Here is a 56270-nt window from a genome sequence, read left to right on the forward strand (position 1 = left end):
AGACAAGGCCTCTGAGTTGCGCGAAAAGGCGCTCAATTCTCTCAAGAGCACGCGGCTCACGCTGCAGGATGCCCAGGAAGAAGTGCTGGCCCGCGGCCGCAAGGCGGTGCGCGCCACCGACGAATATGTGCACGACAAACCCTGGCAGGCCATCGGTGCTGCAGCCGTCGCAGGCTTCCTGCTCGGACTGCTGACGCGCCGCTGACATGAGCCTGCGCCGTCAACTGGGCATGATCGCGGCCAGTCTGGCTGCCATGCTCCGCACGCGGCTCGAACTCTTCGGGCTGGAGCTGGCCGAAGTGCGCGGGCGGCTTTTCCAGGCCATAGGCCTGGCGTTCGCCGCAGCCATTTTCCTGACGCTGGCCTTGCTGGTGTTCTCGTTGCTGGTGGCCGTCTGGTTCTGGGCGACAGAGTATCGCTATCTTGCCCTGGGCCTGTTGGCACTGTTCTATGCCGTGCTGGGGGCCTGGTTGCTGCTGTCTGCAAGACGCCAGCTCGACGCCATTTCCCAGCCGTTTGCCGCTACCATCCAGGAACTGGGCCGCGATGCCGATGCCCTGGGGGCAGCGGTCAGCGTGCACGTACCGCCAGCAGGGGGATATCGGGATGAGTAAAGGGCGCTTCGAGCAACTGGCCACGCGCAAGGCCTGGCTGCAGACCCAAGCCGCGATCGAGCGGGCTGAACTGCTGCAGCATGCCGCCGGCGCGCGGCGTGCCCTGCAGCCGGCCTCATGGTTGAGGCAGATCGTGCCGTCCCTGGCACTCAATGGCAATTCGCTGCTGGTCGTATGGCGCCTGCTGCGTCGCTACCCGATGCTGGCTTCGGCAGGCCCTGCCTGGCTGCTGTCGGGCGGCAGCCGTTTCGGCAAGCTGCTCAAGCTGGGCGCAGGTGCCTTGGTGGGATGGCGTTTGCTGCGCCGCAATCGCAACGATTGAAGGCAAAATGCATCCGCTCGACTGAGTGGATGCATTTTTTTCGCTGACTACAGTCCCAGGCGGGACCAGATCGCATCGACACGCTGCTTGACGGCAGGGTCCATCACGATGGGCTGGCCCCATTCGCGCTGGGTTTCACCGGGCCACTTGTTGGTGGCATCCATACCCATCTTGCCGCCCAGGCCCGATACGGGCGAGGCAAAATCCAGGTAATCGATGGGTGTGTTCTCGACCAGCACCGTATCGCGTACCGGATCCATGCGGGTGGTCATGGCCCAGATCACATCCTTCCAGTTGCGAGGATCGATGTCTTCGTCCACCACCACGATGAACTTGGTATACATGAACTGGCGCAGGATGCTCCAGATGCCGAACATGACGCGCTTGGCGTGGCCGGCGTACTGTTTCTTGATCGATACCACGGCCAGGCGATAGCTGCAGCCCTCGGGCGGCAGGTAGAAATCGACGATTTCCGGCAACTGGCGACGCAGCAGCGGCACGAACACTTCATTGAAGGCCAGACCGAGAATGGCAGGCTCGTCGAGCGGCTTGCCCGTGTAGGTGGAATGGTAGAGCGGCTGGCGGCGCATGGTGATGCGTTCGACCGTGAAGACCGGAAACCAGTCCTGTTCGTTGTAGTAGCCGGTGTGATCTCCGTAAGGACCTTCGAGGGCCATTTCGTAGCCATTGTCAGGCGGCGGATTGACGCCTTCCGGTACCTCGGGCGTGATGGCGCGCGGGTCGGTGCTTGGCAGGATATGGCCTTCCAGAATGATCTCGGCGGTGGCCGGCACCGACAGGTCGCTGCCCAGCGCTTCTGCGACCATGGTGCGGGCACCGCGCAGCAGGCCTGCGAACTGGTATTCGGACAGGCTGTCGGGCACCGGCGTGACGGCCCCCAGCGTGGTGGCGGGGTCGGCCCCCAGCGCCACGGCCACCGGAAAGGGCTGGCCGGGGTTGGCACGGGCATGGTCCCTGAAATCGAGCGCGCCGCCACGATGCGATAGCCAACGCATGATCAGCTTGTTGCGGCCGATGGGCTGCTGGCGGTAGATGCCCAGGTTCTGGCGGCGGGCATTGGGGCCGCGCGTGATGACCAGTCCCCAGGTCAGCAGCGGTGCAACGTCCCCAGGCCAGCAGGTCTGGATCGGTAGCTGGTTGAGGTCCACGTCCTGAGCCTCGATCACGATATCCTGGCAATCCGGGTTGCGCACCGTTTTGGGACTCATGTCCCAGAGTGCCGACTTGAGCATCGACAGTTTGCCGAGCGCGTCGCGCAGACCCTTGGGTGGTTCGGGCTCCTTGAGCGATGCCAGCAGTTCGCCGATGTCGCGCAGGGCGGCGACATCTTCTGCACCCATGCCGCGGGCGACGCGCTTGGCCGTGCCGAAAAGGTTGGTCAGTACCGGCATGTGTGCCGGACGGCCCTGGTGCAGGACCTGTTCGAACAGCAGTGCCGGGCCGCCGGCTTGCAGTACACGGTCACTGATCTCGGTGATTTCGAGATGGGACGAGACGGGCTCGGCAATCCGCTTCAGTTCTCCATCCTGTTCGAGTTGGAGGATGAAGTCTCGTAGATCGCGGTAATTCACGGGGGATTCCTGCAAAGGTGTTACAGTATGGCGCGCTATTGCGCGGGAGGGGCCTGTTCAATCGCCAAGGTTAACACCGACCTTGGCCTTATGGAATGGAAACATATGGCCAGCTTGTTCAAGTCTACCGATTCATGGCGCATGTGGCGCAACGCCCAGCATCTGGCTGCGGAGTTCCTGCGTTCTGCCGCCATCTACTCGGGTATTCTGGTGCTGGTCGCGGGGATGATGGTCATGGTTATGCCCGACATGCGGGCGCGACTCTACGAGGCTCACGAGGCAGCGCTCAGTGTGTTCGAGAGCATGGCAGGCCGGGACACCTACGGTGTGGCCGGACGGGGCAGCAACGAGGACAGCCTGTCCGGCGATGCGGTCGGCGATCTCGATATGATGCGTGCCCTGCAGGATGACGGTCGCATCGGCAATGCGGCGGGCACCGAGGTGTCTGCCGAGCAACTGGATGCGTTGCGCAGCTATATCGCCCGCAAGTACAAGGTGGCCTACGATGCCACCGGCATGATGGTGGCTGGTGCCTTCGAAGCGGCACGCCGCTTCGACATCGATCCGGTCCTGGTGCTGGCCGTCATGGCGATCGAGTCGCGCTATAACCCCTTTGCAGAAAGTCATGTGGGTGCCCAGGGCCTGATGCAGGTCATGACACGCGTGCATCACGACAAGTTCGATGCGCTCGGCGAGGGTGGGCATGCGCTCAACCCCCTGGCCAATATTCATGTCGGCACCCGTATCCTGCGCGATTGCATCCAGCGGCGTGGATCCGTGGATGGCGGGCTGGCCTGCTATGTCGGCGCGACCGGCCCGGGCGATGGCGGCTATGGTGCCAAGGTCAGGGCCGAGCGGCGCAGGCTTTCTCTGGCAGCAGGCCTGCCGCTGCGGCGTGATTGATGCCGCTGTCCGTATTGTCCTGACCGGCAGCAGGGTCAGCCGATCCGGGCGGCCCGGCTTCCTTTATACTTGTACGATAGCGTAGTCTCACATCACAGGCAGCACTGATCATGTCCCAAATTTCTGGCTCCCCTATCAAGGTAGGCATCGTGGGCGGCACCGGCTATACCGGCGTCGAGCTGCTGCGCCTGCTGTCGGTACACCCCAATGTTGCCCTGCAGGCGATTACCTCGCGCCAGGAAGATGGTGTGCCGGTGGCCCGCATGTTTCCCAATCTGCGTGGTCATGTCGATCTGGCGTTCAGCGCACCCGACAAGGCCCGGCTTGACCAGTGTGACGTGGTTTTCTTCGCGACACCGCATGGTGTCGCCATGCAGCAGGCACGCGAGCTGCTCGACAAGGGCGTGCGGATCATCGATCTGGCAGCCGATTTCCGTCTCAAGGATGTGCAGGTGTTCGAGCAGTGGTACAAGGTGCCGCATGCCTGTCCGGATATCCTGGCGGCTTCTGCCTATGGCCTGCCCGAGCTCAACCGGGCGGCCATCGGACAGGCACGGGTGGTCGGCAATCCTGGCTGCTATCCCACAACGGTCCTGCTGGGGCTGGCACCGTTGCTCGAAGGGGGCGCTGCGCTGGTCGATACCGCTACATTGATCGCCGATTGCAAGTCCGGCGTGACCGGGGCCGGTCGCAAGGCCGAGGTGCACACCCTGTTTTCCGAGGCCAGTGACTCGTTCAAGGCCTATGGCGTTTCCGGCCACCGGCACCATCCAGAAATCGTTGCGCAGCTTGGCCGTCTGTCGAGTGCGCCGATCGGCCTGACCTTCGTGCCGCACCTGGTGCCCATGGTGCGGGGCATGCATTCGACGCTCTATGCACGTATCCGGCCCGAAGCCCTCGATACTGATTTTCAGGCCCTGTTCGAGGCACGCTACGCGGACGAGCCGTTCGTGGATGTGCTGCCGGCAGGCAGTACGCCTGAAACGCGTTCCGTGCGCGCATCGAATATGGTCCGTATTGCCGTGCATCGTCCGGGCGATGGTGACCAACTGGTTATCCTGGTTGTGCAGGACAATCTGGTCAAGGGGGCATCCGGCCAGGCCGTGCAGAACATGAATCTGCTGTGCGGCCTGCCCGAAACGACAGGACTGGAACAGGTCGCCATCCTGCCGTAATGGAAGAAAGTCGTATGCCTGTTGCAGATCAGGCCAGTCTTGAGGCTGCGCCGGCGGCGGGCCGTGCGCGCCGTCGGCGACGCCATCATGATTATGCCGTTTTTGCCCTGGGGGCTGTGGCGGGGGCTTTGTTGTGTGCCCTGGCGCTCTGGCTGCTCTTTTTGCGGCCCGAACCTGCGGCGACGCCGGTGACAGGTGTTGCAGCGACGCCTGAAGAGCGTGCCTTGCAAGCCAACTTGCAGCAAAAGGAAGCTGAGTTGCGGTTCCTGCGTGCGCAACTGGATACGGCCGATGGCCAGATCGCCATCGAGCAGGGAGCCCGACAGAGCATGGAACAGTCCATGCGTGCCCTGCAGGACGAAATCGGCGGCCTGCGCGAACGGTTGGCGTTTTTCGAGCAACTGTTGCCGCCAGGTCCGGCCGGCTCGGTCGGCGTGCGGGGTATGGATGTCAAGTTGCAGGGAGATGCGCTGAGCTTTACGACCCTGGTCACGCGCCAGGGACAGGGCTTGCCGGAGTTCAGCGGCATGTTGCGGTTTTCTGCTACTGGCTTGCAGAATGGCAACCCGGTGACGCTTGCCTTGCATCCGGTCACGGCAGCGGGCAGTGCTGTGGGAGCAGATGCCGGTGCGGTTTCAGGCAGCAATGCCCCGGCCGAGGTGCAGGCAGGCGAGGCACATGACGCTGCGTTGGTGTTGCGTTTTGATCAGTACCAGCGCAACCAGGGTGTGCTGGCCATCCCGCCTGGTTTCGTGCCCGAAAGCGTGACGGTGCAGGTGCTGGAAGGGGATAGCGTACGTGCGACACACACGCAGCAATTGCCGCTTTGAGATCCGGGCGGCTTCACGCTGATCCGGGTTTGTTGCATAATAGTTTTCATCAATCTCGCCAGACTACAGGGCGGGATGTCATTTCAAGCGGTCCGGAGCGGATCGCAGGAGTACATCATGAGCACAGTGACAGAAACCGTCGATCTGCAAGCGCCGCCGGTGCCCATTCTCTTTACGGATGCCGCAGCAGCCAAGGTCAAGGACCTGTTGGCCGAAGAAGGCAACCCCGATCTCAAGCTGCGGGTGTTTGTTCAGGGGGGGGGCTGCTCGGGCTTCCAGTATGGCTTCACCTTCGATGAGGTCATGAATGAAGATGATACCGCCCTTGATAAGGGGGGGGTCCAGTTGCTGGTCGATCCCATGAGCTTCCAGTACCTGCTGGGTGCCGAGATCGACTACAAGGAAGATCTGGATGGCTCCCAGTTCGTGATCCGCAACCCTAATGCCACCACGACCTGCGGTTGCGGGTCTTCGTTCTCGGTTTGATTCCTGCTTTGCCGGGCTGGCTTGTTGCAAGCCCGGCAGGGCCCGGCACTCAGGCCGGGTAGCGTGCACCCAGGATGGTCATGTGGCGTGCACCGGTTACCTCGGGCAGGCCTGCAGGTATTGCTTGTTCAAAGGCATGGGCCAGCCAGGCAAAGGCAGCCGCCTCGACTTGCTGAGCAGGAATGCCTTGTGTGTCCGTCGGCATGACCTGGCAGGGCAATGCGTCTGCCAGCGCCTGCATCAGGCGTCCATTGGCGGCACCTCCACCGCAGACCAGCATTCTGCCGACATCGGCAGCGTGGCGCGCCATGTCACGGCATATGGTGTGTACGGTCAACGCGAGCAGGGTGGCCTGCACATCTTCAGGGCGCAGGGTATGCGCACCGTGGCTGGCAATCCGTTGTTCCAGCCAGGCCAGGCTGAACAGGTCGCGTCCGGTCGATTTGGGCGGTGGCAGGTCTAGCCAGGGTTCGCTTGAGAGCAGCGTAGCGAGCAGATCGGGATTGCAGTGACCACTGCCAGCCCAGTTCCCGTCGCGATCATACGGCTGGCTTGTGTGACGCAGGCACCAGGCATCCATCAGCATGTTGGCAGGACCTGTGTCAAAGCCCTGCGGGGCAACTCCCGGTCGCAGGATCGTCAGATTGGCAATACCGCCCAGATTCAGGATGGCCTGTGGTGCGGCCTGCTGGAATGCGGCTGCGTGAAAGGCGGGGACCAGTGGCGCACCCTGGCCGCCGGCAGCGACATCGCGACTGCGAAAATCGGCGATCACGGCAATACCGGACAGCTCGGCCAGCAAGGCGGGGGCATTGAGTTGCAGGGTAAAACCCAGGTCCGGGCGGTGTCGGATGGTCTGCCCATGCGCGCCAATGGCCCGAATCGCGGCGGTGGTGAGTCCGGCATGTCGCAGCACGTCGGCGCAGGCCTGGGCATAAAGACGTGCCAGCCTGTTGGCTGCCACTGCGGCGCGGGTCAGTTCGTCATGGGAGGGGGTGTGCAGTGCCAGCAACTCGGCGCGAAGATCATCCGGCAGCGGCAGGCAGGCATGGGCTTCGATGTTGAAACGGACAGCCTGATCCGACGCATCGGTATCGATTTGCAGAATGACCGCGTCAATACCATCCAGACTGGTGCCTGACATCAGGCCGATATAGCGTTCCATGGCTGTATGGGAAACGGCCTGACGGGGACGTGCAGACCGTATTTCCTGTGGATGCTTGCGAAGAACCGTGTTCAGCGGCTGGCCAGTGCCGTGCCGAGATCGGGCATGGCATCCTGGAACTCGGCCAGCAGTTCGAGCTGTTCGCGCATGGGCTGGGTATTGCGCCGGAATTCGTTGAGCTGCCGGTTGTCCAGCGCCTCGGCGACCGGCAGATCGATGGACAGTGGATCGACCGGCTTGTTGGCGATGCGGAACTCATAGTGCAGGTGAGGACCGGTGGCCCATCCCGTCGAGCCGACGTAGCCGATGACCTGTCCCTGGCTGATCGATGCGCCCTTGGTGATGCCGGGAGCAATCCGGCTCTGGTGCGCGTAGAGGGTGGTGTATTGGCCGTGGTGCTGCAGGATCACGACATTGCCGTAGCCGTTTTGCCAGCCCGCGAAGGCGACCTTGGCATTGGCGGTGGCGTGGATCGGAGTGCCGGTCGGTGCTGCGTAGTCAACGCCACTGTGCATGCGCCACGATTTGTGGATGGGATGCATGCGACGACCGAAATTGGAGCTGATCCGGGTGAATTGCAGGGGCGTGCGGGTGAAGGTGCCTTTCAGGCTGCTGCCCTCCAGGTCGTAGTAGCTGCCACTGCCGTTGTCGGCCTGGTACCAGACGGCATTATGCTCCTGCCCCTTGTTGGTGAATTCAAGGGCCAGTACGCGTCCCGTGCCAGCCTGGCGGCCTTCGTGCATGCGGGTCTCGTAGACGACGCGAAACTGGTCGCCCTTGCGCAGGTCGCGAATGAAATCGATCTTGCTGCTCAGGATATCAGCCATCTGCATGGTGATGGCATCCGGCACGCCGGCTGCATCGGTGGCTCCGAACAGCGAGTTGTTGATGGTGCCCATGGCGACCCGCACCTGTCCGGTGGTGTCGTGCTTGAGTTCTTCTGCGCGAAAGCCGTCTTCACTGGCCTGAACCTGCAGCATGGCCGTAATCACCTTGCCGTCTTCGGTGGTGCCGGGCGTATGGATGTAGCGCAGCCAGCGCATCTTGCCATTGGCGTCATGCGCGGCCTGGACCGTCCGCCCGGGGTAGAGGCGGTAGATGCTGCGGGCCTCGGGGGTCACGGTCAGGAATTGCTGCAGGCCGGGTTCGTTGATCTCGAGGCGTGCCAGCAGGGCAGCCAAGGTATCTCCCGAACGGATGCGGGTCTCGGAGATGTAGATGTCTTCTTCGATGTCTGGCGCGGTGGCGGGGGCTGTCTCGACATCGGTGGCCGGCAATTCGAACGTCAGTGGAACGATGCTGGAGACGGTGCGGCGTGCAGGCAGGTCGCTGGCGTCATCGGGCGGTACCATGCCGATGGCGGCGGCGGTGCCGAAGAGCGCCACGGCGGCAGCCAGGATGGTGCGCTGCAGTTTGCCGAGACGGAGGAAGGAGCCTGTGCGATGGCTGTGTTCGGTGCGGGGGGCGGAATCGGAATCCCTGGGCTGGCGGTTCTGTCCGTTCGGCATTACGCAATATGTCCTGTTATACTGTACGAAAATACAGTAAATTTGGGAAAAATCGGCAAAAGATTATCTAACCCGTTATCCTATCGTATCGATACCCAAATATCGAGCGTTTTTACGCACGCTATCATTTCCCGATTCGTTCCAATCTTTTACTGCTGGTTTTTACTGAAATGTCTCAAGCCCCGTTCCCCATCACGCCCGAAGTCGAAGCCGATATGGCGATCGCCCGACGCGGTTGCGACGAGCTTCTCGTCGAGTCCGAGCTGGCTGCCAAGTTCGCCCGCAGCCGGGCCACCGGCAAGCCGTTGCGCATCAAGCTGGGGCTGGATCCTACGGCACCTGACATTCATCTTGGGCATACGGTCGTGCTCAACAAGATGCGCCAGTTGCAGGACCTGGGCCACACGGTCATTTTCCTGATCGGCGATTTCACGTCCACCATCGGCGATCCCAGCGGCCGCAACACGACACGCCCGCCGCTGACCCGCGAGCAGATCGAGCAGAATGCGCGCACCTACTACGAGCAGGCCAGCCTGGTGCTGGATCCCGCCCGTACCGAAATTCGCTACAACTCGGAATGGTGCGACAAGCTCGGTGCCCGTGGTCTTATCCAGCTGGCCTCGCGCCATACCGTGGCCCGCATGATGGAGCGCGATGATTTCACCAAGCGTTACAAGGGTGGTGTGCCCATCTCCATCCACGAATTCCTCTACCCGCTGCTGCAGGGCTACGATTCGGTCGAGCTGCAGGCGGATGTCGAGCTGGGCGGTACCGACCAGAAGTTCAACCTCCTGGTCGGTCGTGAGCTGCAGAAGGAATACGGTCACGAGCCGCAATGCATCCTGACGATGCCGCTGCTGGTCGGAACCGATGGCGTCGAGAAGATGTCCAAGTCCAAGGGCAACTACATCGGCGTGACCGAGGCACCCGAGTCCATGTTCGGCAAGCTGATGTCGATTTCCGACGACCTGATGTGGCGCTACTACGAGCTGCTTTCGTTCCGCTCGCTGCAAGAGATCGCGGTGCTGCGTGCAGAGATTGAGGCAGGGCGCAATCCGCGCGATGCCAAGGTCATGCTGGCGCAGGAAATCGTGGCGCGCTTCCATGATGCAGCCGCTGCCGAGCAGGCCCTGGCGGCATTCGAGGCGCGCTTTCGCGATGGTGCGATCCCGGACGACATGCCGGAAATCACGCTGGAAGGGGCCCCGCTGGGTATCCTCAGGATTTTGCGCGAGGCCGGGCTGGCAGCATCGGCATCCGAGGCGCAGCGCAATGTAGAGCAGGGTGGCGTGCGCATCGATGGGCATAAAGTTGAGGACAAGGCGCATGTCCTGGCTGCCGGTATCTATGTGCTGCAGGTGGGCAAGCGCAAGTTTGCGCGCGTCACGCTCAAGTAGGGTGCGCGCTGCCGGACGGCTTTGGTAAAGTGATGCGTGTCCGCCCGATGCGGACACGACGACATTGACAAGGAGCAGGCCATGAAATTCTGGAGTCAGTCTTTTGCCGATGGCGAACATATCCCCGAGCGCCATGCGTTCGCTCGCATCGATGCGCAGTCGCATGTTGCGCTGGCAGACAATCTCAATCCCCATTTCGCCTGGGACGAGGTGCCCGAGGGGACGTGTTCGTTCGTCCTGATCTGCACCGATCCCGATGCGCCGAGCCGGCCTGACGATGTCAACCAGGAAGGGCGCGAGGTGCCTGCCGACCTGCCGCGCACCGATTTCACGCATTGGGTGCTGATCGAGCTGGGCGCTGAAATGCGCGAGATTCCCGAAGGTGCCTTTTCCGGTGGCGTCACGCCGCGTGGCAAGGGCGGACCTCTGGCCCCGATGGGCGCGCGCCAGGGTATCAATGACTATACCGGCTGGTTTGCCGCCGACCGCGACATGAATGGCGAGTACTTCGGCTACGACGGCCCTTGCCCGCCCTGGAATGACGCACTGCCGCACCGCTATGTCTTCACGCTGTATGCGCTGGACATCGATACGCTGGCACTCGAGGGGGCATTCACGGCCAGAGCAGTGCAGGAGGCGATCGAGGGGCATGTGCTTGCGCAGGCTTCCATGCAGGGTATCTATACCCTCAATCCGGCGCTGGCTGCTGGGCAGATCGGCTAGAATAGACGGTTTCCCTCTCCCGCAATTCCGTATCAGGAACTCTCATGTTTGATCGCACCCGCACTCTTGCCCAGGCCGACCCCGACATCTGGAGCGCCATCCAGAAGGAAGACGTCCGCCAGGAACAGCACATCGAGCTGATCGCGTCCGAAAACTACGCCAGCCCGGCCGTGATGGAAGCCCAGGGCACGCAACTGACCAACAAGTACGCCGAAGGCTACCCTGGCAAGCGTTATTACGGCGGGTGCGAGTTTGTTGACGTGGTCGAGCAATTGGCCATTGACCGACTCAAGGCACTGTTCGGCGCCGAGGCGGCCAACGTGCAACCCAATTCGGGCTCGCAGGCCAACCAGGGTGTGTACATGGCCGTCCTGAAGCCGGGTGATACCGTACTGGGCATGAGTCTGGCCGAAGGCGGCCACCTGACGCACGGCGCGTCGGTCAACGCCTCCGGCAAGCTGTACGATTTCAAGGCCTATGGTCTGGATGCCGATGAGGCGCTCGACTATGGTCGCGTCGAGGCGCTGGCTGCCGAGCACAAGCCCAAGCTGATCGTCGCCGGGGCCTCGGCCTATGCGCTGCGCATCGATTTCGAGCGCATGGCCCGCATTGCACGCGATAACAACGCCCTCTTCATGGTGGACATTGCCCACTATGCGGGCCTGGTGGCCGGGGGTGCCTATCCCAACCCGGTGCCTCACGCCGATTTCGTTACGTCTACCACGCACAAATCGCTGCGCGGCCCGCGTGGTGGCGTCATCATGATGAAGGCCGAGTACGAAAAGGTCATCAATTCCGCGATCTTCCCTGGTATCCAGGGTGGTCCGCTGATGCATGTCATCGCTGCCAAGGCTGTGGCCTTCAAGGAGGCGCAGCAGCCGGAATTCAAGACCTACGCCGAGCAGGTGGTCAAGAATGCCCAGGTCATGGCGGAAACGCTGGTCAAGCGCGGCCTGCGCATTGTGTCCGGCCGTACCGAAAGCCACGTCATGCTGATCGACCTGCGCGCCAAGCAGATCACCGGCAAGGAAGCCGAGGCGGTGCTGGGCGATGCCCACATCACGGTCAACAAGAACGCGATCCCCAACGATCCCGAAAAGCCCTTCGTGACCAGTGGCATCCGTGTCGGTACGCCCGCGATCACCACCCGCGGCTTCAAGGAAGCCGAGAGCGAGCTGACGGCCAACCTGATCGCCGATGTGCTCGACAATCCGCGTGATGCAGACAACATTGCCGCAGTGCGCGCCAAGGTGCATGCCTTGACGACGCGTCTGCCGGTTTATCGCTGACCTGCATGAAGTGCCCGTTCTGCCAGCATGCCGATACCCAGGTGCTCGACTCCCGGGTATCGGAAGAAAAAGACACGATCCGTCGCCGGCGTCGCTGCCTGGCATGCGAACGTCGCTTCACGACGTACGAGCGGGCAGAACTGGTCATGCCTGCGGTTGTCAAGCGTAATGGCAACCGCGTCGAATACAATCCGGCCAAACTGCGTGGCAGCCTGTCCCTGGCATTGCGCAAGCGGCCGGTTGCCGTTTCCGAGATCGATGCTGCCGTCACGCGCATCGAGGAGCGACTGCTGTCCGATGGTCGTCGCGAAGTTCCTTCGCAATTCATTGGCGAACTGGTCATGGCCGAGTTGTTCAGGCTCGACAAGGTTGCCTATATCCGCTTTGCCTCTGTCTACCAGAGCTTCGAGGATATCGGTCAGTTCGTCGAGGTCATCAATCAACTGGCTGGCCCGCCTGCGCCTGGCGACAGGCATTGAGCCGGATCGGCTGGAGCACGGGCATGACGCCGCAGACGATTGCCGCAGGGACTGACCATGCCTGGATGCAGCAGGCACTGTCACTGGCCGAAGCCGTTCTCTACAGCACCACACCCAATCCTCGGGTAGGTTGCCTGATCGTGCGCGATGGGCGGATCCTGGGGCAGGGGGCGACTCAGCCACCGGGCGGGCCGCATGCTGAAGTCTGTGCCTTGCGTGATGCGACGGCACGCGGCCATGATGTGACAGGTGCCACGGTTTACGTCACGCTGGAGCCCTGCAGTCATTTTGGCCGTACGCCTCCCTGTGCCGATACGCTGGTAAAAGCCGGGGTTGGCCGCGTAGTGGCTGCCATGCTTGATCCCAATCCACAGGTGGCCGGACGCGGTATCCAGCGTTTGCGCGATGCAGGCATTCACGTTGATATTGGGGTTTGCCTCGAGCAAGCGCTGGCACTCAATCCTGGCTTCGTGTCCCGCATGCGTGACGGCAGACCCTGGGTCTGGATGAAGGTTGCCGCATCTCTCGATGGCCGCAGTGCGCTCGAGAATGGTGTGTCGCAGTGGATCACCGGCGAAGCTGCACGGGCAGATGGACATCATTGGCGTGCCCGCAGTTGTGCCATCCTGACAGGAATCGGTACGGTCGAGGCGGACAACCCCGCCATGACCGTGCGCCATGTGCCCACTGTCCGGCAACCACGACGGGTCGTTGTTGATGCGCAACTGCGCTTGCATCCAGATGCCAGGATCCTGGATGGCGACGAGGTGTGGGTCATCACGGCTTCCGGGGCGTCCACCCGTCGGGCAGCCCTGGAAGCTCGCGGTGCCCGCATCGTTGCCTTGCCCGACGGGCAGGGCCGGGTCGATCTGCCTGCCTTGATGCGCTGGCTGGCACAGCAGGATATCAATGAAGTACACGTCGAGGCCGGGGCTGGTCTCAATGGTGCGCTGCTGGGCAGTGGCTGCATTGATGAATTACTATGGTACGTGGCACCGATGCTGGTGGGGCCTGGACTGCCTGTGGCACGTCTGGCTGTGCTTGACCGGCTATCGTTGGCTGATCGTTTCGAATGGATGGAGCACGCCCGGGTCGGAGATGACCTGAGGCTGCGCTTGCGTCATGCCGTACGCTGGCAATCCCTGGTACAGGGGCTGGCGTCGATACCGGCGCAGGATTGTGCAGTGGAAGGAGACTGAACATGTTTACAGGTATTGTGGCGGCCGTGGGCCAGATCGTCGATGTCCAGCGCATCGAGGCCGAGGAAAAAGAGGCGGCCCAGCGCGCAATGGGCGTGCATCTGACCGTGAACGCGGGCTCGCTGGATCTTGCCGATGTTGCGATTGGTGATTCGATTGCCATACAGGGGGCATGTATGACCGTGGTAGCGCTCCAGGCACCCTGTTTCGAGGTCGATGTGTCCTGCGAGAGCCTGGCGCTGACGGTGGGACTGGAGCAGCCTGGGGCCGTCAACCTGGAGAAGGCGTTGCGCGTAGGTGATCCCTTGGGAGGGCACCTGGTGTCAGGGCATGTCGATGGTCTCGGTGTCGTGACGCGTTTCGATCAGGCGGGCGAGTCCAAGGAACTGCGTATCATGGTGCCGTCGCACCTGGGCCGTTACCTGGCGATCAAGGGATCGGTCGTGGTCGATGGTGTCAGCCTGACGGTCAATCGTGTGTCCGATCAGGATCGTGGCTGCGAAATTTCCATCAACCTGATTCCCCATACCCAGGCAGTCACGACGCTGGGGCGTTTACAGCCGGGCAGCAAGGTCAATATCGAGATTGATACGATTGCCCGCTATGTCGAGCGCATGGTGGGAGCCGAGCCCGCTGCGGTGGAAGCACCTGTGGCGAAGGCATCCGGGGAAGATGCTTCCGCCTCGCAACCGGCGGCACGCAAGGTGTTTTTCATGTCGACCTGAGGGCTTGGCCGATACGGGAGTCTGAGACGGCGGTGCGCTTTGCGCGACCGCCGTTATGCTTTCAGGTACTGCCGAGCAGGCGTCGCCATTCTATTTTCAGGCATCGGTCCATGACAATTCGTCGACCGGCAGTTGTGACCGCTGCTGCAACTGCCTCATTGCGGATACCTAACTGCAGCCAGATCAGTCCGGCCTGGGTTTGCAAGGCCTGTTCCACGATGGGGGGCACATCCTCGCTGCGTCTGAAGATATCCACGACATCCAGAGCCAGGCCCTCGGCAGCCAGCACAGCCTCGGCCGATGATAGGTCAGGCTGTACGGTTTCGCCCAGAATGGTGGTGCCTGCAGGCAGGGTTGGATTGACAGGCATGATGCGCAGGCCCGCTGCCTGGAGATAGCGTGCCACGTCGTGGCTGGGACGATCGTCGCGGGGAGACAGGCCAACGATGGCAACGGTTTTGATGGGCTTCAACAATGCAATCAGTTCATCGTCCTGCATGATCGGTCTCCTTGTTTATCGGCCAGCCGTACTGGCCGGCCTGTCTTTACGCGATGGCTGACTGTGTTCAGGCAGGCTGCTCGCCACCCAGGCCATAAATCAGATCTGCCAGCAGTTTGCTCAGTTCGCCGGTCATCAGCATCATGTCGGCATCGAAAATCTCGTCGTCGTTCATGCCACTGATTTCGGCGTTTTCCTTGAGTACATCCAGGGGGGAGATCCGTTTGATGCTCAGGCTCTCGGTCAGCACGAAGGAAATGCGGTCGGCCCAGGTCAGCGCCAGTCGGGTGCATTGCTTGCCGGAGGCGATGTGACGGCGGATATCCTCGGGGTCGAGGGTGTGCTTGACGTAGCGGATCGTGGCCTTGCTTTCGCCGGCCGCCTGTAATTCCGTATCCTGGTCGATGCTGAAGTTGCTGGGTGCCTCGTCGCTGGCCAGCCAGGCGGTCATGGCGGCGGCAGGCGACTGGATGACATGCAGTGGTCGCAGCGGCAGCGGGCTGACCGACTTGTGCAGCAGGCCGAGGACTTCGTCCGCCTTGGCGGTGGCAGCAGCATCCACGCCCAGCCAGCCGGATTCGGGATCGATCCAGACCAGGGTGTCGCGGTGGATGCTGAAGGCTTTGGGCAGCAGTTCGTCCGTGACCTGTTCCTTGAGATCTTTCATCTGCTTGCGGCCGGGCTTGAAGCCCTGCTGCTCCTCAAGCTCGGTGGCACGAGCCTTGGCCACCTGGTTGACGACAGAGGCGGGCAGCAGCTTTTTCTCGGCACGCAGCGCGATCAGCAACTGACGGCCGACTTCGTGCACCAGGCCGCCACCTTCGCGTGGTGCAATCCAGCCCAGGCGCTGTGCTTCGAGTCCGCTGCCAGGCTGGTAGGCATGCGCTGCGAGCTGGGCTTCAAGCGCCTCTGCAGTGATGTTCCAGGGGCTGGGGAGACGGTAGACCTGTAGATTCTTGAACCACATAATTTTTTCGCAAAAGGGTTCATTCTAAACGCTTTGACCCGGATGGGCAGTGCCTTTATCCCGGCTGATCATGTGGTTTTCCCGCATGTTTTGCCAAGACCGATTGACAAGAATGTAAACCGCCTTCATAGTGCTTCTGCACGATTTTCAAGAGTTGCGGTTCAATGCAGTGTCAGGTTGCCTTTTTGGTACTGAAGTTGTTCTACTGTCCCTTCCTTGATCTTCATGCATGTCGGGCGCAAGCCCAAATTTTTTACAGGAATTACTCAGTATGGCAACCGGTATCGTTAAGTGGTTCAACGCAGACAAGGGTTATGGTTTCATCATGCCCGATGACGGCGGCAAGGACCTGTTTGCTCACTTCTCGGAAATCCGCTCGGGTGACGGCTACAAGTCCCTGCAAGAAAACCAGAAAGTCAGCTTTGACGTCGCCCAAGGCGCCAAGGGCCCGCAGGCAACCAACATCAACGCGCTGTAATTCATAGCCGTTGCATGGCCATGCCGCGGGCATGGCAGCAAAGCCCCGCCTCATGCGGGGCTTTTTATTTGGTATAACTATCTTGCAAAATAACAGGGAGGCGACTGTATGTTTTCGGGAATCAATCTGTTCTGGATTATCCTTGTCGGAAGTGCATTTCTGATGCTTGTAGGCTTTGGTCTGCGTGAACGCAACCTGGGGGTCTCGCTGATGGGGCTGGGCCTGCTGGGGGCCATGGGCAGCGTGATCTACAAGATCTACATCACGTTCGGCGGTTGAGCAAACGGTAGTGACATGAACAGCCTGACTGCATCAGGCACTGAAAAAAAGCGCCAGTTCCAATCATGGAAACTGGCGCTTTTCTGTTGTCAGCGCTCATCTTGAGCGATGTGATGGCTCACAGATAAGGTCTTTCCCGTACAGCCCTCAGACTGGTGCGGTTACGGTTGTTATGGAGGGTATCAGTCCATCAGGGCTGCTTCAGCCTCGCGCACCGGGTGGTGGGCCCGAGCCGGTTTCATGCTCTGGGTCTTGAGGTAGCGGGTGTGCCAGGAAAAGGCCTCGTCCAGCAGGTGGGGCGTCTGGCCCCCGGCGTATTGGCAGGCCCGGTTGAAGTAATCGCGCAGCTCTTCGCGATAGTCCGGGTGGGCACAGTTGTCGATGATGCGGATGGCACGTTCGCGAGGTGCCAGGCCACGCAGGTCAGCCAGCCCGATTTCCGTGACCAGGATGTCCACATCATGCTCAGTGTGATCCACATGTGGCACCATGGGTACCACGCTGGAAATGTCGCCATGCTTGGCAATCGACTTGCTGACGAAGATCGACAGATGGGCATTGCGGGCAAAGTCGCCCGAGCCCCCGATGCCGTTCATCATGTGCGTGCCGTTGACGTGCGTCGAGTTGACGTTGCCGTAGATGTCGAATTCAAGCGCTGTATTCAGGGCAATGATGCCCAGGCGGCGCACGATTTCCGGCAGATTGCTGATTTCCTGCGGACGCAGGGCAATCTTCGACTTGTAGAAGTCCATGTTGTCGATGACGCGCTGGTAGACGTCTCCAGACAGCGTCATGGAGGCGGCCGAGGCGAAGGCCAGCTTGCCGCTGTCGAGCAGTGCGATGGCGCTGTCCTGCAGCACTTCCGAGTACATGGTCAGACCGTGGAAGTCGGAGTCTTCGAAACCATGCAGGACGGCGTTGGCGATGGTGCCGATGCCGGCCTGCAACGGATAGAGCGTGTCCGGCATGCGGCCGGCCTTGACTTCCTGGGCCAGGAAACGATTGATGTGGGCGGCGATGGCACGGGTGTCTGCATCGGGCGGCAGTACGTTGGAGGGGCTGTCGGGCTCACGTGTGAACACGACGGCTGCCACCCGTTCGAGATCGAGTTGGATATAGGGCTGGCCAATGCGCTGGTCTGCCGCCGTAAGTGGTACCGGCTGGCGGTGCGGACGCGCTTCGAGGTTGTAGATGTCGTGCATGCCTTCGAAACTGGTCGGCACGCTTTCGTTGATTTCGACGATGATGTGGCGAGCCTGCTGGATGAACTGTGCCGAATTGCCTACCGAGGTGGTCGGGATCAGGCCGCCGTCTTCCGTGATACAGGTCGCTTCGATGATGGCAACATCGACAGGGGCCAGATGGTGGCCGCGCAGTTGTTCGGCAGTTTCCGACAGGTGCTGGTCGATGAACATGACCTCGCCGGCATTGATCTTGCGGCGCAGCGTGCGATCGACCTGGAAGGGCAGGCGGCGGGCCAGCACGTCGGCATCGGCCAGGATCTTGTCGGTATCATGTCCCAGCGAGGCACCGGTGATGAGGGTGATCCGCAGCGGCTCGCTCTCGGCACGCTGTGCCAGGGCAGCAGGGACGGCCTTGCAGTCGCCGGCGCGGGTGAAGCCGCTCATGCCGACGGTCATGCCGTTCTGGATGAAACGGGCGGCTTCTGTCGCGGTCATGACTTTGCCATGCAGCGCCGGATGGCGGATACGATCGAGGGTCATTGCTTGTCTCCGTGAAATGCAATGTATGTTTTCTATGCCCATGCCGGGCTGATGAACCGAGTATATGAAGTCCCTAGGTCATTTTTTATGACTTAAAATCATCCTTCTGATTCGTTTTTCTCATGGTGGTGTCATGGACCTGAGAGCGCTGCGGTATTTCGTCGAAACAGTTCGCCAGGCCAGCTTTACGAGGGCTGCCGATGTGCTGTGTGTGACCCAATCCACTATCAGCAAGATGATCCGGCAACTGGAAGAAGAAGTCGGCGCACCTTTGCTGATCCGTGAAGGCCGCATGATTGCGCCCACGGATACGGGACGGATCGTGTTCGAGCGTGGGCAGCAGGCGCTGGCGCTGGTACGACAACTGTCGGCCGAAGTCCAGGATGTGGCTGCACTCGATCGGGGGGAACTGCATCTGGGCATTCCACCTACGGTCAATCTGCTTTTTACCGGTGCCATCAAGGCCTACCGGCAGGCTTATCCAGGTATACGGCTGGTATTGCGGGAGGAGGCTGCCCCCGAGATCGAACAGCGCCTGGCTGCCGGCGAACTGGAAGTGGGGGCCACTGTGTTGCCGGTCAATGGCAACCTGGACCTGACGGTCAGGACATTCGGTCGCTATCCGATCTGCGCAGTCAGTACGCGGGATTGGGCCTGGAACGGACGCAAGACGCTGGAGCTGGAAATGCTGCGCGAGGTCCCCCTGCTGATGCTGACGGATGAGTTCTCGCTGACCCGCAGTCTGCGGCAGGCGTTTGCCCTGGCTGGCATCGAGCCGGTCATCGCCACCCAGAGCACGCATTGGGAGTTTCTTGCGGGGATCGCCTCGGCCGGCCTGGGGGTGGCACTGTTGCCGGAGCCGCTGTTGCGGCGCATGCAGACCGACGATCTGTCGATTGCGCGGCTGGTCAAGCCATCACTGTATTGGCAGACTGCACATGTCTGGCCACGTGACCGCTACCTGTCTCATGCTGCGCGCGCCTGGCTGCAGGTCTGCCAGCAGGTGATGGGCGGATTCGAGCCGCCTTCGGTATGATGTCGGTTTGCCGTAGACAGATGATGTATCAGGAGGAAAGCCATGCCATCGTTTGATGTGGTGTCGGAAGTCGACAAGCACGAACTGAGCAATGCCGTGGATCAGGCCAATCGCGAGTTGGCGACACGATTCGACTTCAAGGGCAGCAATGCCAGTTTCGAGCTGGATGAGTTCGTGGTGACGCAGATCGCGCCCAGCGAATTCCAGCTCAACCAGATGCAGGACATCCTGCGTGGGCGCCTGAGTGCGCGCAAGATCGATCCGCGCTGTATCGATCCCGAAACGCCCCAGGTCAACCTGGGTGGTGCACGCCAGAAAATCAAGCTCAAGCAGGGGATCGAGCAGGCCGTGTCCAAAAAGCTGATTGCTGCGATCAAGGCCGAAAAACTCAAGGTCGAGACTCAGATCAACGGCGACAAGCTGCGTGTGACCGGCAAGAAGCGCGATGATCTGCAGGCTGTCATGGCGCTGTTTCGCAAGATTGATGTCGATCTGCCACTACAGTTTGACAATTTCCGCGATTGAATACACAGACAACACATTGCGCGTTACAATGAACACGCAAGGGGCCGATCCGGATTCGACGGGGGTCGCGAAGCAGAGCAGGGCATGTCGAGCACCAGTTCGCTCGTAAATCCACTGGAAAAAATACAAACGCCAACGACGAGCGTTTCGCACTCGCTGCTTAAGCAGTGCCGCTGCACTAGTCTGTCCTTGGGTTAGGTGGAGAGGGGCAACCCTCTAGAAGCTTGCTTCGAACCACTGCAGCGTCATTCACAAGGAATCGGTATTGTCTGGGGTCACACGGGCCGTATCTAAATTACGTGAATCGCCTTGCACCGGCGCGTCGATCCGCTAAGTGCAGGGTTAAATCCAAATAGATCGACTACACATGTAGAACTGCCTGTAGAGGACTTTCGGACGCGGGTTCAATTCCCGCCGGCTCCACCAACATGAAACCCCAGCCGGAAACGGTTGGGTTTTTTTTGCTCATTCCCCCAGTGTTGGCGCGATTTCGGGCTTTGGCCTCGTGAGCGTTCCCGGCCAAACACCCAGCATTGGCGCGGGTGTGCGCATGGCTGGTTGCTATTGGCAATAATTGCTGCGTCGGTCGAGCACCGAGATCGGATAAGGCACGAGAACTTGGCTGCAAACGATCCTCGGCGCAGGTTGAGCTGGTCACGCAGGCTCAGGGGGTGAAGATGAGGTGACCTTACGCAAATCGCGCTGGAAATTGTACAAACTGCGAAAGTCGCTGGGTGACTTGGCCACAGTCAACTTGGGACGTCCGTCAGGGTGGGTAAGCTGCCCATGCTTGCTGCCACGCTGGAAACTCCAGCCTTGACGAACCAACTGTCGGATCAGTTGGTCGATGTCTTTATTTGCGCAGTATTTCATACGCCTACCTCCGTGTTGATCGGGATATAGCGCGCGCTGAAGCGCTCATGGTCAAAGGCCATTTCAGCAAACGCATCTTTTGCTCCAACATCGAGAATTGGGCGACTGTAGGCATAGCCCTGGCCTGTAACCAATGGGCTGTTTTGAAAGAAGCGCCCATGGGGATCAATCATCAAGTATGACTCGCGCATGTCCTTGTTGTCCTCGGCGCAGAGGATGCGATCAAAAGCTTGGTGACGGGCGACGAAGGCCGCGTACTGTTCGTCGCTGACGGCCAGATGTTGATTCACCACAGGAAGCATGCACAGGACCTTCCACTTTTCAGGGGCGAGGCGCTGGATTAAGGAACTGAGGTCTTCGCCGTGGTTGAGCCGATTGACTACGGTGTTGATCTTGATACGAAGACCTGGATTGGACTGGCGAGCCACAGTCAGACTGGCCGCGAGGCCTTCCAAATTGAGCAGTTCGTCACGACGGTCGACGCGGCCAATGGAACGATTGATCGCCGGACTACCTGAGTCGATGCTAATGCCTAACCAAGTTAACTGCGGCGCAATTTGGCTCAGCAGCGCATCAGTCAAATGACTGCCGTTGCTGATCAAAGAAACCTCGAAGCCAAGGTCACGAGCTTGACGAATGACAGAAGGTAGCTTGTTTGCGTACAGCAATGGCTCGCCACCGGCCAGATTGAGTCGCACGGAACTCCAGTTCAGTCGATTGGCCAACGGATTAATGCGGTTGCTTGGCCGAAAGAACTGGTAAAGCTCATTTATCAGTGTTGTAGTTCTCTCAGGATCGCGGATTAGCTCACGCCGGCAACTGGATTCGCTCCAGGCGGCGTAGCAGTATTTACAGCGATAGTTACAGGCTTCGGTAAGGTGCCAGTTGATAACAAGGGAGGCTGGGTTGTGCATGATGCGGACTCCATAAGTTGGGGTCCGCAAAGGATGTCAGTGAGATGGTTTGCACGATATGAAGCATCGCATACCCCCCCTCTTGCTGCTTTGCGGGGGGGGGGGGGGCTACAGGATTTTTCAGAGATTAGGTGATCGGTTTTGTTAAGAATGACCACAATTTCAACAACACGAAGGGCCAACTTCTATGAGCACTCTGCCATTGCCCGAAGCCATCTTGCTAGAAATTCATCAGAGTCTTGGGGGCCAGCGTTATCCGACAACCAAAAAGAGTAAGTTCGCGACTGGGCAGACCAGCCTTGAGACCCACAAGGCCATGGGCGAGGAAATCCTACAGGCCATTTTCGATGCTCTGGATATGGATCCACAAGCGCGTGTGGATGCTCTCCGCAACTTTATGGAATTTGCGAATACCTACAAGGTTCTTGAGCTCAATACCTGGACTTTTGGTGCCGATCAACGCCAAGTTCTCTGGGCGCTACTTGGCCATTTCTATGTGCCCGGATTAGCACGTCTCGTGGGCTTCTGGAGCCTTGCGCAACCCTTGGACAAGGGCATGCAAGGTGGGCGCTTCTGGTATCTACCTGAGCTTTGCAAGGTAGCTGGCAAACCCAGTCTATATTTGCCGGTAGCTCAGGTGGTGGACTGGCTGTTGGATCTGCTGGGGATGCCTCTGGAAGAGTTTGCAGATGAACGCAGTGAATCCACAGATGGCGGCCATGATGGCCTGCGGCGATCTTTGTACAACTGGCGTAACGCAACTCCGATCCGCCCCGATACCATCGAGAAGTATTTTTCGGATGGCTCGGTGCTGGTCTGCGAGGGGGCTTTCTCACTGGACAGCAGTTGCACGCCTGCGCAGCAGTTTGCCGATGCCCTGGAATTCGTGAAACGCAAAGAACACACCGCCGAGAAGCTGCGCCTAGAAATCCCTATAACTCAACCGGGGTGCCTGGAAGCGATTCTGGATGGCCGCGTTGATGAGGACGTGCAAGCTGAATTCGTCAGGTGCCTGGAGGAGCGATACGCAACCCCTTCTTTGCGCACTATTCGGCAGCGTTTGCTGATCGCGCGAGCGGTGCAAGATGGCTATATCCGCCTACTCAAAATCCTCTGTCCGGGAGTTGACCGACAGTGCGCCGACCCTCATCAAAACAAGTTGCTGCAACTTTTTGCCCTCTACAAGCTTGTCTACAACCTGACCATTGATGCTTGGCGTCATTGCGGGGATCAAGGTGAGGCCGAAGAAAATATTTGGTTCGAGCAACATCTGCCAGAGTGGGACAAACACGGCCTGGTTCTTTCCATCCTGCCTTCGCGTCGGGAAACAGCCCACCAGGCTCTCGCACATATGCTGAGCCGCCGCTTTTACGAGATGCAGGGGGGGGCAGAACTTGAAGATTGCATCGCGCTCGATGCGCAATCAGCTCTACCTATTATTCAGCGCAATGTTGAACGCGTTGCTGAATTTGCCGACGAGATAAGCAGTGAATTGCGTCTGGTCGAACGAATGAAAACTTCATCTCCTTGGCGGGCCCTGCAAGGCGAGCATCGCTATTGGGTGATCACTCAGGTAGTGCAGAACTCCGACCTTGGCCCGCTCGCGAAACAAGCGGCTACACAACGGTTGCGTGATCTTGCAGACACACCCGCTCAAATTGTTCAAGCGATTCTTCAGGAACTCGATAGCTACCTGAACGGTGAGCGCCAACATCGTCCAAAAGACACGCAAGCCAAGGTTCAAGCCTTGCTCGACGAAGCTGAGTCCAGCGAAGGATATGAGCTATGGAAGGCCGCCATCATGCAATACAAGGCCAAACACCTGCTGGCCTGCAATGACTTCGATGGAGCAGGCAAGCTGTTCAGGGAGGCGCTGGAGGCCGGGCTTGAGCGCAACTACGGGCCGCTGCGCGGCGAGGTGGCGCGGGACTGTTTCGCGGTGGAAGTGGCCAACCAGAAGCTGATCGCCAACAACCACGAAAAATACTACCGAGAGATGCTGGCCGGTGGAATGATGGCTGAATGCGAAAAAATTCCTCCTATCGAGGAAACTGCACGCTGGGCCTCGGCCTACTTCTGGGACATCCTGTACAAGCCCTACCCTAGTGTTCCGGTAGAGAAGCGCCGCGCCAGCGTTGCGAGTCAAAAAATGTTCGAGGAGCTGATGCCGTTGTTCATCTCCGGCGATCATGGCGGCCAGAAAGATTGGATCACAGCCAATCGGTCGTTGCTCAGATCAAACCTGCCAGATGTCGACGGCAACTCGGTACTGATGGGCCTGATCAAAATGCACTCCCTCTTCTTGCAGAGGCTTCCGCTGATGCGACATATGATTCCAACTGGGCTGCAGGGCGAGGTGCGTCGATTCGAATCTATGCTGGGGCATTGGCGGCAATTTTTCGGGCAACTGGCTAAGGAAAGCCCCAAACAGCTGAACATTCCTGATCTCAAGGGGCAAACCCCGCTGATGCTGATGGCCGAGGCCGGGGACACCGAGCTGGTATGGATCATGCTGCAGGCTGGAGCCGACCCGGAAATGCAGGACTGGCAAGGTATGACGGCTTTGCATTCAGCATGCAAATCCCGTGTGAACAGTTGCGTGGATGCGTTGCTGGAGCATCCGTGCAAGTTGGACAGGTTGACGAACGATGGGCGCTCACCGCTGCATACAGCGAGCTGGGCGGGGAATGTGCATGCGGTTAACCGCATGATGGAGTTGGCACCAGGACTGGTTTGGCAGCGCGACTCGTTTGGAAAGACGCCGTTGGAACTGGCAGAATTTTTTATCGAGCATCCAGATGCATTGGAAGCACTTGCCGAACAGTGTGCTCGGGATGGCAAGCGCTGTGCGTCTAAGCAAGAACTGGAGGTCATCGTGCAACTGCTTGAATCAGTGGCACCCGTGCACTAACAGATATAGGACGTAGCGGCGGACTCTCAGGAGGAGCCGCCGTACTGCACCCGCTGTGCATCCCATGTAGCGGGAATCGGACTTCGGGCCAGTCGCTGCAGCGTTATGCCGCTGGCTTGCCCTGTTGCGCAGGTATCCACGATGTCGGGAGCGACACGGGCTAACGGGGTAGACCCCCAGTTTGTTGACAAGCCTAATAACTACAGGTTCGTAAGACCATTCCTGTGGCAATATCGTCATGGTCCGATGACCGTCATCGATATACTGTGTCCCCTTTCATGCTCCCAAGCCTCACAGGGACTTCGCGTCATGCATACTACGGATCTTCCCACCCCCGATATCCTGCGTTCGGCATCTCACTGGGGGGCGTTCCGTGTCCAGGTGCAGAACCAGCGTCTGGTCGGCGTGCAACCCTTCGAGCACGACCCCCATCCGGGGCAGATGATCCACGTCTGGCCGGAGATGCAACATTCGCCGTTGCGCATTCCCAGGCCTCTGGTGCGGCGCGGCTGGCTGGCGGGTGATGGCGGTGCAGCCAGGGGGCGTGACGACTTCATTCCCGTCGAATGGGATGTCGCGCTGGATCATGTGGCGAGCGAACTGGACCGGGTTCGTACCTTCCATGGCAACAGCGCCATTTTCGGTGGCTCGTATGGCTGGTCCAGTGCCGGCCGACTGCATCATGCGCGTACCCTGCTGCATCGTTTTCTCAATACCCTGGGCGGTTTCACAGGACAGGTAACCAACTACAGCTATGGTGCGGTCATGGCGTTCCTGCCGCGCATCCTGGGCTCCGTAGAAGCAGTCGCCGGGCCGGTCACGACCTGGCACTCGATCGGTGAGCATTGCGACCTGTTGCTGGCTTTTGGCGGTCTTGCCACCAAGAACTGGGAAATCCATTCGGGCGGCGGCGGCCAGCATCGGCTGCAGGACTGGCTGGCGCTGTTACGCAAGCGCCCCGTCAGCGTATGGAATATTTCTCCGCAGCGAGATGATGTGGCTGCGTCGGTGGGGGCCCGGTGGCTGCCGTTGCGGCCCAATACCGATACGGCCCTGATCCTGGCGCTGTCCTACTGCCTGGTACGTGATGGCCTGGAGGACAAGGTGTTCCTGGCCCGGCACTGCACTGATTTTGGCCCGTTGCGCCGCTATCTGCTGGGCGAGGCCGACGGCCAGGCCAAGAGCCCGGCATGGGCGGCAGAGATCACAGGGATCGATGCCAACGAAATAGAAGCGCTGGCCCGGCAACTGGTGGGCAAGCGCGTGCTGTTGACGGCTGCCTGGAGTCTGCAGCGGGCGCGTCATGGCGAGCAGTCTTACTGGGCGCTGGTGGCGCTGGCCAGTATCCTGGGTCAGGTGGGCTTGCCGGGTGGTGGTTTTGCGTTCGGCTATGGCTCCATGGGGGCGATGGGAAATCCGCTTTACGACTCGCCGATCATCGGTTTGCCGGTCGGGACCAATCCGGTCGGCATTTCGATTCCGGTGGCCCGTGTGGCCGATCTGCTGCTGCAGCCGGGTCAGGAGGCGGATTTCAACGGTCAGCGTCTGGTGTATCCGGATACCCGCCTCGTGTACTGGGCGGGTGGCAATCCCTTTCATCACCACCAGGATCTCAATCGCCTGCGGCAAGCGTTCCGTCGTCCCGAGACCGTCGTGGTGCATGACAATTTCTGGACGGCCACGGCCCGTCATGCGGATATCGTGCTGCCGGTGACCACGACGCTGGAGCGCAACGATATCGGCGGCTCTTCGCGAGATCCGTTTCTGCTGGCCATGCACCAGGCGCTGCCGCCGGAAGGGCAGGCCCGCGACGACTACGATATCTTTGCCAGCCTGGCCGAACGGCTGGGCAGGCGCGAGGCATTTACGGAAGGCCGTGCTGCCAACGCCTGGTTGCCAGAGCTGTGGGCGGGCATGCGGCAGGCGCTTGCGGAGCGTGGGCTGGATGCACCCGATTTCGAGACCTTCTGGCGCAAGGGCTACTACGAGTTGCCGGAGGCGGGCCGGGATTTCTTTCTGTTCGAACGGTTCCGGGCCGATCCGGACAGGCATCCCCTGAAGACGCCATCGGGGCGCATAGAACTGTTCTGCGAAGAAGTGGCCCGCTTTGGCTATGAGGGCCAGACAGGGCATCCGCTCTGGCTGGATCCCGAGGAATGGCTGGGGGCACCGCTGGCCCGGACGTATCCGCTGCATTTGCTGACGCCCCAGCCTGAAACGCGGCTGCATGGGCAGATGGATGGCAGCGGACTCAGTCGCGATGGCAAGCGCGATGGTCGTGAGGTACTGCGACTGCATCCTGCCGATGCTGCGTCGCGAGGACTGGCCGAGGGGGATATCGTGCGAGTCTTCAACCCGCGCGGTGCCTGCCTGGCCAGTCTGGCGCTCTCCGAAGGCGTGGCCCGAGGTGTTGCCGTGCTGCCTACTGGCGCGACATTTGACCCGGATGATACCCGGCAGGCCGACGGCATGCTGGAAAAGCATGGCAATCCCAATGTGCTGACGCGCGATGTCGGTACCTCGGAGCTGGGGCAGGGATGTGCCGCCCATAGCTGCCTGGTGGAGGTCGAGCGTTTCAGCGGGCCGGTGCCTGCCGTGACCGCGTTCGATCCTCCCTGGCTGGAGTCGAAAACCGCCTAGGAATCTTGCAGGCCAGCCATTCCCCCAATCGCATGGCACGCATCATGCAGCACAGTCCAGCCTGGTTTTGTGTCGTTGTTTTTTTATCGTCATTCTCCAGTGTGGGTGGAAAAATGGCCGATTGATCCATTGAACAGCAGCGCCTGCTGAGTTACAGTCAGTTTCTGAAAGCAGTATCCATGCAGAATCTTTCATAGGCGAAATCAATCCATGAAACTGAAGGTAATACTGCTCCCTGGTGTCCTGTGTCTGGCGGCCCTGGCGGCCTGTACCACACAGGATCAGCAGATCGTGACGGATCTCGAAAACATGCCCGGTGTGACGTGCGACATCGGTGCCGACAACCAGACACATTGCCATCCGGACACAGTGCCGGCTGCACGGACTCCGTAAGTCTTTTTATCGATTGCAGCGATCATGGATCGCTGTAGTTCTATTGCACTTTGGCAAGGGGAAGGCGCATGGTTGATGACCTGGTGGTCGATCTGTCGCGGTTGCAGTTCGCGGCGACGGCTCTTTATCACTTTCTGTTCGTACCGCTGACGCTGGGCCTGTCTTTCATCATCGCCGTGATGGAGACGATCTATGTCACGACGGGTCGCGAAGTCTATCGGCACATGGCCCAGTTCTGGGGCAAATTACTGCTGATCAATTTTGCCCTGGGTGTGGCGACCGGGCTTACGATGGAGTTCCAGTTCGGCATGAACTGGTCCTACTACTCGAGTTTCGTCGGTGATACCTTCGGTACGCTGCTGGCGGTCGAAGGGCTGATGGCCTTCTTCATGGAGTCCACGTTCATCGGCCTGATGGTGTTCGGCTGGAATCGTCTGAGCAAAGCCCAGCATCTGGTGGTGACCTACCTGGTGGCACTGGGGTCGAACCTGTCGGCACTGTGGATTCTGGTGGCCAACTCGTTCATGCAGCACCCGCAGGGGGCCGTGTTCAATCCGGTCACCATGCGGATGGAACTGAGCAGCTTCTCGGCCCTCTTTTTCAATCCCGACGCCCAGGCCAAATTCGTGCATACGGTGTTGGCCGGCTATGTCACGGCTGCGATTTTCGTCTGTGGTGTCAGTGCCTTCTACATGCTGCGCAAGCGTCATATGGAAGTGGCGCGCCGCTCTTTCCGCGTGGCGTCGTTGTTCGGCGTGCTGGGCACGGCCGGTGTGCTGACCCTGGGCGATGCCCTCGGTTACGTGGGTGCGCATACGCAGCCGAGCAAGCTGGTGGCGATGGAAGCGCTGTGGACTGCCGAAGAGGCTCCGATGGCATTCAACGCGATCGCCTTCCCGTCACAGAGCGAGGAAAGAAACCTGTGGGAGCTGCAAGTGCCGGCCCTGCTGTCGATCCTGGTCACACACTCGCTGGACGGCACCTTGCCGGCGGCCGATGAGCTGCAGGAAAAGGCCAAGGTACGAATACGCAATGGTGTTCCCGCCGTGCAGGCGATGCAGCGCCTGAGCTCGGATCCGCACGATCCCGAGGCGCTGGCGCAGTTCGAGGCGCACAAGGCCGACGTCGGCTACGGACTGCTGGTGCAGCGCTATGCGCCGGAAGGTGACCTGACACGGATCACGGATGCGGATGTGACCCGTGCGGCCAAGGATACGATCCCGGAGGTCTGGGTCATTTTCTGGTCGTTCCGTGTCATGGTGGCGGCAGGCTTGCTGATGCTGGGCTTTTTCGTGATGGCCGTCTTCCTGACATTGACGCGACAGGTCGAGCAGTATCCGCGTTTCCTGCGGTTTACGGTATGGATGATTCCGGTGCCTTTCATCGCCTGTGAGGCGGGCTGGATCGTGGCCGAGATGGGACGGCAGCCGTGGTCGGTCTACGAGGTCCTGCCGACCTGGCTGGCGGCATCCACGCACAGCGTGGCCTACATGGTGTTCTCGGTGGCGGGCTTCATCCTGCTGTACACGATCTTCATCGTGATCGAGATGTTCCTGATGCTGCGCGCCATTCGCAAGGGACCGGAAGGTGCCGAGGGCGGCCCGGGCAACGATCCGACTCTCCGGGTGGCTGTGAACCCTGCGGCTGCGGTTTCCCACGTTCAATCCAGGAGCTGAATCATGGATCTCTCATTTGTATTGACCGTAACCTGGTGGCTCTTGCTGGGTGTCCTGCTGATGGGGCTGGGCATCATGGTCGGCATGGACATGGGGGTGGGCACGCTGCTGCGTTTCGTGGGGCGTAACGATGATGAGAGGCGCATCGCGCTCAATATCATTGGTCCGCACTGGGATGGCAATCAGGTCTGGTTCGTCCTCGGCGGCGGTGCCATCTTTGCGGCCTGGCCACTGGTCTATGCCACGGCATTCTCGGGCTTCTACATCGTCATGCTGGTACTGCTCTGGAGCATGATCGTGCGGCCGCTGGGGTTCGAATACCGCAGCAAGATGCCATCGGCACGCTGGCGCAACAACTGGGACTGGGCGCTCTTCGTGTCCGGATTCGTCCCCATGCTGATCTACGGTGCCGCCATTGGCAATGTGCTGCAGGGGGTGCCGTTCAATTTCGACTGGCGGCTCACGTCGTACTACACTGGCAGCTTCTGGGGCCTGCTGAATCCATTTGCCGTCCTGTGCGGGCTGGTATCCGTGGCGCTGTCCATCTACATGGGGGGCAATGCCCTGATGCGCAGCGGTGAGGAACAACTGGCCGAGCGTGCGCGCAAGGCTTCGGCGCTGGGCGGGTTGGCATTCCTGGTGCTGTTCTCGGTGGCCGGTGTCTGGGTTTCCTTTCTGGATGGCTACCAGATCGTGCAGGGGCCGGCAGCCGGCGTTGCACAGACGCCGCTGCACCAGATCGTGGAAAGGGTCAGCGGTGGCCTGCTGGCAAACTATGCGGCACATCCCATCCTGTGGGTGCTGCCGGGACTGGCCTATGCAGCCATGTTGCTGGGTCTGCTGGCGTTGCGCATGCATCGCAGGCTGGTGGCCTGGTGGCTGGGTGCCGTGACCTGGATTGCGGTGATCGGTACGGTAGGGGCGGCCATGTTCCCCTTCATCATGCCATCCGTGACTGAGCCGTCGCATAGCCTGACGCTCTGGAACTCCGGGGCGAGCACGCTGACGCAGGGCTGGATGCTCGGCTTTACCATCGTGTTCATGCCGCTGATTCTGACTTACACAAGCTGGGCGTTCTGGGTCATGCGCGGCAAGGTCGATGCCGAGCACGTCAAGTCCGACGATCATGCGTATTGAGGGGAAACGGTCATGAAGATATTCATCCGCTATCTGGTGTTCCTGGGGTTGGCATTCCTTGCCATCATCCTCGGCGTGGTACTGGGCGACTATGGTCCCTGGTACCTGTCCTGGCTGTTGGGGACGGGCCTGATGGTGCTGGTGGCTGCACTCGGCGGGGTACTGTACGAGGCCCAGGAAGAGGCACAACCCCACGCCGAGCTGCACTCCGGTCAGGGCAAATCGCCGACCGCCTGAGGATCTGAAGGGTTTTTCAGAGGGAGGGGTCTATGCATGCATGGAAAAGTACGCAACAGCCGTCAACGCCATTTGGTCGCCTGCTGGTGATCGGTCTGGTATCCGGCTTCATCTCTGCCATGGTGAAGTCCGGCGTGGAAACGATCCTGCCGCCCAGGCCTCCCTCGGCGGTACCACCGCCCATTGGCCTGCTTGAGCTGATGGGATTCGATGCCGGTTCGATGAACTATATGTTCAACCAGACTGTCGTCAACTGGGGTGGCAACGGTGTTCACATTCTGTTCTCGATGGTGATGGCCTTCGTTTTTTGCTGGCTGGTCGAGCGCTGCCCGAAGATCGGTGCCTGGTGGGGTATTCCGTTTGCCTGGGTAACGGCAACCATCGGGGCGCACTGCATCGTGCTGCCGCTGCTGGGAGTGGGGCCGGTGCCGTGGCATATCGGACTGGACGGGTTCATTTCCGAGTTCGTCGGCACGGCCATCTGGATCTGGACCATAGAGTGCGTGCGCCGGGTCATGGTGCATACACCGCGCTGAAAAAAACACCGCAGGCCAGTGGGTACTGGACTGCGGTGTGATGACTTGCGAGAAACAGGCTGTGGCACAGAGTGCCCGGCCTGTTTTTTCTGGGCCGTTCAGTCGGGGCGCAGCAGGAAAGCTGCGCCACCGGGCTGCCAACTGGCTGATCAGTTGCGACGGACCGAGATCGTGTAATCCTGCGAACGGTTGCTGCTGCCCAGCGAGGAGGCTTCGATCGTGTACTGACCGGCTTCGAGGTTGGTCTCGATGCGGGCGTCGAGATCACCGCCACTATCGTCATCTTCGGCCACGGTACGGCCATTGCGACGCAGCGTCAGGTAGCTGTCGATCGAGGGCGCACTCATGTCGATCACGTAGCGACCCGGACGTACGATGTCGATGGTGTAGACATCCTTGTCGAGGCCTTCGAGCAGCACAGCATGGCGTTCTTCATCCACGGCCAGCGAACCGCCGCCGGCGTTGTCAGGCACTGGCTGCGAGGAGGCCGACAGCGTGAACAGGCCGCTTTGCTTGCTGCCGTCGATGGTCACGCTGTAAGCGCCGGGCTGCAGGATGCTGCGGATGCGCTGGCGGTTGTCGTAGCCAGGTGACGAGGCCTGGGTCTGGCCATCCTTGCTGAGGCCCAGTTCGGCATAGAAGCCCTGCGTGTTCAGATCGATGCTGACCAGCGCGGGATCGTCGATTTGCAGCGTGTAGCTCTGGCGCTCACCGGTGAAGAGACCATTGGATGCCGCCGGCGCATTGAGCGTCAGGGCTTCGCCCGGTTGCAGGCGATTTTCCTCGGGGATCGGCAGCGCGCGGATCTGCAGCGTGAAGCCACCCTGGAAGTTCTGGAGACCGTCACCGGAACCGGCCTTGATCTTGTATTCGCCAGCCTTGAGCAGGGTCTGGACACGCGCGTTGAGGCTGCCGCCGCTGTCGTCGTCGCTGATGATCTCTACGCCGTTGGCGTCGAGCAGCGTGAGGTACGGGTCCAGGCGCTCGTTGGGGTTGGCACGCATGTCGATGGTGTAGATACCGTCGCTCTCGATGGCCAGGTTGTATTCCAGTTCCTTGCCGGTGGCCCAGTCAGTGACGCTCTGGTCGGCCTTGAGCGCTTCGCCGGAGTAGGGCTTGATGGCGCTGGCAGTCAGGCGGAACGGACCGTAGGCACGGGCGTCGATGCCACTGACGGCGATGTCGTAGGTGCCGGCTTCTTCGGCACGGAAGCTCAACGTGGTTTCGGTGGCGTTTTCACGGTCATAGCCACCGCAACTGCCGCAGCCGCCACGGCCGTCGTTGCTCTGGATGACCATCTGGCCGTTGTGGTGGACGCTGATCTGCGCGCGCAGGGCACCGGTCACGGCCAGGTTGACGATCTGGTTCTTTTCGGCTTGCACGCTGAACAGGGCACTGCGCACGCCGTTGCTGTAGTTGGGGTAGCTCTTGCTGGTCAGTTCGCCTGCGACACCCTGGTCGAATTGCAGGACGACGGCCTCGTTGCTGCCGGCTGCGGCAGAGCCGCTCTGGGAATAATAGTAGGAGGTCGCGGCACCTGCCACGATTGCACCGGCAATGGCTGCAGCCAGAGTGGAGAGTTTCATAAATCCTCGTCGTAGATGATGGGCTGGGCATTTTTTTTATCGTGCTTCCAGCGTGCGCAGATTATACAGAATGAGTTTATGTTTAATTAAGGATATGTAAATCTTGTATTTTGTTTTCAATTCCAAGGCTCGCAGAATTCCCAGTTACAGGTTTTGTAGCAATTTTTCAGATTGGGAGTATGTGACGTCATGGATAAATCGTCGATTCATCATGCAGGTTTCGTGTCGCGCCGTCGGCTATTGCAAGTGGCTGCGGCAGCCGGGTTGAGTGCGCCGTTGGGTTTCATGGGCGCGCGAGCCTGGGCGCAGGGGGCTGCCCCGCGCAAGTTCAAGATTGCCTGGAGCCCCACGGCAGTCTGCCAGTCGCCTGTTTCGGTGGCACTGGAGCAGGGTTTTTTCGACCGCTATGGTCTGGAAGTCGAACGCATCAATTTCAGCGGTTCCACGGATCAGTTGCTGGAGGCGATTGCCACGGGCCATGCCGATGGCGGCATCGGCATGGCATTGCGCTGGTTCAAGCCGCTGGAGCAGGGATTCGATGTCAAACTGGCCGTAGGCACGCATGGCGGTTGCATGCGTCTGCTGACGGCGCGTGATTCGGATATTCGCCAGGTACAGGATTTGCGTGGCAAGCGCGTGGCAGTCACGGACCAGGCCAGTCCGGTCAAGAATTTCTTTGCCATCCGGGTGGCACAACTGGGGATCGATCCGGAAGAAGTCGACTGGCGTCAGTTTCCGCAGGATTTGTTTGGCGAGGCGCTGCGCAAGGGCGAAGTCGATGCCATCGCAGGTGATGATCCGCTTCTCTATACACTGCGCGAGGACAACGATCTGCAGGAGATCGCCACCAATCTCGAACATGAATATGCCAACCGTACCTGCTGCGTGCTGGGGCTGGGGGGCAAACTGGTGCGCGAGGATCCAGATGCCGCTGCCGCGATCACCCGTGCCGTGATCGATGCACAGCGCTGGACGGCTGCGAATCCTGATGAGTCGGCCAGGATTTTCGCTCCGCACATTCCCTCCAAGGTGCCTGCCGAGCGCGTGGCAGCCATATTGCGCAGCCATACGCATGGGCATGCCAGCACGGGTGCAAAGCTGAGGGAAGAAGTGGCCGGCTATGCCACCGATCTCAAGACCATCAAGGTGCTGAATCCGAACCTGGATGTCCAGAAATATGCTGCTGCGGTGGTGCCCGATGTCCTCGTCTGATCAAGCAACGGCAGGTCGCCTGGGGCATGATGCTGCCACGAAGGCCGGGTGGCTGGCAGGGCAGGGTTTCTGGCGTATCGGTGCCCTGGCTGCCGCACTGTGGTTGGCTGTTGGCTGGATAACGCTGCTCTGGCCCAACGTTCAGGTCGGTTTTACGGAGTGGGGCTATACACGGGAACTGGGTATCGGGCTGGTATTGCTGGGTATCGGGCTGGCGATTGCCGCATTGCCTGTGCAGCCCGTGGTGCGCGCCACCCGGCGGCTGCGCGTGGCAGGGCCGTGGCTGCTGGTGCTGGCACTCTTTACGCTGGTATGGGAGTTGCTGACGGCCAAGCTGGCCTGGTTGCCCGCACCGTTCTTTGCACCGCCTCAATCGCTGATCGACGTCTATGCCTCGGATTGGCGGCGGTTGGGTGACAGCCTGCTCAATTCGCTCTGGCTTTTGTTCAACGGCTTTGTCCTGGGCGCGTTGTCAGGATTCCTGACAGGGGTGGCGATCGGCTGGTCGCGGGCGCTTGGCTACTGGGTTCATCCGGTGCTGCGCTTTCTTGGGCCGGTTCCTTCCACGGCGCTGTTGCCGATGGCCTTTTTCTTCTTTCCCAGCGGCTGGGCGGCAGCGGTATTCCTGATTGCACTGGCAACCTGGTTTCCGGTCACGGTGCTGACCTGGTCGGGCGTGGTCAGTGTCAACAAGGCTTTCTACGATGTGGCGCGGACCCTGGGCGCGAAGCCCTGGTTCCTGATCGTCCGGGTCGCCGTGCCGGCCGCCATGCCGCATGTGTTCGTGGGGCTTTTCATGGGCTTGGGGGCGTCCTTTTCAGTATTGGTGGCGGCCGAGATGATGGGCGTGAAGTCCGGGCTGGGCTGGTATCTGTCGTGGGCCCAGGGCTGGGCTTCGTATGCCAACATGTATGGTGCCCTGATCGTGATGGCGCTGGTGTTTTCCGGCCTGATCACGCTGTTGTTCCATGTGCGGGACCGTAGTCTGGCATGGCAGAAGGGGGTGGTGAAATGGTAGCGGCAACAACTGTCGAGGGCGCGCATCTCGATATCCATGATGTCAGTCACCGGTTCGACCTGGAAGGGGCGACACTGCCCGTGCTGGATCACATCAGTCTGGATATCCAGCCGGGTGAGTTCGTGGCCTTGCTGGGCCCCAGTGGCTGCGGAAAATCGACGTTGCTCAGGCTGATCGCCGGGCTTGAAAGTCCGGTGGCAGGTTCCATCAAGGCCGATGGCGAGGAAATCACGCAGCCCGATCCCTCCCGCGTGGTGGTGTTCCAGGACCCGACGCTGTTTCCATGGCGTACTGTGCGCCAGAATGTGGCTCTGGGTCCGGAGGCGCGTAATCTGCTGCGACAGGAAAATGACCGGATCAGCGAGGCGCTTGCTCTGGTGGGCCTGCAACAGTTCGGCAGCGCCTATCCGCATCAGTTGTCGGGCGGGATGGCGCAGCGTGTGGCGCTGGCCCGCGCCCTGGTCAATGATCCGGCCGTGCTGATCATGGACGAACCGCTGGGCAAGCTGGATTCGCTGACGCGGCTCACCATGCAGTCCGAGATCGTTTCGCTCTGGCAGCAAGCCCGGTTTACCGCACTGCTGGTGACGCATGATGTCGAAGAAGCCGTCTTCATGGCGACCCGGATCATTGTCCTGTCGGATCGGCCTGCCAGGATACTGGGTGAAATCGGCAATTCCCTGCCGTATCCGCGCAAGCGTGGCGAACCGGCACTGGCAGAACTCCGGCACCGGGCCCTGACCTTGCTGGGGCTGGACGACTCCTGGTAATGCCCGCCATGGATGTCTGGATGATAGAGCTGGCGTTGGGCCTGCGGTGGCTGCATTGGGGCGGTATCGGCCTGTTGCTGGCTGGTTTGCTGGCATTCCGGTGGTCGGGGCGCACCCGCTGGCGGTTCGGCGTGGCCGGCCTTGGGCTGGCAGCCGGCAGTGCCGTAGCATGGCCGGCTGCCTATGCGGCAGCCATGACGCCGGGCAATGTGCCCTGGCAGATTCTGCTGGTATTGGGGGCCGGTGCCGAGGGCTGGTTGCCGGGTATGGCATCGCTGCTGGATCTGCATCCTGCCTGGGTGTCGACATGGCGTCCCGAACCAGCCGTGCCGGTGGCCGGCTCGGCGCTGCGCCAGGCGTCATGGCTGCTGGTGACGCTGCTGCTGGCATCGGGCTGTGTATGGCTGGCATGGCGGACGTCCAGCGGGCCCCTGGGGTGGATGCTGCTGGCACTGGCAACCGTGCTGTGGGGGTATCGGCCGATACCTTCTCCCGCCTTGTTGCTGGCACCTGCCTCGGTGTATTCCTTTCGTCAGCCGGACGTGGCTTTCGACGTTGCCGGTCTGTCGCTGGGGCAGGTGAATTACCAACGGCATTGCATAGCCTGCCATGGTGTACCGGATGAGGGGCCTGTCCGGAAAGCGGCAGGCATGGCACGCTGGCCGACCATGCTGGGGGCAGCCCTGTTCGAGACCCGCCCGGCCGGAGAACTGTACGGCCATGTGCAGTATGCCGCAGGGCATGCCTTCTCCCAACGTCTGAATGAAACCGAGGTCTGGCAGATACTGGATTACCTGCGCGCTGCCGCTGCGGGCACCACCTTGCAGCGAGAGCAGGCCTGGTTGCAGCCTTTGCCGGCACCTGGCATGTCTCTGCGCTGCACTGGAGCATGGGCCCATGCCCGCTTCCTGAGTGACTTGCGCGGCCAGACGGTCCGGATCGCGGTGCAGGATGGGGGCGCATCAGCCGTTGCCACGAGAGCGCTGCCCGATCCGCGTCTGGTCGATGTATGGCTGTTGCCGCCCGGTGCCGGCATGCCGGCCGAGGCTGAGTGTGTCTCGACGGAGCCCGGGGGCCGGCAGGTCTATGGCTGGCTGGCCGGCGTGGTGCCGGGCCAGTTGTCCGGGGCTGCATTCCTGGTGGACAGGCAGGGCTGGCTGCGGGCCTTTGCCTCGGCACGTGATGCGCAGGGATGGAGTCGTCCCGACAGCATGTGCGGACCCGGCGATACCGCTGTGGCGGCCTTGTCGAGTGGCAGTCTTTCCGATGTGCTGGACACCATGGCCCGACGTCCCGTCGAGCCACTTCCTGGAGCACGCCTGTAGGGTGCCCAGACCGATTATCCCTGTCATGGAAGCAAGCAAATGAGCAATCTGAGAGAGTATCTGCAGCAGAAGCGGGAAGCCTGGCTGGTTCGCCTGGGCCGTGATCCACAAACTGTCACGCCGCTGGTGCTGAGGGCACAGGCAACGGCGGAGGGCCGCAGCGGTGTGCGTCGCATCCGTATCCGCGACCATCAGGTCATCAGCGACAGCCCCGACGATTTTGCCGGCTACGACCTGGGGCCTTCGTCGCCGGAATTGCTGCTGGGCGCGTTGTCCAGTTGTCTGACCCATATCTTCCTGATCCAGGCGGCCGAGTTGCAGATTCCTCTGGATCGGCTGGAAGTCGAGATCGAAGCGGACCAGGATCCGCGCGGTGGCCGGCCCGGCTATGAGGCGGTGCCGTTCTATCCGCACAATATCCGCTATACGGTATATGTGTCGTCGCCCGCCGATCCCGATGAAATCAAGGCATTGCACGACGCTGTCGAGCACTGGTGCCCGATCCTGAATCTGCTGCGCATGCCGCAGGACTTGACGGGTCGTATCGTGCATACGCCGACGCGGAGCGAATCATGAGCGGTACGACACAATCGCGGCAACTCAGTCTTAATCTGTTCATCTATCCGGGCGGACACCATGAGGCGGCCTGGCGGCATCCTGACTCCGTGCCGGAGCGTGCCCTCGACATACGCTATTACCAGGCCCTGGCGCAGCAGGCCGAGGCGGCCCGGCTGGACGCTATTTTCTTTGCCGACTCGCCTTCGCTGGCAGACCATATCCGCTATGGCTCGCGCTATCGTTTCGAACCGGTTACCTGGCTTTCGGCCATCGCCGCCGTGACCGACCGGATAGGCCTGATCGGCACGGCCAGCACCTCGTATTACGAGCCCTATAACCTGGCCCGTCTGTTTGCGACGCTGGATCATCTGAGCGGTGGGCGTGCAGGCTGGAATATCGTAACGACATCGGCGGAAGGTGCGGCGGCCAATTTCAACCTGTCCCAGCATCCCGACGCGCATGCGCGCTACCAGCGGGCCGATGAGTTCGTCCGCGTGGTGTCGGCGCTGTGGGACAGTTGGGAAGATGATGCCCTGATCGTGGACAAGCATAGCGGCATTTTCGCGGAAGATGCCAAGGTCCATGCCATCGGGCATGAGGGCGCGCATTTTCGGGTGCGGGGTGCCTTCAATCTGCCTCGTTCGCCTCAGGGACGCCCGGTCTATGTGCAGGCAGGCTCGTCAGAGGAGGGGCGTGATTTTGCAGCTCGTCATGCCGAGGCCATTTTCACGGCGCACCAGACACTCGAAAGTGCCCATGCGTTCAGCCAGGATCTGCGCAAACGGGCGACAGCAGCCGGGCGGGATGCTGCGCAGATCAGGATATTGCCGGGTATCTGCCCCTATATCGGCAGTACTGCGGCCGAGGCCAGGCAGCATGCCGAGGCCCTGAACGAACTGATCCAGCCCGAGTATTCGCTGGCGCAACTGCGTAATCTGCTGGGCGTGGATCTGGGCGGTCATCGGCTGGATGCGCCTTTTCCGCTTGATGCGCTCGATTTTGATGCGCCCCAGAGCACATCGAGCCGCTTCCGTGTCATCGTCGATATCGTGGAGCGTGAACAGCCTACGCTGCGCCAGTTGATTCAGCGGCTGGCAGGTGCGCGAGGGCACTGGACGCCGTCAGGTACGCCGGATCAGATCGCCGATTTCATCCAGCAGTGGTTCGAGGCGGGAGCGGCAGATGGGTTCAATGTCATGCCGCCCTGGTTTCCGACCGGCTTCGACCTGTTCGTCGACGAAGTGGTGCCCCTGCTGCAGGCGCGTGGCCTGTTCCGGCGCGAATACTCAGGGCGGACATTGCGTGAGCATTACGGCCTGGAGCGACCCGTTTCGCAGTTTGCCGAAACGGTGGCCGAGGTGTTTTGAGGCTGCCTTCAGAACGCGCGCTGCGCTTCCGTGGACAGCCCCTGGAAATAGGGGATGTCCAGCAAGGTCCACTGCCGTTGCCTGCCTTCAAGGTAGCCTTGTTCCTGCCACTTGGTCAGCAGGCGGCTGAGTGTTTCGGCACGTATGCCCAGGCGCGAGGCCAGTTGTCGCTGACTGAGCGGGAGTTGGATGGTCGGGCCTTGCCGGGCATGCTCGTCGAGCAGGTAGGCTGCCAGACGCTGGGGGGCCGAACTGTGGGCAATCCAGTCGACTTCGTTGATGCGCTTGTAGACGCGCATGCTCATGTTTTCGAGATAGCGCATGGCCAGTGCCGGTGATTGCTGGCAAGCCTGGCGCAGGCCGTCGCGAGTGAGCCAGCAATAACGCGTATCGGTGCGGGCCCGTGCGTTCATGGGATAGCGGCCGTGCGGCATGAACATGGCGGTTTCCGCCACCAGTTGGCCATCGGAAAACAGCCCGAATACCCGTTCTTCGCCCGAATCGCTGAAACGGACGATCTCGATCTGTCCGGCCAGCACCAGCAGGTAGTGCTGGGCGGGTGCGCCCTCATGGAACAGCGTCTGCCCGGCCTTGGCGTGTCGGATCTGTGCCTGGTTCAGCAGTGCACCGATGAGAGGGGCATCCAGGCCTGCCAGCGTGGGGTGCTCCGACAGCAACTGGTGGGCATGGAAAAGCTCGAAATCCTGCTTGACTATTGTCATTTGTAAAAGATACTCATTCTGCAATCATCCACTTTCGAGAATGTTTCTTGTTCCTGCTTTTGAAGGCAAAGTGTCGAAGTGAACCTGACTGGGTACTCAGTGTACTGTGTCCCAGGTCATGACAGACCCGGTTTTCTCTTCCCAAGCATGCGCAGGCGCAAACAGACTTTACATCGGCTGTGGCAATGGGTCATGTCGGTCATTATCTTCGGGAGCAGGAAAAGCATGGCAGGTTCGGGCGTCGGACATGCGAGTCGCATGAGCAAGAAAAACAGGACTGGGCGTTGGGCGCTGGCGATGGCTTCGCTGATGGCGGCAGGGGCAGGGCAGGCACAGACGACGGTGCTGCAGCCGGTTCGTGTCGAGGGAGAGCAGGATGCAGCATTGCGTGCGTCGGTTCAGCAAGAGCGTGCCCGGCTGGCGCGCGTACCTGGCGGCACGAATCTGGTGGAACCGCAGCGCGAAGGCCGACTGGCCACGCTGCGCGATGCGCTGGATTATCAGCCAGGCATCGTGATCCAGGATTTTTTTGGTGGCACTGACCAGCCTCGCCTGAACATTCGTGGTTCCGGCATCCAGAGCAATCCGGTCAACCGGGGCGTGTTGCTGCTGCAGGATGGCCTGCCGCTGAACGAGGCGGATGGATCATTCGTGATCGGTCTGCTGGAACCGCGCAATGCCGCATTGATCAGTGCCCGGCGTGGTGCCAACGCCATCGCACCGGGGGCGACAACCCTGGGCGGAGAGATCGATTTTCAGTCGCTGACGGGGGCCGACGAACGCGCATCCGCGCGGGTGGAGGCGGGCAGCTTCGGCAAATATGCCGTCCAGGCTGCAGGAGGATGGCAAGGTGAGAAAGCCGATGGCCGGATCAGCGCCAGTCAGGATTGGTACAAGGGCTACCGGCACCATTCGCGGTCGCGTCGCGGCAGTGTGCAGGCCAACCTGGGCTTCGTACTCGATAACGGTTTCGAGAATCGCACCTATCTCAACTGGACGGATCTACGTTTCCAGATCCCGAATGTGGTGCCCAAGAGCTGGATCTGGAGTGATCCGCGCGGCGTCATGGGCGATGGCAACAGCCCGCAGGACCGGATGATGAATATCTATCAGCGCGATCCGCGCCGGCATACGCAGCAGTTGCGGCTGGCCAATCTGTCGCGCTGGGGCGATGAGAGTCTGAGCCAGACTGTCGGGGTGTACTGGCAGAATACCGATGACAGCTTCAAGAACCCGACGTTCTATACGGATACCGACAGCGATACGGCCGGAGCGCAATGGTCGCTGGATGGCAAGGCAGGCGAGCAGGTAGATTACCGGCTGGCTGCGTCATTTGCCAACAGCAGCATGGATCGGAAACTGTATGCGGTCAGCCCTGTCAATGGTTCACGGCTGCAGCGCTTTGGTAACTACGATCTGACGGCGCGCAATCTTGACCTGTCTTCGGGGGCCAGTTGGCGCTTTGCCCCTGACTGGACCCTGTCAGGCGACCTGAAGTGGAGCCAGGTGGAGCGCAATGCACGCAATCGCGATACGGGCAACAAGACTGATCAGGACTGGCGCTATCTGACGCCGCGTATCGGGATGAACTGGACGCCCGTACAGGACCTGCGCCTGTTCGCCAATTACAGTCGCAGTCATGAGGCACCGACATTCTGGGAGATCGTGAATGGTGATGTCGCAGCCAATAATCCGGCTGCGGCCACGTCGAAAATAGCCCGCCTTGACGTGCAGAAAGCACGTACCGTGGAGTTGGGGGCTGTTGGGCAATACGGCCAGCCTCGATGGGAAGGGGAATGGTCGATTACCGCCTATCGCAGCGAAGTGGAAGATGAATTGCTTTCGATGTTCGATGCAAGCGGCAACAATCAGGCAACGCTCAACTATGGTGACAAAACACGGCATCAAGGTGTGGAGGTAGGCGTCAGTGGTGTGGCCCCGTTGTTCGATACGATGGGACTGCAGTATCGTCTGGCCTGGACGTACAGTGATTTCCGTTTCAGGGGCGGAGAGTACGCTGGCAACAGGATCGCGGGTGTGCCCAGGAACCTGCTGAGTGCCGAGGTATTGCTGCGCAGTGGAGCCTGGCGCTTTGGGCCGAATGTGCGCTGGCTGGTTTCCGACACGCCGACGGATCACGCCAATACGGCGGCGATCTATCAGGATTCCTACGCCTTGCTGGGTTTCAGCGTGCATTATCAGCCCAGTTCCCAATGGCGGCTTTGGGTGCAGGCGGATAATTTGACCGATCGTCGTTATGCCAGCAGTTATGTCATACGGGGAAAGATCGGCGCGCAACCGCCTGCGGCCCAGCAACCTACGTTCTTGCAGGGTAATGGCCGCAGCATCACGGCCGGGCTGAGCTATCGCTATTGATAGGACGGTTCCGAGCCTGCCTGTGTCGGCCTGATACTGGCGTACAAATCCAGCAGCAGGTCGGACTGAGTCAACATCCCGACCAGTTGCCCTTGTTCGTTGACGATGGGCATATGGCGGTGCCTGCCCTCGCCGAACAGCGGAATCAATGCGGCCATCGGCTGGTCGGCATGGGCGGTCACGGCCGGGGTGGTCATGATCTGGCCGACCCGCTCAGGCTTGCTGGCTGCCGCCTTGCCGGGCAGGCGGATAAAGGCCTTGATGCGGGCACCGAGTGTGTCCGGTTCGTCCAGGTTGGCCTGTTGCATGAAATCGGACACGGTGATGATGCCGACGACGTGGTGCTCGGCATCAATGACTGGCAAAGCCTTGATGCGGTGCTGACGCATCAGCGTCCAGGCGGCCTGCAGCGAGGCTTCCGGGCCGATGCTGATGGGATCATGGCTCATGATGGCCGAGCAGGCACGGGTTCCGAGTGTGCGCTGGAATGATGCTGTTTCGGCATAGTCCAGCAAATGCTCGAGGTCTTCCCGACTGATGTTGAGCGCCTGGTTGTATCGCGCGAGAGCGGTATCCAGGTCTTCGGCGCTGAAGCGCCCCGGATGGTCCAGGACCGGGGATTGCGCCGCCGCCGGCAGCTTCAGGGGGGGATAGCGCTTGCCTGTCAGCGTGTTGTAGATCATGCCCAGGCCGACCAGCACGCATGAATCAAAAAGAATGGGAAAGAGTACGAAGCTGTAGTCCTTTATGCCATAGAGGGCAGCAAAAAGGGCGATGGCCGTGCTGGGTGGGTGTACGCAGCGCAGCAGGAACATCAGCAGAATGATCGCTGCCTCTGCCGCCGTCAGCGCCAGCACCGGATTTGGAATCAGGATGGCGCAGGTGATGCCGACTGCAGCGCCCAGCGTATTGCCGACGACGACGGACCAGGGCTGGGCCAATGGGCTGGAGTACAGCAGGAAAATCAGGATGGCGCTGGCACCGAGCGAGGCCACCAACCAGTAATGGTGCGTAGCCGAGTAGTCGTTGAACTGGTAGCTCAGGCCTGCCGTGATCATGATGCCGAGGGTGGCACCGATCAGGGCGCGCCATTTTTCCCTGTGATCTATGCTGAACGCTTCGGGTCGTAGGGATTGCAGCCAGCGGCGCAGGGCAGGGGTCATTGCGGTCAGGTATGGTGCGATGCAAAAAGCGAGTAGCGATGATACCCCTCATCCTGCCTGCGTCATATGGTCGTCGTTGGGATGAGCTTATGACTTTTCTGTATATGAATCAGTTGTCATGTGATTGCTTTTCACCCTGTAATCCCATCTGCCAGAAGTCGATTTCGAGACGGGTGGCATCACGAAACAGCTCGGTCAGTTCGATTGCGCGGGTCGGGCCGATTTCGGCCAGTCGGTCATTCAGCCATGTGCGTTCGGCGTGGGCAGCCTGCTGGAATTCAGCACTGGCATACATATCTATCCAGGCTGCATAAGGATTGTGGTTCGCATCCCTGACCGTAAACGGCTGGTCCTGCAGCCACTGCGCGATTTCTGCATAGCCGATCAGGCAGGGAGCCAGCGCGACATGCAGGTCCAGCAGATCGCCGCGCTGGCCGGCATCCAGTACGTAGCGCGTGTAGGCCATGGTGGCACGCGCTTCGGGGAGTGCAGCAAGTTCATCTTCTGTGATGCCCCAGGTGGTGCAGTATTCAATATGCAGCCCCATTTCGATGTCCACGATGGTCTTCAGACTGTCCAGACCCTGACGCAACTCACGGATGTTGCGGCTCTTGTAGACAGCCAGGCCCCAGGCTCGGGCAAAGTGCACGAGGAACAGGTAGTCCTGCCTCAGGTAGCGCCGAAATGCCTCGGCAGGCAGTGTGCCGGCACCCAACTGGCGAACAAAGTCATGCTGGATATAGGCTGCCCATTCCTGTCGGCAGTCGGCACTGATTTTCTCGAAGGTGGCGACCGGGCCAGGATGGGGGGGATGACGATCCGTCGTTGCAGGCATGCTTGTTTCTCCTTGGGGTCGAGTTGACGTACGGCACATGGGCAGGCGTACAGAAGGGGCCTGTGTATGGTAGCGGGTTGGGTACGGGCTTGGCTGGATTCACGCAGGGTCGCTGCGGAAATGGAGGGCCTGAAAATTTTTCCATGCCACTTGACGCGAACGAAAAAAACAGTGTATTATTCTGTTCTTCGCTAGGCGGTTAGCTCAGTTGGTTAGAGCGCCACGTTGACATCGTGGAGGTCGCTGGTTCGAATCCAGTATCGCCTACCAGAATTTCCAGCACTGATTCATCAGTGCAAGCAAAAAAGCCCGTACATTCCTGAAATGTGCGGGCTTTTTCAATTTCAATGCTGCTTCAGGTGCTGCCTGTTCGGGCGGTGACGTGTCGATTGTTGCGTAGGTGCGCCATGCAAAAATTCTTCCCGATTTTCCTGCTCTGCCTTTCCAATCTGTTCATGACGATCGCCTGGTACGGGCATCTGAAATTTCCCCACAGTCCCCTGGTCAAGGTCATCCTGATCAGTTGGGCCGTGGCGCTGGTCGAGTATTGCCTGGCCGTGCCGGCAAACCGTATCGGGCACGCTGTCTATTCAGCGGCCGAGCTGAAGACGATACAGGAGGTGATCACGCTGGTCGTGTTTGCCGGTTTTTCGGTGCTGTACCTGAAAGAAGCATTGACGCTCAATCACCTCGTCGGCTTTGCGTTGATCTGCGCGGGTGCATTTTTCGTATTCAAGGGGCCGTTCTAGGATTTTTTGCGATACATGTGTGGTGCCAGCAGTGGCAGGGTGACGCCACACAGGGGGCCGATGCCGGCTGCAAACAGCAGGGTGCCCCAGCCGACGTCGCCGCCCAGGCCCCAACCGAATCCCATCACGACCAGCTCGATGCTGCCCCGAACCTGCCAGATGGGGCGGCTGGTGCGGGCATGCAGGCCGGTCATCAGGCCGTCGCGCGGACCGGGACCATATTGCGCGCCGATATAGAGCGCCGTGCCGATGGCCAGGATGATCATGCCGGCGGCAAAGACCAGGATCTGCACCGGCAGCGTGCCGGGGACAGGCAGCAGGAAAAGGCCGAGCTGGGCGCTGGGGCCAACCAGCAGGGCATTGGCAATGGTGCCGATGCCGGGTTTCTGGCGCAGCGGTATCCAGAGCAGCAGCACGGCCAACCCGAGGATGTTGTTGGCCAATCCGAATGGAATGCCGGTGCGCAGTGCGATCCCCTGCGCCAGGACTTCCCAGGGGGGAATGCCCAGGGCGGCCTTGACCATCAGGCTGATGCCGATGCCGAAAAGAAAAAGCCCCAGCAGCAGGGAAAATGCCCTGCGCAGGGTATGTGCGACGGGTTGCATGGCGAGCGGTCGAGAATGTAGGGAAGGCTTGGCAGCGATGACCGCCAGCGAGGCTATGGGCTACTTTGCCATAGCGCAGACGGCCAGGCAAGGGGTGGGAACTGTCAAAACTGCCGATTGCCGCAATCCCGCCATGCCGCCAAGATGGTGCCTCGTTCAGTATTGAAATCAGGAGGCCGGATGCAGTGTACCAAGAGCAGGCAGTTTCACATCGCCCGAGCGCGATGGGTCAGGATGGCGCAGGATGAAAATCAGTCGCTCATGCGCAGGTGCGCCAATCGACGCCCTCGCCATGTCATGGCCGAGGTGCGCCAGGCCGGGCGTGTCGGGTTGGTGGTGGCGGGGTGCATGATGCTGTCGGCCTGCGCAGGGGGCTGGCTGGATACCGGGCTGGATGACGATGCCGTGCCGCTTGCCTGGCAGGCCCGGAGCGAGATGCAGGGCTATGCCTTCGACTGGTCGCTGTCCGGCGATCGGGAGGTTGCACCGCTGCAGGTATTCAGCGGCCAGGGCAGCGTATGGCTGCAGTTTCCCGAGGGCATGGCCGTGCCGGCGATCTTTGTCGCAGACGAGGCCGGGGAGCGTCCGGTGCCGCATGTCGTGCAACCGCCTTATGTCGTGATTGCCGGTGATCACCGACGGCTGGTGCTGCGGGGTGGCACGCTCAGGGCCGAGGCACAGGCTGCGCCTCGCTGAACTATAATCGTCCGATGTGCGCCGATCCCAGGCGCGTTAGCTTGGTGTCTTCCATGAAATCGTCCGAAATACGTCAGAAATACCTGCAGTTCTTCCAGTCCAAGGGGCATACGCTGGTGCCGTCGGCATCGCTGGTGCCCGGCAATGACCCAACGCTGCTGTTCACCAACAGTGGCATGGTGCAGTTCAAGGACGTCTTCACCGGACGCGAGACCCGCCCCTACAAGCGCGCGACCTCGGCGCAGCGCTGCGTGCGTGCGGGCGGCAAGCACAATGACCTCGAAAATGTCGGCTATACCGCGCGGCACCACACTTTTTTCGAGATGCTTGGCAATTTCAGTTTCGGTGATTATTTCAAGCGTGATGCAATTCACTTTGCCTGGGAACTGCTGACCAAGGTGTACGGGTTGCCCCATGAAAAGCTGTGGATCACGGTCTATCACGAGGATGACGAAGCCTGGGGCATCTGGGCCAATGAGGTGGGCGTACCTGCCGAGCGCATCATTCGCATCGGTGACAACAAGGGGGCGCGCTATGCCTCCGATAACTTCTGGCAGATGGCCGATACCGGTCCCTGCGGCCCGTGTTCTGAAATTTTCTACGACCACGGCCCGGATGTGGCCGGTGGGCCTCCGGGATCGCCCGATGAGGATGGTGACCGCTACATCGAGATCTGGAATCTCGTGTTCATGCAATTCGACCGTGATGTCGACGGCAATCTCACACCGCTGCCGCGCCCCTGCGTGGATACCGGCATGGGGCTCGAGCGGGTGTCGGCCGTGTTGCAGGGTGTGCATTCCAACTACGAGATCGATCTGTTCCAGCGCCTGATTGCGGCGGCTGCCCGCGAGACCGGTGTTCAGGACCTTGGCAACAATTCGCTCAAGGTCATCGCTGACCATATCCGCGCCTGCTCGTTTCTGATCGTTGATGGCGTCATTCCCGGCAACGAAGGCCGGGGTTATGTGCTGCGCCGGATCATCCGCCGCGCACTGCGCCATGGCTACAAGCTGGGTCAGACCAGGCCGTTCTTCCACCGTCTGGTCGCAGACCTGGTCGGAGAAATGGGCGAAGCCTATCCCGAGCTGGCCGCGATGGCAGAGCGTGTCACCCAGGTCCTGCGCCAGGAAGAAGAACGCTTTGGCGAAACACTCGAGAACGGCATGCGCATCCTTGATGCCGCCCTTGAGGCGTTGCCAAAGGGCGAGCCCCTGGATGGCAGTACGCTGTTCACGCTGTACGATACCTATGGTTTCCCGGTCGATCTCACGGCCGACATCTGTCGCGAACGCCAGGTCGAGGTCGACCTCGATGGCTTTGATCGCAACATGGACAAGCAGCGCCAGCAGGCGCGTGCCGCAGGCAAGTTCAAGCTGGCCGAAGGTCTGTCGTATGCCGGTGTCGATACCGTGTTTCACGGCTACGATACGCTGCAGGCCGAAGGCAAGGTTACGGCGCTGTATGTTGGCGGAACGCAGGTCGATGAGGTGCAGGCCGGACAGGATGCCGTGATCGTGCTCGACAACACGCCGTTCTACGCAGAGTCCGGTGGACAGGTCGGCGACGCCGGCGTATTCCTGTCGGACGCTGCCCAGTTCGATGTGGCCGACACCCACAAGATCCAGCCTCAGGTGTTCGGCCACCACGGGCATGTGGCGCGTGGCCCAATCCGCGTGGGGGATACGCTCCAGGGCAATGTTGATGTGGCACGTCGCTGGCGCATCATGCGGCACCATTCGGCGACCCATCTGCTGCACAAGGCGTTGCGTGAAACGCTGGGCGGCCATGTCCAGCAGCGTGGCTCGCTGGTCGACCCCGACAAGACCCGCTTTGACTTTGCGCACGATGCGCCTGTCAGCGATGCCGACATTGCCGCTATCGAGGCGATCGTCAATCGTGAGGTTTTGCTGAACCAGCCTGTCGAGTCCCGTCTGCTGGCCTACGATGATGCGGTTGCCAGCGGTGCCATGGCCTTGTTCGGCGAAAAGTATGGTGATGTGGTGCGTGTCGTTGACATTGGTTTCTCGCGCGAATTGTGTGGCGGTACCCATGTCAGCCGCACAGGCGATATCGGCCTCTTCAAGGTAGTGGCCGAAGGCGGGGTGGCGGCTGGCGTGCGTCGTATCGAGGCCATCGCCGGCGAAAGCGCGCTGGCCTGGGTACAGCAGCAGGAAAGCCTGCTGGAACGTGCGGCATCGGCACTCAAGGGGCCGGTGGCCGAGCTGCCGGCACGCATTCAGCAGACGCAGGAACATCTGCGCGCTCTCGAGAAGGAAGTCGATCAACTGCGCAGCAAACTGGCAGCCAATGCCGGCAATGAGCTGGCTGCACAGGCTGTCGATGTTCAGGGGGCCAAGGTGCTGGCGGCCAGCCTGGGGCAGGCTGATGCCAAGGTGCTGCGCGGCATGATCGATCAGCTCAAGGACAAGCTGCAATCCGCCGTGGTGCTGCTGGCTGCAGAAAGCGACGGCAAGATCAGCATTGCCGCAGGCGTGACCCAGGATCTGGTGGCGCGTGGCGTCAAGGCTGGCGAACTGGTGGCGCATGTGTCCGGCCAGCTTGGCGGCAAGGGGGGCGGTCGTCCTGACATGGCCATGGGTGGGGGCACCGATATCGCTGGGTTGCCTGCCGCTGTGGCGGGCGTGCAGGCCTGGGCTGCAGAGCGTCTCTCCAAATGACCGAGCCGGTATTCCATGCCGAAGTCGAGGCAGTCGGGCTGAAATGCCCGCTGCCCATCCTGCGTGCCAAGAAGGCATTGGCGCAGATGGAAAGCGGGCAGGTGCTGCGTGTCAGCACCGATGATCCGGGTGCCATACGCGATTTCGAGGCATTCTGTCGCCAGACCGGCAATGCCCTGCTTGGGCAGGAACAGCTTGAAGGCCATTGTGTGCATTACGTGCAGCGTCGCTGACGCCCGGCGCGTGGCAGTGCACGCGCCGTGAGCCTGCTCGATAAATACCTGCCGCGCTACCAGTTCAGCGAACGGCACACGATTGGCGGTACTGCCAGGATCCGGATGCGCTGCGCCGGTTTTACGCCTTACTGGAATCTGATCCTGCAATGAAATAGCCCCCGAAACCTGGATGCGTGTGTCCGGTTGCGGGGGCTGTATTGTTTGCAGGCTGTGCGTCTGGCGCAGCTTGTGATAAAGGTTGTTTACTTGGGTTTGAAGTCGCCAGCAATGGCCTTGCTGAAGTCAGCGGGCTTCAGGTATTTGCGCAACGCTGCATTGACCTCGGATGCCTTGAGTGCGCGCAGGCGTTCATCGAGCCTGACTGCCCAGTTGAAGTCGCGGTCACGGTCAAGATAACCAAGCCATAGGCCTGCGAGGGCCCCATCCTGGGCGTAGGAGAGGGCGCGGTAGTTGAGCAGGGCGGTGATGCCATCGGCCACTTCCTGGTCGCCAAATCCATCCTTGAGCGCGCGTGCCAGTTCTTCATTGATGGCCTGTTCCAGCCTGGCACGGTTTTCGGGTGCGAAGATGGCGTAGACACTCCAGCTGGATGAGGGTTCGAATGCCGATACGGTCAACTGGCTGCGCACGTTGTACGACAGCCCGTCCTGCTCGCGTACCCGATTCCAGAGACGTGAGGTTTCCGATGTGCCGAGCAGGAAGTTGGCCAGGTACAGCGCCGGATAGTCGGGGTTCGTATCCTGTAACTGCAAGGGCTGGATGGCCAGATAGAATGCGTTGGCCTTGTCCGGCGTATCGATGTCGAAAGTCTTGGCTGGAATGTCGCGATAGGGTGAATCCAGGCGCACATAGGTCGGGGCTTTCTTCCAGGTGGACAGGCCCTGGCTCAGTGCCTGCTTGACGCTGTCCGGATCAAATTCCCCCACCGCGCTGAAGCTGATGTCGCCCGCACCATAGAAGCGTTCATGAAAGACTTTGAGCTGCTTGCGATCCAGTGCCTGGTAGGCAGCCAGCATCTGTTCGAAGCTGGGCGTGTAGCGTATATCGTCCGGTTTCCATGGATTGTCATAGCGTGCCAGTGCCTGCTGGGCCAGCGCCGATGGCTCGGTCATGGCACTTTGGATCGAGGCAATGGCCTGGCGCCTGTATTCCTCGATCTGGTCTGCCGGGAAGATTGGGTTCTTCAGCACATCGAAGGCGATATCCATCAGTGCGGGAAGATTGGCTCCGGTTGTCGACATCGAGACGGTGAGTGTATTGCCCCCACCCGAGAAATACAGCTCGCCTTGCAAGGCGTTGACCTTGTCATGGATCTGCTGGCGGCTCAGGTTGCGGGTGCCGTTTGCCAGCAGTTCTGCTGTTGCACTCGATGCCAGGCGCTGCCCGTCGAGCTGGGCGGCATCTGCAAAGCGCATGCGCAGGCGGGCTTCGACCCGTTCACCGCGTGCCTCCTTGGGCAGCAGCGCGAGTTCGACCGGACCGCTGGGCAACTCCAGCGTGCTGCGCTGGGTCAGGGCCTCGATGTTGGCGGGCGAAGGGTCGAATGCGCCGACTTGACGGAAATCCGGATCGCCACGGTAGTCCTTGAGCGTGGCAGCGAGATCGATGGGCTCGGTTGAGGGTGCTCGCAGCGGCTGCTCCGTCGGGATATAGCGCCCGGCGGTGCGGTTGCTGGGCACCAGAAACTCAACGGCCGCGCGCTGTACCTGTTCCAGCGTGGCATCGCGTATGCGGTCGCGCTGCAGGAACAGCAGTCGCCAGTCGCCGGCGGCAATGGCTTCGGAGAGGGCGACGCCAACCGATTCGGCATCGCTGTAGAGCTGTTGCCACTGCGACATCCACTGGTTGCGGGCGCGGTCGAGTTCTTCCTGTGTGAAGGGACGCTGGGTCAGCGTGTCTTCCAGTGTGGATACGACCGTATCCAGGGCCAGTTCGACGTCCTGGCCCTGTTCGAGCTGGGCACCGAACATCAACTGGCCGGGCTGGTTGCGATCCATGGCAAAACCGAAGACCGAAGCAGCCTGTCCTGTGGGAATCAGCGCCTGATAAAGACGGCCCGAGGGCGTGTCGGCCAGAATCAGGGTTGCCAGGTCCAGATAGGACATGTCCGGATGTGCGGCGGCAGGCGCATGGTAGAGCGCAGCGACCAGCGGGATGCCACCCTGGCGACGCAGCGTGACCATGCGTTCGCCGTCCTGGACAGGCTCGACCGTGTATTCGGCCGGCAACGTGCGCGCCGGGCGGGACAGCTTGCCGAAGATGCGGGCGATGTCCGCCAGCGTGGTGACCGGATCGAATTTGCCGCTGACCGTCAGGACGGCGTTGTCGGGCTGGTAATACTGGTGGTAGAAGGCGCGCAACTGGTCGATGTCGACATTCTCGACATCGGAGCGGGAGCCGATGGTGCTCTTGCCATAGTTGTGCCACTGGTACGAGGCGGCCTGCATCTTCTGCATCAGGACGCGGAAGGGATTGTTCTCGCCGCTTTCCATCTCGTTGCGCACGACCGTCATTTCGGAGTCGAGGTCTTCGCGCAGGATCAGCGAGTTCACCATGGCATCAGCCTGCCAGCCCAGATACCACTCCAGCGTGTCGGGGTTGGCGGAAAAACTGGCGAAATAATTGGTGCGGTCGACGCTGGTCGATCCGTTGGCCTGCAGACCGCGGCGAGAGAACTCACCCAGTGCGTTGCGGGTGGTTTCCGTACCCTTGAACAGCATGTGCTCGAGCAGGTGGGCCATGCCGGTTTCGCCACGCCCTTCGTGGCGGGATCCCACCAGATAGGTCATGTTGACCGTGGTGGTGGGTTTGGAGGCATCGGGTGCCAGCAGCACGGTCAGGCCGTTGCCGAGACGGTACTCCGTGATGCCTTCGATGGATGGGCCCTGCTGCACACCAGGTGGCAACGGGGTGACCGATACCGCCGAGGTGGCCTGCTGCGGTGTATGGCTAGCCTGGGCATCGGGCGTGGCACCGGAAGCCCAGGCAGCGGGCTGCACGGCACCCAGCGAAGCAGTCAGCGCCAGCGCCAGCGCCAGTGACCGGAAAGAGTGGAGGGGATGCATCCGGGAAAGGGGACTGGTGCGTTGGCGGCTCATCGTGTCAGGGCGCTTTGTTGTCGTTGTCGGGCTGGGGCATTTCGATCTTGACTTCCAGAACCTCGAGTGTGTCCTGGCGGTCAAGCTGTACGGTGATGTCCTTGGGGTCGATCTTGACGTACTTGGAAATGACCTCGACCAGCTCACGCTGGAGTTGCGGCAGGTAGTCGGGCGAGGCACCCCGGCCCGAGCGCTCGTGGGCCAGAATGATCTGCAGGCGTTCCTTGGCAACGCTGGCAGTCGGCTTTTTCTGGCCCATCAGGAAGGAAAAGAAAGACATGGGTTTACTTGCCTCCGAAAAGACGCTTGATCAGCCCGGGTTTTTCGTAGGAGGTGAACCGCAACGGGCGGTCCTCGCCCAGATAGCGGGCCACGATATCGTCGTAGGCTTGGGCCACGTCGCTCTCCTTGAGATGGATGGCGGGAATGCCCTGGTTGGATGCCTGAAGGACATCCTCGGATTCCGGGGTGACGCCGATCAGCTTGATGCGCAGGATGTCTTCGACGTCCTGGATCGAGAGCATTTCGCCATCTGCCACGCGTTTGGGGTTGTAGCGTGTGAGCAGCAGGAATTCCTTGACCGGTTCCTCACTCTTTTCGGCGCGGCGCGACTTGGATGAGAGAATGCCCAGGATGCGGTCGGAGTCCCGTACCGAAGATACTTCGGGATTGGTCACGACCAGGGCATCATCGGCAAAATAGGCCGCCATCAGGGCACCGGTCTCGATGCCGGCGGGAGAATCGCAGACGATATAGTCGAATCCCATGCCCTTGAGATCTTCGAGCACCTTGGCGACGCCTTCGCGGGTCAGGGCATCCTTGTCGCGAGTCTGCGAGGCGGGCAGGATGTAGAGGTTCTCGAGCTGCTTGTCGCGGATCAGGGCCTGGTTGAGTGTGGCTTCGCCCTGAATGACATTGACGAAGTCGTACACTACGCGGCGCTCGCAGCCCATGATGAGATCAAGGTTGCGCAGGCCGACGTCGAAGTCGATCACGGCGGTCTTGTGCCCGCGCATGGCCAGACCGGCCGAGAAGCTGGCGCTGGTGGTGGTTTTGCCTACGCCGCCCTTGCCGGAGGTCACCACAATGATACGTGTCATGACGGAGAAATCCTTTTTGATGTTTTGGCGCAATTGCCGCATCACAGTGTGCAACCCATGATTTTATGCGGGATTGCCAGGATATAAGAATTGCTTGCCTTGATTTATTGAAAGATTATGTGTTCAGTGCCGTGATGCGCAAGTGTTCGCCATCGAGCTGGATCAACGCGGCTCGCTGATGCACATCTGGTTCAAGCGCATTTTCGACGACCCGATAGACACCGGCGATTGCAACCAGTTCCGGCTCCAGGCAGGTCGTGAAGATCCGTGCGCTGGGGTTGCCGCGCGCGCCGGCCATGGCTTTGCCGCGCAACGGGCCATAGACATGGATGTTGCCGTCGGCAATGACTTCGGCACCCTGGCTGACCATGCCGACGACGATCAGGTCGCCGTTGCGTGCATAGATGCGCTGGCCCGAACGCAATGGACGGTTGATGACCAGTGTGTCAGCAGAAAGAGGCGTATCTGTTGCCGACTGTTCGCCGGTAGCGGATGCGGCTGTATCGGGCACGGGCATGGTGTTGGTTGCAGCCTGCTTCTTGGGCGCTGCCGGCTTGCCCTGTACCGATCCGGCATGGGCGGAGGCAGTCTGGTCCCGATCAGCATTTTCCTCGGCCACCGGGGCGCGGGCAGGGCGCTCTGCCGCCGTATCGACGGCTGTCAGGCCGGCCGCCTGGGCGTCGTCGAGCAATGTACCTTCTGCAAGCACGCCAATGACCGGCAATTGTTGCCGGCGCAGCAACTCAAGCAGCCAGGGCCAGTTTGGCGACTGCTCCAGCAACCGGGCATCGATCACGATCGGCTCCTGGCGGAACAGACTGCCGGCATGATCCATGCGCTGTGTCAGCTCGGCTTCGATCGCCGCCTGCTCGTGACTGTGCAGCACCAGCCTGAGGGCATAGAGCGTGGCGCTCTTGAAGTCAAGCGCCGGTGTCGGGCGGGAGGGTGCGTTCATGCCTGCTTGCCCCACGAATCCTTGAGCGTGGTCGTGCGGTTCAGCACCAGTTTTTCAGGTGTGCTGTCGCGGCTGTCTGCAGCAAAATAGCCCAGTCGTTCGAATTGCCAGTGGCTGTCCCGCTGCGCGTCCAGCGAAGGCTCGACCCAGCCCTGTACGGTCCGGCCCGAATCGGGATTGATGTGCGCCAGGAAGTCCAGGTCGCCGCTGTCGGGATGCGGATGGGTGAACAGTCGGTCGTACAGCCGGATTTCGGCTGGCTGGGCATGCGCCTGGCTGATCCAGGTGATGGCACCCTTGACTTTCACGCTGTCGGCACCTGGGGTGCCGCTGCGGGTATCAGGCAGGTATTCGGCCTGGACTTCGACGACGTTGCCGTGTTCGTCCTTGGTGAAACCGGTGCAGCGGATGACGTAGGCATATTTCAGGCGCACCATGTTGCCGGGGAAGAGGCGGAAGAATTTTTTCGGCGCTTCTTCACGAAAATCGTCGCGCTCGATCCAGAGCGTTCGCCCGAAAGGAAACTCGCGCGTACCGGCATCATGATCATGCGGGTTGCGCGGTGCGTGGCAGGTTTCGTGCTGCCCTTCGGGGTAGTTGGTGATGACCAGGCGGATCGGATCGAGAATGGCGACGGCGCGGGCAGCGGTCGGGTCAAGGTCGTCGCGCAGTGCCTGTTCCAGCACGCTGTAGTCGATGCGGGAGTCTGACTTGCTGACGCCCAGGCGATCGCAGAACAGCCGGATGGCGGTCGGTGTATAGCCGCGGCGACGCAGTCCGGCCAGCGTCGGCATGCGCGGATCATCCCAGCCGCTGACATGGCTTTCCGTGACCAACTGGCGCAGCTTGCGCTTGCTGGTCACGACATAGCTCAGGTTCATGCGGGCGAATTCGTACTGGTGCGGCAGCGGTTCGGCCAGGCAGCCCAGTTCGGCCAGACGAGTCATCAGCCAGTCGTAGAAGGGGCGCTGGTCTTCGAATTCCAGCGTGCAGATGCTGTGCGTGATGCCCTCGAGCGCATCCTCGATGGGATGGGCGTAGGTATACATCGGGTAGATCGGCCAGGCATCGCCGCTGCGATGATGGCGGGCATGGCGAATACGATAGATAACCGGATCGCGCAGGTTGATATTGGGCGAGGCCATGTCGATCCGGGCGCGCAGCGCCATGCTGCCGTCGGGATGCTTGCCGGCGCGCATGTCGCGGAATTGCGCCAGGGATTCTGCAGCAGGGCGATCGCGCCAGGGAGAGTCCTTGCCAGGCTCGGTCAGGGTGCCACGCATGGCCCGCATCTCATCGGGGCTTTGCTGATCGACGTAGGCGTGGCCTGCCTCGATCAGTGCCTCGGCAAACTGATACATGTATTCGAAATAATCACTGGCGTAGAACAGGCAGGATCGGTTCTGGCTGTCATGCCAGTCAAAGCCGAGCCAGCGCACGGCATCGATGATGGAATCGACGTATTCCTGGTCTTCTTTTTCAGGATTGGTGTCGTCGAAGCGCAGGTGGCAGATACCGCCGTAATCACGCGCCAGTCCGAAGTTCAGGCAGATGCTCTTGGCATGGCCAAGGTGCAGGTAGCCGTTGGGTTCGGGCGGGAAGCGCGTGCGGATGCGTGCGCCGTCCAGCGGGGCACTGGCCTGTTCGGCGGCAGGGCCGGGACGGCCAGACCAGCGTTTGCCGCTGAAGCGCTGTGCGGCCAGGTCGGCTTCGATGATCTGGCGCAGGAAATTGGTGGCGACGGGGGCCGCTGAATCGGGATGCTCGGTGGTCATGCTCGGAATCGGGTTTGTGAAAACAGGGATGCGCAAAGTATCAATTTTGCCATGTATGGCTCTACACTACCTCATTATGGACATTTCCTCCCTATCCGTGGCACATGCGCAATTCGGTGTGAGTGCGCTGGCCTTTTTCCTGTTCCCGGTCCTGGCTGCTGCCCTGGCCTGGTTCCTGGCGTTTCTGCGCTGGCAGGAGTACCGGAAGGGAAGT

General features: G+C 60.8%; 52 protein-coding genes, 1 tRNA gene, 1 other RNA gene and 1 pseudogene (1 of these 55 running past the window's edge). 38 read left to right on the top strand and 17 right to left on the bottom strand.

Annotated features, from left to right (window positions below; translation table 11 throughout):
- From ABN482_RS14335 to ABN482_RS14345, 3 genes are all read left to right on the top strand, one after another.
- Window positions 1-205: ElaB/YgaM/YqjD family protein (locus ABN482_RS14335; protein WP_502877306.1), on the top strand; the 205-nt coding region annotated here is incomplete at its 5' end.
- 1 nt (window position 206) lies between these two features.
- Window positions 207-614, top strand: coding sequence for a phage holin family protein (locus ABN482_RS14340; RefSeq protein ID WP_349504622.1), 408 nt, complete (start codon window positions 207-209; stop codon window positions 612-614).
- Window positions 607-936 carry a hypothetical protein gene (locus ABN482_RS14345; RefSeq protein ID WP_143857891.1) on the top strand — a complete coding sequence of 110 codons (330 nt, stop codon included), beginning with the start codon at window positions 607-609 and terminating at the stop codon, window positions 934-936. Before ABN482_RS14340 ends, ABN482_RS14345 begins: the two co-directional genes overlap by 8 nt.
- 47 nt (window positions 937-983) lie before the next feature.
- Here the strand turns inward: ABN482_RS14345 and ABN482_RS14350 are convergent, their stop codons facing one another.
- The gene (locus ABN482_RS14350) at window positions 984-2528 is read right to left on the bottom strand and encodes a UbiD family decarboxylase (protein WP_349504623.1); all 1545 of its coding nucleotides are present in this window, start codon (window positions 2526-2528) and stop codon (window positions 984-986) included.
- Between the two features lie 90 nt (window positions 2529-2618).
- Here ABN482_RS14350 and ABN482_RS14355 point away from each other — a divergent pair, with 90 nt between their 5' ends.
- From ABN482_RS14355 to erpA, 4 genes are all read left to right on the top strand, one after another.
- Window positions 2619-3431: a transglycosylase SLT domain-containing protein gene (locus tag ABN482_RS14355; protein WP_502877307.1), complete on the top strand. Its 813-nt coding sequence runs from the start codon at window positions 2619-2621 to the stop codon at window positions 3429-3431.
- 110 nt (window positions 3432-3541) lie between these two features.
- Entirely contained in the window at window positions 3542-4606 is a 1065-nt protein-coding gene (gene argC / locus ABN482_RS14360; protein ID WP_349504625.1) for an N-acetyl-gamma-glutamyl-phosphate reductase, read from the top strand.
- Between the two features lie 14 nt (window positions 4607-4620).
- Window positions 4621-5436, top strand: a complete 816-nt coding sequence (locus ABN482_RS14365; protein ID WP_349504626.1) for a DUF6776 family protein — start codon at window positions 4621-4623, stop codon at window positions 5434-5436.
- Between the two features lie 117 nt (window positions 5437-5553).
- Window positions 5554-5922, top strand: a complete 369-nt coding sequence (gene erpA, locus ABN482_RS14370; RefSeq protein ID WP_349504627.1) for an iron-sulfur cluster insertion protein ErpA — start codon at window positions 5554-5556, stop codon at window positions 5920-5922.
- A 49-nt stretch (window positions 5923-5971) separates the two neighbouring features.
- On the opposite strand, the gene ABN482_RS14375 is transcribed toward erpA, so the two are convergent.
- Both ABN482_RS14375 and ABN482_RS14380 read right to left on the bottom strand, forming a co-directional pair.
- Entirely contained in the window at window positions 5972-7087 is a 1116-nt protein-coding gene (locus ABN482_RS14375) for an anhydro-N-acetylmuramic acid kinase (RefSeq protein ID WP_349504628.1), read from the bottom strand.
- Window positions 7088-7158: 71 nt separating this feature from the next.
- Window positions 7159-8595 (bottom strand): peptidoglycan DD-metalloendopeptidase family protein, encoded by a 1437-nt coding sequence (locus ABN482_RS14380; RefSeq protein WP_349504629.1) that lies wholly within the window; start codon window positions 8593-8595, stop codon window positions 7159-7161.
- Between the two features lie 170 nt (window positions 8596-8765).
- Between ABN482_RS14380 and tyrS the strand changes: the two genes are divergently transcribed.
- The 6 genes and pseudogenes from tyrS to ABN482_RS14410 form a co-directional block, all read left to right on the top strand.
- Window positions 8766-9992 (top strand): tyrosine--tRNA ligase, encoded by a 1227-nt coding sequence (tyrS, locus tag ABN482_RS14385; protein WP_349504630.1) that lies wholly within the window; start codon window positions 8766-8768, stop codon window positions 9990-9992.
- Window positions 9993-10073: 81 nt separating this feature from the next.
- Window positions 10074-10715, top strand: coding sequence for a YbhB/YbcL family Raf kinase inhibitor-like protein (locus ABN482_RS14390; RefSeq protein ID WP_349504631.1), 642 nt, complete (start codon window positions 10074-10076; stop codon window positions 10713-10715).
- A 44-nt stretch (window positions 10716-10759) separates the two neighbouring features.
- Window positions 10760-12004: a serine hydroxymethyltransferase gene (gene glyA, locus ABN482_RS14395; protein ID WP_349504632.1), complete on the top strand. Its 1245-nt coding sequence runs from the start codon at window positions 10760-10762 to the stop codon at window positions 12002-12004.
- Between the two features lie 5 nt (window positions 12005-12009).
- The gene (gene nrdR, locus ABN482_RS14400) at window positions 12010-12483 is read left to right on the top strand and encodes a transcriptional regulator NrdR (RefSeq protein ID WP_349504633.1); all 474 of its coding nucleotides are present in this window, start codon (window positions 12010-12012) and stop codon (window positions 12481-12483) included.
- Between the two features lie 23 nt (window positions 12484-12506).
- Entirely contained in the window at window positions 12507-13682 is a 1176-nt protein-coding gene (gene ribD, locus ABN482_RS14405) for a bifunctional diaminohydroxyphosphoribosylaminopyrimidine deaminase/5-amino-6-(5-phosphoribosylamino)uracil reductase RibD (RefSeq protein ID WP_349504634.1), read from the top strand.
- Between the two features lie 2 nt (window positions 13683-13684).
- Window positions 13685-14308 (top strand): annotated as a pseudogene (locus ABN482_RS14410) (riboflavin synthase); the annotation flags it as partial.
- Window positions 14309-14468: 160 nt separating this feature from the next.
- On the opposite strand, the gene ABN482_RS14415 reads toward ABN482_RS14410, so the two are convergent.
- Together ABN482_RS14415 and ABN482_RS14420 are read right to left on the bottom strand one after the other, a co-directional pair.
- On the bottom strand, window positions 14469-14906 hold the full coding sequence (locus tag ABN482_RS14415; RefSeq protein WP_349504635.1) for a CoA-binding protein: 438 nt from the start codon (window positions 14904-14906) through the stop codon (window positions 14469-14471).
- Between the two features lie 67 nt (window positions 14907-14973).
- Window positions 14974-15873 (bottom strand): recombination-associated protein RdgC, encoded by a 900-nt coding sequence (locus ABN482_RS14420; RefSeq protein ID WP_349504636.1) that lies wholly within the window; start codon window positions 15871-15873, stop codon window positions 14974-14976.
- 271 nt (window positions 15874-16144) lie between these two features.
- Here ABN482_RS14420 and ABN482_RS14425 point away from each other — a divergent pair, with 271 nt between their 5' ends.
- Window positions 16145-16351, top strand: coding sequence for a cold-shock protein (locus ABN482_RS14425; RefSeq protein ID WP_109060383.1), 207 nt, complete (start codon window positions 16145-16147; stop codon window positions 16349-16351).
- A 461-nt stretch (window positions 16352-16812) separates the two neighbouring features.
- On the opposite strand, the gene scpC is transcribed toward ABN482_RS14425, so the two are convergent.
- On the bottom strand, window positions 16813-18354 hold the full coding sequence (scpC, locus tag ABN482_RS14430; RefSeq protein WP_349504637.1) for a succinyl-CoA:acetate CoA-transferase ScpC: 1542 nt from the start codon (window positions 18352-18354) through the stop codon (window positions 16813-16815).
- Between the two features lie 133 nt (window positions 18355-18487).
- Between scpC and ABN482_RS14435 the strand changes: the two genes are divergently transcribed.
- The 3 genes from ABN482_RS14435 (at window position 18488) to ssrA (ending at window position 20341) form a co-directional block, all read left to right on the top strand.
- On the top strand, window positions 18488-19390 hold the full coding sequence (locus tag ABN482_RS14435; RefSeq protein ID WP_349504638.1) for a LysR family transcriptional regulator: 903 nt from the start codon (window positions 18488-18490) through the stop codon (window positions 19388-19390).
- A gap of 42 nt (window positions 19391-19432) precedes the next feature.
- Window positions 19433-19915 (top strand): YajQ family cyclic di-GMP-binding protein, encoded by a 483-nt coding sequence (locus tag ABN482_RS14440; protein ID WP_349504639.1) that lies wholly within the window; start codon window positions 19433-19435, stop codon window positions 19913-19915.
- Between the two features lie 40 nt (window positions 19916-19955).
- Window positions 19956-20341, top strand: a transfer-messenger RNA (tmRNA) gene (gene ssrA, locus ABN482_RS14445).
- A 443-nt stretch (window positions 20342-20784) separates the two neighbouring features.
- Here ssrA and ABN482_RS14450 read toward each other — a convergent pair.
- Entirely contained in the window at window positions 20785-21702 is a 918-nt protein-coding gene (locus ABN482_RS14450) for a viperin family antiviral radical SAM protein (RefSeq protein WP_349504640.1), read from the bottom strand.
- Between the two features lie 187 nt (window positions 21703-21889).
- On the opposite strand from ABN482_RS14450, the gene ABN482_RS14455 reads away from it, so the two are divergent.
- The 7 genes from ABN482_RS14455 to ABN482_RS14485 all read left to right on the top strand — a co-directional run bounded on the left by ABN482_RS14455 (window position 21890) and on the right by ABN482_RS14485 (window position 31232).
- Window positions 21890-24613: an ankyrin repeat domain-containing protein gene (locus ABN482_RS14455; RefSeq protein WP_349504641.1), complete on the top strand. Its 2724-nt coding sequence runs from the start codon at window positions 21890-21892 to the stop codon at window positions 24611-24613.
- Between the two features lie 309 nt (window positions 24614-24922).
- Complete coding sequence (locus tag ABN482_RS14460; RefSeq protein WP_349504642.1) at window positions 24923-27253, top strand: molybdopterin-dependent oxidoreductase; 2331 nt, start codon at window positions 24923-24925, stop codon at window positions 27251-27253.
- A 210-nt stretch (window positions 27254-27463) separates the two neighbouring features.
- Window positions 27464-27646: a hypothetical protein gene (locus ABN482_RS14465; RefSeq protein ID WP_349504643.1), complete on the top strand. Its 183-nt coding sequence runs from the start codon at window positions 27464-27466 to the stop codon at window positions 27644-27646.
- Window positions 27647-27714: 68 nt separating this feature from the next.
- Entirely contained in the window at window positions 27715-29322 is a 1608-nt protein-coding gene (locus ABN482_RS14470) for a cytochrome ubiquinol oxidase subunit I (RefSeq protein ID WP_349504644.1), read from the top strand.
- 3 nt (window positions 29323-29325) lie between these two features.
- Window positions 29326-30459: a cytochrome d ubiquinol oxidase subunit II gene (gene cydB / locus ABN482_RS14475; protein ID WP_349504645.1), complete on the top strand. Its 1134-nt coding sequence runs from the start codon at window positions 29326-29328 to the stop codon at window positions 30457-30459.
- 12 nt (window positions 30460-30471) lie between these two features.
- Complete coding sequence (locus tag ABN482_RS14480; protein WP_349504646.1) at window positions 30472-30696, top strand: hypothetical protein; 225 nt, start codon at window positions 30472-30474, stop codon at window positions 30694-30696.
- Window positions 30697-30728: 32 nt separating this feature from the next.
- A complete protein-coding gene (locus tag ABN482_RS14485) occupies window positions 30729-31232 on the top strand; it encodes a DUF1440 domain-containing protein (protein WP_349504647.1) in 504 nt (167 codons plus the stop codon).
- A 149-nt stretch (window positions 31233-31381) separates the two neighbouring features.
- On the opposite strand, the gene ABN482_RS14490 is transcribed toward ABN482_RS14485, so the two are convergent.
- Entirely contained in the window at window positions 31382-32818 is a 1437-nt protein-coding gene (locus ABN482_RS14490; RefSeq protein ID WP_349504648.1) for a PPC domain-containing protein, read from the bottom strand.
- Between the two features lie 189 nt (window positions 32819-33007).
- Between ABN482_RS14490 and ABN482_RS14495 the strand changes: the two genes are divergently transcribed.
- From ABN482_RS14495 to ABN482_RS14520, 6 genes are read left to right on the top strand one after another with little or no spacing between them, the layout of a single operon-like run.
- The gene (locus ABN482_RS14495; RefSeq protein ID WP_349504649.1) at window positions 33008-34030 is read left to right on the top strand and encodes an ABC transporter substrate-binding protein; all 1023 of its coding nucleotides are present in this window, start codon (window positions 33008-33010) and stop codon (window positions 34028-34030) included.
- Window positions 34017-35048 carry an ABC transporter permease gene (locus ABN482_RS14500; protein WP_143857918.1) on the top strand — a complete coding sequence of 344 codons (1032 nt, stop codon included), beginning with the start codon at window positions 34017-34019 and terminating at the stop codon, window positions 35046-35048. The genes ABN482_RS14495 and ABN482_RS14500 overlap by 14 nt, the downstream gene beginning before the upstream one ends.
- Entirely contained in the window at window positions 35042-35818 is a 777-nt protein-coding gene (locus tag ABN482_RS14505; RefSeq protein ID WP_502877309.1) for an ABC transporter ATP-binding protein, read from the top strand. Before ABN482_RS14500 ends, ABN482_RS14505 begins: the two co-directional genes overlap by 7 nt.
- Window positions 35819-35826: 8 nt before the next feature.
- Window positions 35827-37143 carry a c-type cytochrome gene (locus ABN482_RS14510; protein WP_349504651.1) on the top strand — a complete coding sequence of 439 codons (1317 nt, stop codon included), beginning with the start codon at window positions 35827-35829 and terminating at the stop codon, window positions 37141-37143.
- Between the two features lie 39 nt (window positions 37144-37182).
- Window positions 37183-37719, top strand: coding sequence for an OsmC family protein (locus ABN482_RS14515; protein WP_349504652.1), 537 nt, complete (start codon window positions 37183-37185; stop codon window positions 37717-37719).
- Window positions 37716-39068, top strand: a complete 1353-nt coding sequence (locus tag ABN482_RS14520) for an LLM class flavin-dependent oxidoreductase (protein ID WP_349504653.1) — start codon at window positions 37716-37718, stop codon at window positions 39066-39068. Before ABN482_RS14515 ends, ABN482_RS14520 begins: the two co-directional genes overlap by 4 nt.
- Window positions 39069-39076: 8 nt before the next feature.
- Here the strand turns inward: ABN482_RS14520 and ABN482_RS14525 are convergent, their stop codons facing one another.
- On the bottom strand, window positions 39077-39790 hold the full coding sequence (locus ABN482_RS14525; protein ID WP_349504654.1) for a Crp/Fnr family transcriptional regulator: 714 nt from the start codon (window positions 39788-39790) through the stop codon (window positions 39077-39079).
- Window positions 39791-40048: 258 nt separating this feature from the next.
- Here ABN482_RS14525 and ABN482_RS14530 point away from each other — a divergent pair, with 258 nt between their 5' ends.
- The gene (locus tag ABN482_RS14530) at window positions 40049-42166 is read left to right on the top strand and encodes a TonB-dependent receptor family protein (RefSeq protein WP_349504655.1); all 2118 of its coding nucleotides are present in this window, start codon (window positions 40049-40051) and stop codon (window positions 42164-42166) included.
- Here the strand turns inward: ABN482_RS14530 and ABN482_RS14535 are convergent.
- Together ABN482_RS14535 and tenA are read right to left on the bottom strand one after the other, a co-directional pair.
- The gene (locus ABN482_RS14535) at window positions 42160-43329 is read right to left on the bottom strand and encodes an HPP family protein (protein ID WP_349504656.1); all 1170 of its coding nucleotides are present in this window, start codon (window positions 43327-43329) and stop codon (window positions 42160-42162) included. The two genes, ABN482_RS14530 and ABN482_RS14535, sit on opposite strands and share 7 nt — an antisense overlap.
- Before the next feature lie 109 nt (window positions 43330-43438).
- Window positions 43439-44164: a thiaminase II gene (tenA, locus tag ABN482_RS14540; protein ID WP_349504657.1), complete on the bottom strand. Its 726-nt coding sequence runs from the start codon at window positions 44162-44164 to the stop codon at window positions 43439-43441.
- 193 nt (window positions 44165-44357) lie between these two features.
- Here tenA and ABN482_RS14545 point away from each other — a divergent pair.
- A tRNA-Val gene (locus ABN482_RS14545) sits at window positions 44358-44434 on the top strand.
- 137 nt (window positions 44435-44571) lie between these two features.
- Entirely contained in the window at window positions 44572-44913 is a 342-nt protein-coding gene (locus tag ABN482_RS14550; protein ID WP_109060482.1) for a DMT family protein, read from the top strand.
- On the opposite strand, the gene yczE is transcribed toward ABN482_RS14550, so the two are convergent.
- Complete coding sequence (gene yczE, locus ABN482_RS14555; RefSeq protein ID WP_349504658.1) at window positions 44910-45518, bottom strand: membrane protein YczE; 609 nt, start codon at window positions 45516-45518, stop codon at window positions 44910-44912. The genes ABN482_RS14550 and yczE overlap by 4 nt on opposite strands.
- Window positions 45519-45779: 261 nt before the next feature.
- On the opposite strand from yczE, the gene ABN482_RS14560 reads away from it, so the two are divergent.
- From ABN482_RS14560 to ABN482_RS14575, 4 genes are read left to right on the top strand one after another with little or no spacing between them, the layout of a single operon-like run.
- Window positions 45780-46214 (top strand): TrbG/VirB9 family P-type conjugative transfer protein, encoded by a 435-nt coding sequence (locus tag ABN482_RS14560; RefSeq protein ID WP_349504659.1) that lies wholly within the window; start codon window positions 45780-45782, stop codon window positions 46212-46214.
- 53 nt (window positions 46215-46267) lie between these two features.
- Window positions 46268-48892, top strand: a complete 2625-nt coding sequence (gene alaS, locus ABN482_RS14565; RefSeq protein WP_349504660.1) for an alanine--tRNA ligase — start codon at window positions 46268-46270, stop codon at window positions 48890-48892.
- Window positions 48889-49125, top strand: a complete 237-nt coding sequence (locus ABN482_RS14570) for a sulfurtransferase TusA family protein (RefSeq protein ID WP_349504661.1) — start codon at window positions 48889-48891, stop codon at window positions 49123-49125. The genes alaS and ABN482_RS14570 overlap by 4 nt, the downstream gene beginning before the upstream one ends.
- A 27-nt stretch (window positions 49126-49152) precedes the next feature.
- A complete protein-coding gene (locus ABN482_RS14575; RefSeq protein WP_349504662.1) occupies window positions 49153-49278 on the top strand; it encodes a hypothetical protein in 126 nt (41 codons plus the stop codon).
- 92 nt (window positions 49279-49370) lie between these two features.
- Here ABN482_RS14575 and ABN482_RS14580 read toward each other — a convergent pair whose 3' ends face one another.
- The 5 genes from ABN482_RS14580 to ABN482_RS14600 form a co-directional block, all read right to left on the bottom strand.
- Window positions 49371-52226, bottom strand: a complete 2856-nt coding sequence (locus tag ABN482_RS14580) for a M16 family metallopeptidase (RefSeq protein ID WP_349504663.1) — start codon at window positions 52224-52226, stop codon at window positions 49371-49373.
- Window positions 52227-52230: 4 nt separating this feature from the next.
- The gene (gene minE, locus ABN482_RS14585) at window positions 52231-52506 is read right to left on the bottom strand and encodes a cell division topological specificity factor MinE (protein WP_349504664.1); all 276 of its coding nucleotides are present in this window, start codon (window positions 52504-52506) and stop codon (window positions 52231-52233) included.
- Window positions 52507-52510: 4 nt separating this feature from the next.
- The gene (gene minD, locus ABN482_RS14590; RefSeq protein WP_349504665.1) at window positions 52511-53326 is read right to left on the bottom strand and encodes a septum site-determining protein MinD; all 816 of its coding nucleotides are present in this window, start codon (window positions 53324-53326) and stop codon (window positions 52511-52513) included.
- A gap of 115 nt (window positions 53327-53441) precedes the next feature.
- A complete protein-coding gene (gene minC / locus ABN482_RS14595) occupies window positions 53442-54281 on the bottom strand; it encodes a septum site-determining protein MinC (protein WP_349504666.1) in 840 nt (279 codons plus the stop codon).
- Entirely contained in the window at window positions 54278-56056 is a 1779-nt protein-coding gene (locus ABN482_RS14600) for a glutamine--tRNA ligase/YqeY domain fusion protein (protein WP_349504667.1), read from the bottom strand. The genes minC and ABN482_RS14600 overlap by 4 nt, the downstream gene beginning before the upstream one ends.
- A 76-nt stretch (window positions 56057-56132) precedes the next feature.
- On the opposite strand from ABN482_RS14600, the gene ABN482_RS14605 reads away from it, so the two are divergent.
- Window positions 56133-56270, top strand: partial view of a cytochrome ubiquinol oxidase subunit I gene (locus ABN482_RS14605; protein WP_349504668.1) — the start only. 1356 nt of this gene lie beyond the right edge of the window; the window shows 138 of its 1494 coding nt (coding positions 1-138); the start codon lies at window positions 56133-56135; its stop codon lies off the right edge, out of view.

Source organism: Corticimicrobacter sp. (assembly GCF_040137905.1).
Classification (GTDB): domain Bacteria; phylum Pseudomonadota; class Gammaproteobacteria; order Burkholderiales; family Burkholderiaceae_B; genus Corticimicrobacter.

Bases quoted from the DNA above. Each gene is read 5' to 3' on its own strand.
- ABN482_RS14340 (WP_349504622.1), top strand. From the start codon at position 207: ATGAGCCTGCGCCGTCAACTGGGCATGATCGCGGCCAGTCTGGCTGCC.
- ABN482_RS14345 (WP_143857891.1), top strand. From the start codon at position 607: ATGAGTAAAGGGCGCTTCGAGCAACTGGCCACGCGCAAGGCCTGGCTG.
- ABN482_RS14355 (WP_502877307.1), top strand. From the start codon at position 2,619: ATGGAATGGAAACATATGGCCAGCTTGTTCAAGTCTACCGATTCATGG.
- argC (WP_349504625.1), top strand. From the start codon at position 3,542: ATGTCCCAAATTTCTGGCTCCCCTATCAAGGTAGGCATCGTGGGCGGC.
- ABN482_RS14365 (WP_349504626.1), top strand. From the start codon at position 4,621: ATGCCTGTTGCAGATCAGGCCAGTCTTGAGGCTGCGCCGGCGGCGGGC.
- erpA (WP_349504627.1), top strand. From the start codon at position 5,554: ATGAGCACAGTGACAGAAACCGTCGATCTGCAAGCGCCGCCGGTGCCC.
- ABN482_RS14375 (WP_349504628.1), bottom strand. From the start codon at position 7,087: ATGGAACGCTATATCGGCCTGATGTCAGGCACCAGTCTGGATGGTATT.
- ABN482_RS14380 (WP_349504629.1), bottom strand. From the start codon at position 8,595: ATGCCGAACGGACAGAACCGCCAGCCCAGGGATTCCGATTCCGCCCCC.
- tyrS (WP_349504630.1), top strand. From the start codon at position 8,766: ATGTCTCAAGCCCCGTTCCCCATCACGCCCGAAGTCGAAGCCGATATG.
- ABN482_RS14390 (WP_349504631.1), top strand. From the start codon at position 10,074: ATGAAATTCTGGAGTCAGTCTTTTGCCGATGGCGAACATATCCCCGAG.
- glyA (WP_349504632.1), top strand. From the start codon at position 10,760: ATGTTTGATCGCACCCGCACTCTTGCCCAGGCCGACCCCGACATCTGG.
- nrdR (WP_349504633.1), top strand. From the start codon at position 12,010: ATGAAGTGCCCGTTCTGCCAGCATGCCGATACCCAGGTGCTCGACTCC.
- ribD (WP_349504634.1), top strand. From the start codon at position 12,507: ATGACGCCGCAGACGATTGCCGCAGGGACTGACCATGCCTGGATGCAG.
- ABN482_RS14415 (WP_349504635.1), bottom strand. From the start codon at position 14,906: ATGCAGGACGATGAACTGATTGCATTGTTGAAGCCCATCAAAACCGTT.
- ABN482_RS14420 (WP_349504636.1), bottom strand. From the start codon at position 15,873: ATGTGGTTCAAGAATCTACAGGTCTACCGTCTCCCCAGCCCCTGGAAC.
- ABN482_RS14425 (WP_109060383.1), top strand. From the start codon at position 16,145: ATGGCAACCGGTATCGTTAAGTGGTTCAACGCAGACAAGGGTTATGGT.
- scpC (WP_349504637.1), bottom strand. From the start codon at position 18,354: ATGACCCTCGATCGTATCCGCCATCCGGCGCTGCATGGCAAAGTCATG.
- ABN482_RS14435 (WP_349504638.1), top strand. From the start codon at position 18,488: ATGGACCTGAGAGCGCTGCGGTATTTCGTCGAAACAGTTCGCCAGGCC.
- ABN482_RS14440 (WP_349504639.1), top strand. From the start codon at position 19,433: ATGCCATCGTTTGATGTGGTGTCGGAAGTCGACAAGCACGAACTGAGC.
- ABN482_RS14450 (WP_349504640.1), bottom strand. From the start codon at position 21,702: ATGCACAACCCAGCCTCCCTTGTTATCAACTGGCACCTTACCGAAGCC.
- ABN482_RS14455 (WP_349504641.1), top strand. From the start codon at position 21,890: ATGAGCACTCTGCCATTGCCCGAAGCCATCTTGCTAGAAATTCATCAG.
- ABN482_RS14460 (WP_349504642.1), top strand. From the start codon at position 24,923: ATGCATACTACGGATCTTCCCACCCCCGATATCCTGCGTTCGGCATCT.
- ABN482_RS14465 (WP_349504643.1), top strand. From the start codon at position 27,464: ATGAAACTGAAGGTAATACTGCTCCCTGGTGTCCTGTGTCTGGCGGCC.
- ABN482_RS14470 (WP_349504644.1), top strand. From the start codon at position 27,715: ATGGTTGATGACCTGGTGGTCGATCTGTCGCGGTTGCAGTTCGCGGCG.
- cydB (WP_349504645.1), top strand. From the start codon at position 29,326: ATGGATCTCTCATTTGTATTGACCGTAACCTGGTGGCTCTTGCTGGGT.
- ABN482_RS14480 (WP_349504646.1), top strand. From the start codon at position 30,472: ATGAAGATATTCATCCGCTATCTGGTGTTCCTGGGGTTGGCATTCCTT.
- ABN482_RS14485 (WP_349504647.1), top strand. From the start codon at position 30,729: ATGCATGCATGGAAAAGTACGCAACAGCCGTCAACGCCATTTGGTCGC.
- ABN482_RS14490 (WP_349504648.1), bottom strand. From the start codon at position 32,818: ATGAAACTCTCCACTCTGGCTGCAGCCATTGCCGGTGCAATCGTGGCA.
- ABN482_RS14495 (WP_349504649.1), top strand. From the start codon at position 33,008: ATGGATAAATCGTCGATTCATCATGCAGGTTTCGTGTCGCGCCGTCGG.
- ABN482_RS14500 (WP_143857918.1), top strand. From the start codon at position 34,017: ATGTCCTCGTCTGATCAAGCAACGGCAGGTCGCCTGGGGCATGATGCT.
- ABN482_RS14505 (WP_502877309.1), top strand. From the start codon at position 35,042: ATGGTAGCGGCAACAACTGTCGAGGGCGCGCATCTCGATATCCATGAT.
- ABN482_RS14510 (WP_349504651.1), top strand. From the start codon at position 35,827: ATGGATGTCTGGATGATAGAGCTGGCGTTGGGCCTGCGGTGGCTGCAT.
- ABN482_RS14515 (WP_349504652.1), top strand. From the start codon at position 37,183: ATGAGCAATCTGAGAGAGTATCTGCAGCAGAAGCGGGAAGCCTGGCTG.
- ABN482_RS14520 (WP_349504653.1), top strand. From the start codon at position 37,716: ATGAGCGGTACGACACAATCGCGGCAACTCAGTCTTAATCTGTTCATC.
- ABN482_RS14525 (WP_349504654.1), bottom strand. From the start codon at position 39,790: ATGACAATAGTCAAGCAGGATTTCGAGCTTTTCCATGCCCACCAGTTG.
- ABN482_RS14530 (WP_349504655.1), top strand. From the start codon at position 40,049: ATGAGCAAGAAAAACAGGACTGGGCGTTGGGCGCTGGCGATGGCTTCG.
- ABN482_RS14535 (WP_349504656.1), bottom strand. From the start codon at position 43,329: ATGACCCCTGCCCTGCGCCGCTGGCTGCAATCCCTACGACCCGAAGCG.
- tenA (WP_349504657.1), bottom strand. From the start codon at position 44,164: ATGCCTGCAACGACGGATCGTCATCCCCCCCATCCTGGCCCGGTCGCC.
- ABN482_RS14550 (WP_109060482.1), top strand. From the start codon at position 44,572: ATGCAAAAATTCTTCCCGATTTTCCTGCTCTGCCTTTCCAATCTGTTC.
- yczE (WP_349504658.1), bottom strand. From the start codon at position 45,518: ATGCAACCCGTCGCACATACCCTGCGCAGGGCATTTTCCCTGCTGCTG.
- ABN482_RS14560 (WP_349504659.1), top strand. From the start codon at position 45,780: ATGCGCAGGTGCGCCAATCGACGCCCTCGCCATGTCATGGCCGAGGTG.
- alaS (WP_349504660.1), top strand. From the start codon at position 46,268: ATGAAATCGTCCGAAATACGTCAGAAATACCTGCAGTTCTTCCAGTCC.
- ABN482_RS14570 (WP_349504661.1), top strand. From the start codon at position 48,889: ATGACCGAGCCGGTATTCCATGCCGAAGTCGAGGCAGTCGGGCTGAAA.
- ABN482_RS14580 (WP_349504663.1), bottom strand. From the start codon at position 52,226: ATGAGCCGCCAACGCACCAGTCCCCTTTCCCGGATGCATCCCCTCCAC.
- minE (WP_349504664.1), bottom strand. From the start codon at position 52,506: ATGTCTTTCTTTTCCTTCCTGATGGGCCAGAAAAAGCCGACTGCCAGC.
- minD (WP_349504665.1), bottom strand. From the start codon at position 53,326: ATGACACGTATCATTGTGGTGACCTCCGGCAAGGGCGGCGTAGGCAAA.
- minC (WP_349504666.1), bottom strand. From the start codon at position 54,281: ATGAACGCACCCTCCCGCCCGACACCGGCGCTTGACTTCAAGAGCGCC.
- ABN482_RS14600 (WP_349504667.1), bottom strand. From the start codon at position 56,056: ATGACCACCGAGCATCCCGATTCAGCGGCCCCCGTCGCCACCAATTTC.